General features: G+C 39.0%; 47 protein-coding genes (1 of these 47 cut by a window edge). 22 read left to right on the forward strand and 25 right to left on the reverse strand.

Features of this window, described 5'->3' with window-relative positions; translation table 11 throughout:
* From L2672_RS11120 to L2672_RS17390, 14 genes are all read right to left on the reverse strand, one after another.
* Positions 1 to 848 carry the 5' portion of a GumC family protein gene (locus L2672_RS11120; RefSeq protein ID WP_248995921.1) on the reverse strand. Its footprint begins 1,393 nt before the window's first position, so only the first 848 of its 2,241 coding nucleotides appear in the window; its start codon is at positions 846 to 848; the stop codon falls past the left edge of the window.
* Positions 849 to 1,391: a polysaccharide biosynthesis/export family protein gene (locus tag L2672_RS11125; protein WP_248995922.1), complete on the reverse strand. Its 543-nt coding sequence runs from the start codon at positions 1,389 to 1,391 to the stop codon at positions 849 to 851.
* A gap of 12 nt (positions 1,392 to 1,403) precedes the next feature.
* A complete protein-coding gene (locus tag L2672_RS11130; protein ID WP_248995923.1) occupies positions 1,404 to 2,603 on the reverse strand; it encodes an outer membrane beta-barrel protein in 1,200 nt (399 codons plus the stop codon).
* A gap of 27 nt (positions 2,604 to 2,630) precedes the next feature.
* Complete coding sequence (locus tag L2672_RS11135; protein ID WP_248995924.1) at positions 2,631 to 4,025, reverse strand: undecaprenyl-phosphate glucose phosphotransferase; 1,395 nt, start codon at positions 4,023 to 4,025, stop codon at positions 2,631 to 2,633.
* Positions 4,018 to 5,460: a phosphomannomutase gene (locus L2672_RS11140; protein ID WP_248995925.1), complete on the reverse strand. Its 1,443-nt coding sequence runs from the start codon at positions 5,458 to 5,460 to the stop codon at positions 4,018 to 4,020. The genes L2672_RS11135 and L2672_RS11140 overlap by 8 nt, the downstream gene beginning before the upstream one ends.
* On the reverse strand, positions 5,454 to 6,884 hold the full coding sequence (locus L2672_RS11145; protein ID WP_248995926.1) for a mannose-1-phosphate guanylyltransferase/mannose-6-phosphate isomerase: 1,431 nt from the start codon (positions 6,882 to 6,884) through the stop codon (positions 5,454 to 5,456). Before L2672_RS11145 ends, L2672_RS11140 begins: the two co-directional genes overlap by 7 nt.
* A gap of 24 nt (positions 6,885 to 6,908) precedes the next feature.
* Entirely contained in the window at positions 6,909 to 8,162 is a 1,254-nt protein-coding gene (locus L2672_RS11150; RefSeq protein WP_248995927.1) for a VpsF family polysaccharide biosynthesis protein, read from the reverse strand.
* Between the two features lie 8 nt (positions 8,163 to 8,170).
* Entirely contained in the window at positions 8,171 to 9,403 is a 1,233-nt protein-coding gene (locus L2672_RS11155; protein WP_248995928.1) for an oligosaccharide flippase family protein, read from the reverse strand.
* A gap of 203 nt (positions 9,404 to 9,606) precedes the next feature.
* Positions 9,607 to 10,623 (reverse strand): glycosyltransferase family 2 protein, encoded by a 1,017-nt coding sequence (locus tag L2672_RS11160; RefSeq protein ID WP_248995929.1) that lies wholly within the window; start codon positions 10,621 to 10,623, stop codon positions 9,607 to 9,609.
* A gap of 453 nt (positions 10,624 to 11,076) precedes the next feature.
* On the reverse strand, positions 11,077 to 12,270 hold the full coding sequence (locus L2672_RS11165) for a glycosyltransferase (protein WP_248995930.1): 1,194 nt from the start codon (positions 12,268 to 12,270) through the stop codon (positions 11,077 to 11,079).
* Complete coding sequence (locus L2672_RS11170) at positions 12,263 to 13,366, reverse strand: glycosyltransferase family 4 protein (RefSeq protein ID WP_248995931.1); 1,104 nt, start codon at positions 13,364 to 13,366, stop codon at positions 12,263 to 12,265. Before L2672_RS11170 ends, L2672_RS11165 begins: the two co-directional genes overlap by 8 nt.
* Before the next feature lies 1 nt (position 13,367).
* A complete protein-coding gene (locus L2672_RS11175) occupies positions 13,368 to 14,426 on the reverse strand; it encodes a glycosyltransferase (protein ID WP_248995932.1) in 1,059 nt (352 codons plus the stop codon).
* Positions 14,423 to 15,169 carry a WecB/TagA/CpsF family glycosyltransferase gene (locus L2672_RS11180; protein WP_248995933.1) on the reverse strand — a complete coding sequence of 249 codons (747 nt, stop codon included), beginning with the start codon at positions 15,167 to 15,169 and terminating at the stop codon, positions 14,423 to 14,425. Before L2672_RS11180 ends, L2672_RS11175 begins: the two co-directional genes overlap by 4 nt.
* A gap of 38 nt (positions 15,170 to 15,207) precedes the next feature.
* Positions 15,208 to 16,200, reverse strand: a complete 993-nt coding sequence (locus L2672_RS17390) for an acyltransferase family protein (protein ID WP_420833155.1) — start codon at positions 16,198 to 16,200, stop codon at positions 15,208 to 15,210.
* Between the two features lie 1,059 nt (positions 16,201 to 17,259).
* Here L2672_RS17390 and L2672_RS11185 point away from each other — a divergent pair.
* The 11 genes from L2672_RS11185 to hisIE all read left to right on the forward strand — a co-directional run bounded on the left by L2672_RS11185 (position 17,260) and on the right by hisIE (position 28,254).
* Positions 17,260 to 17,880 (forward strand): transglutaminase-like cysteine peptidase, encoded by a 621-nt coding sequence (locus L2672_RS11185; protein ID WP_248995934.1) that lies wholly within the window; start codon positions 17,260 to 17,262, stop codon positions 17,878 to 17,880.
* 12 nt (positions 17,881 to 17,892) lie between these two features.
* Entirely contained in the window at positions 17,893 to 19,986 is a 2,094-nt protein-coding gene (locus L2672_RS11190) for an EAL domain-containing protein (protein WP_248995935.1), read from the forward strand.
* Entirely contained in the window at positions 19,976 to 20,419 is a 444-nt protein-coding gene (locus L2672_RS11195; protein ID WP_248995936.1) for a hypothetical protein, read from the forward strand. Before L2672_RS11190 ends, L2672_RS11195 begins: the two co-directional genes overlap by 11 nt.
* Positions 20,420 to 21,016: 597 nt before the next feature.
* Positions 21,017 to 21,916 carry an ATP phosphoribosyltransferase gene (gene hisG / locus L2672_RS11200; protein WP_248995937.1) on the forward strand — a complete coding sequence of 300 codons (900 nt, stop codon included), beginning with the start codon at positions 21,017 to 21,019 and terminating at the stop codon, positions 21,914 to 21,916.
* A 33-nt stretch (positions 21,917 to 21,949) separates the two neighbouring features.
* Entirely contained in the window at positions 21,950 to 23,239 is a 1,290-nt protein-coding gene (gene hisD / locus L2672_RS11205) for a histidinol dehydrogenase (protein WP_248995966.1), read from the forward strand.
* 14 nt (positions 23,240 to 23,253) lie between these two features.
* Positions 23,254 to 24,321, forward strand: a complete 1,068-nt coding sequence (hisC, locus tag L2672_RS11210) for a histidinol-phosphate transaminase (protein WP_248995967.1) — start codon at positions 23,254 to 23,256, stop codon at positions 24,319 to 24,321.
* 28 nt (positions 24,322 to 24,349) lie between these two features.
* The gene (gene hisB, locus L2672_RS11215) at positions 24,350 to 25,417 is read left to right on the forward strand and encodes a bifunctional histidinol-phosphatase/imidazoleglycerol-phosphate dehydratase HisB (RefSeq protein ID WP_248995938.1); all 1,068 of its coding nucleotides are present in this window, start codon (positions 24,350 to 24,352) and stop codon (positions 25,415 to 25,417) included.
* A 46-nt stretch (positions 25,418 to 25,463) separates the two neighbouring features.
* Positions 25,464 to 26,117: an imidazole glycerol phosphate synthase subunit HisH gene (gene hisH / locus L2672_RS11220; protein ID WP_338055592.1), complete on the forward strand. Its 654-nt coding sequence runs from the start codon at positions 25,464 to 25,466 to the stop codon at positions 26,115 to 26,117.
* The gene (hisA, locus tag L2672_RS11225; protein ID WP_248995939.1) at positions 26,114 to 26,851 is read left to right on the forward strand and encodes a 1-(5-phosphoribosyl)-5-[(5-phosphoribosylamino)methylideneamino]imidazole-4-carboxamide isomerase; all 738 of its coding nucleotides are present in this window, start codon (positions 26,114 to 26,116) and stop codon (positions 26,849 to 26,851) included. Before hisH ends, hisA begins: the two co-directional genes overlap by 4 nt.
* Positions 26,833 to 27,606, forward strand: coding sequence for an imidazole glycerol phosphate synthase subunit HisF (hisF, locus tag L2672_RS11230; RefSeq protein WP_248995940.1), 774 nt, complete (start codon positions 26,833 to 26,835; stop codon positions 27,604 to 27,606). The genes hisA and hisF overlap by 19 nt, the downstream gene beginning before the upstream one ends.
* 24 nt (positions 27,607 to 27,630) lie before the next feature.
* On the forward strand, positions 27,631 to 28,254 hold the full coding sequence (gene hisIE / locus L2672_RS11235) for a bifunctional phosphoribosyl-AMP cyclohydrolase/phosphoribosyl-ATP diphosphatase HisIE (protein ID WP_248995941.1): 624 nt from the start codon (positions 27,631 to 27,633) through the stop codon (positions 28,252 to 28,254).
* Positions 28,255 to 28,818: 564 nt separating this feature from the next.
* On the opposite strand, the gene L2672_RS11240 is transcribed toward hisIE, so the two are convergent.
* The 7 genes from L2672_RS11240 to pheS all read right to left on the reverse strand — a co-directional run bounded on the left by L2672_RS11240 (position 28,819) and on the right by pheS (position 35,232).
* Complete coding sequence (locus L2672_RS11240) at positions 28,819 to 28,959, reverse strand: hypothetical protein (protein ID WP_248995942.1); 141 nt, start codon at positions 28,957 to 28,959, stop codon at positions 28,819 to 28,821.
* Between the two features lie 16 nt (positions 28,960 to 28,975).
* Positions 28,976 to 29,266, reverse strand: coding sequence for a GIY-YIG nuclease family protein (locus L2672_RS11245; RefSeq protein ID WP_248995943.1), 291 nt, complete (start codon positions 29,264 to 29,266; stop codon positions 28,976 to 28,978).
* Positions 29,267 to 29,554: 288 nt separating this feature from the next.
* Positions 29,555 to 30,418 carry a mechanosensitive ion channel family protein gene (locus L2672_RS11250; protein WP_248995944.1) on the reverse strand — a complete coding sequence of 288 codons (864 nt, stop codon included), beginning with the start codon at positions 30,416 to 30,418 and terminating at the stop codon, positions 29,555 to 29,557.
* Between the two features lie 49 nt (positions 30,419 to 30,467).
* Positions 30,468 to 31,403, reverse strand: coding sequence for a lauroyl-Kdo(2)-lipid IV(A) myristoyltransferase (gene lpxM, locus L2672_RS11255; protein ID WP_248995945.1), 936 nt, complete (start codon positions 31,401 to 31,403; stop codon positions 30,468 to 30,470).
* A gap of 139 nt (positions 31,404 to 31,542) precedes the next feature.
* Positions 31,543 to 31,842, reverse strand: a complete 300-nt coding sequence (gene ihfA / locus L2672_RS11260) for an integration host factor subunit alpha (RefSeq protein ID WP_248995946.1) — start codon at positions 31,840 to 31,842, stop codon at positions 31,543 to 31,545.
* Positions 31,843 to 31,845: 3 nt separating this feature from the next.
* Entirely contained in the window at positions 31,846 to 34,233 is a 2,388-nt protein-coding gene (gene pheT / locus L2672_RS11265; protein ID WP_248995947.1) for a phenylalanine--tRNA ligase subunit beta, read from the reverse strand.
* Positions 34,234 to 34,248: 15 nt separating this feature from the next.
* Entirely contained in the window at positions 34,249 to 35,232 is a 984-nt protein-coding gene (gene pheS / locus L2672_RS11270; RefSeq protein ID WP_248995948.1) for a phenylalanine--tRNA ligase subunit alpha, read from the reverse strand.
* 451 nt (positions 35,233 to 35,683) lie between these two features.
* Between pheS and L2672_RS11275 the strand changes: the two genes are divergently transcribed.
* Positions 35,684 to 37,189: a methyl-accepting chemotaxis protein gene (locus L2672_RS11275; RefSeq protein ID WP_248995949.1), complete on the forward strand. Its 1,506-nt coding sequence runs from the start codon at positions 35,684 to 35,686 to the stop codon at positions 37,187 to 37,189.
* 100 nt (positions 37,190 to 37,289) lie between these two features.
* Here L2672_RS11275 and L2672_RS11280 read toward each other — a convergent pair whose 3' ends face one another.
* A complete protein-coding gene (locus tag L2672_RS11280; RefSeq protein WP_248995969.1) occupies positions 37,290 to 37,718 on the reverse strand; it encodes an outer membrane lipoprotein in 429 nt (142 codons plus the stop codon).
* A gap of 113 nt (positions 37,719 to 37,831) precedes the next feature.
* Between L2672_RS11280 and aat the strand changes: the two genes are divergently transcribed.
* The 3 genes from aat to infA all read left to right on the forward strand — a co-directional run bounded on the left by aat (position 37,832) and on the right by infA (position 39,554).
* A complete protein-coding gene (gene aat, locus L2672_RS11285; RefSeq protein ID WP_248995950.1) occupies positions 37,832 to 38,539 on the forward strand; it encodes a leucyl/phenylalanyl-tRNA--protein transferase in 708 nt (235 codons plus the stop codon).
* Positions 38,529 to 39,248 carry an arginyltransferase gene (locus L2672_RS11290; protein ID WP_248995951.1) on the forward strand — a complete coding sequence of 240 codons (720 nt, stop codon included), beginning with the start codon at positions 38,529 to 38,531 and terminating at the stop codon, positions 39,246 to 39,248. The genes aat and L2672_RS11290 overlap by 11 nt, the downstream gene beginning before the upstream one ends.
* A gap of 87 nt (positions 39,249 to 39,335) precedes the next feature.
* Positions 39,336 to 39,554, forward strand: coding sequence for a translation initiation factor IF-1 (infA, locus tag L2672_RS11295; protein WP_006081934.1), 219 nt, complete (start codon positions 39,336 to 39,338; stop codon positions 39,552 to 39,554).
* Positions 39,555 to 40,357: 803 nt separating this feature from the next.
* Here infA and clpA read toward each other — a convergent pair.
* Both clpA and clpS read right to left on the reverse strand, forming a co-directional pair.
* Complete coding sequence (gene clpA, locus L2672_RS11300; RefSeq protein ID WP_248995952.1) at positions 40,358 to 42,619, reverse strand: ATP-dependent Clp protease ATP-binding subunit ClpA; 2,262 nt, start codon at positions 42,617 to 42,619, stop codon at positions 40,358 to 40,360.
* A gap of 40 nt (positions 42,620 to 42,659) precedes the next feature.
* A complete protein-coding gene (clpS, locus tag L2672_RS11305) occupies positions 42,660 to 42,968 on the reverse strand; it encodes an ATP-dependent Clp protease adapter ClpS (RefSeq protein ID WP_248995953.1) in 309 nt (102 codons plus the stop codon).
* Between the two features lie 196 nt (positions 42,969 to 43,164).
* On the opposite strand from clpS, the gene cspD reads away from it, so the two are divergent.
* Complete coding sequence (gene cspD, locus L2672_RS11310) at positions 43,165 to 43,371, forward strand: cold shock domain-containing protein CspD (protein ID WP_248995954.1); 207 nt, start codon at positions 43,165 to 43,167, stop codon at positions 43,369 to 43,371.
* A 191-nt stretch (positions 43,372 to 43,562) separates the two neighbouring features.
* On the opposite strand, the gene L2672_RS11315 is transcribed toward cspD, so the two are convergent.
* Positions 43,563 to 45,788: an NADP-dependent isocitrate dehydrogenase gene (locus tag L2672_RS11315; RefSeq protein ID WP_248995955.1), complete on the reverse strand. Its 2,226-nt coding sequence runs from the start codon at positions 45,786 to 45,788 to the stop codon at positions 43,563 to 43,565.
* 464 nt (positions 45,789 to 46,252) lie between these two features.
* Here L2672_RS11315 and rluE point away from each other — a divergent pair, with 464 nt between their 5' ends.
* The 6 genes from rluE to L2672_RS11345 all read left to right on the forward strand — a co-directional run bounded on the left by rluE (position 46,253) and on the right by L2672_RS11345 (position 51,958).
* Complete coding sequence (gene rluE / locus L2672_RS11320; protein ID WP_248995956.1) at positions 46,253 to 46,936, forward strand: 23S rRNA pseudouridine(2457) synthase RluE; 684 nt, start codon at positions 46,253 to 46,255, stop codon at positions 46,934 to 46,936.
* A 12-nt stretch (positions 46,937 to 46,948) separates the two neighbouring features.
* Positions 46,949 to 47,407: an NUDIX hydrolase gene (locus L2672_RS11325; protein WP_248995970.1), complete on the forward strand. Its 459-nt coding sequence runs from the start codon at positions 46,949 to 46,951 to the stop codon at positions 47,405 to 47,407.
* A 147-nt stretch (positions 47,408 to 47,554) separates the two neighbouring features.
* Positions 47,555 to 48,670: a tRNA 2-thiouridine(34) synthase MnmA gene (gene mnmA / locus L2672_RS11330; protein ID WP_248995957.1), complete on the forward strand. Its 1,116-nt coding sequence runs from the start codon at positions 47,555 to 47,557 to the stop codon at positions 48,668 to 48,670.
* 12 nt (positions 48,671 to 48,682) lie between these two features.
* Complete coding sequence (gene hflD, locus L2672_RS11335; protein WP_248995958.1) at positions 48,683 to 49,306, forward strand: high frequency lysogenization protein HflD; 624 nt, start codon at positions 48,683 to 48,685, stop codon at positions 49,304 to 49,306.
* Positions 49,307 to 49,346: 40 nt separating this feature from the next.
* Positions 49,347 to 50,717, forward strand: coding sequence for an adenylosuccinate lyase (gene purB / locus L2672_RS11340; protein WP_248995959.1), 1,371 nt, complete (start codon positions 49,347 to 49,349; stop codon positions 50,715 to 50,717).
* A 110-nt stretch (positions 50,718 to 50,827) separates the two neighbouring features.
* Complete coding sequence (locus tag L2672_RS11345; RefSeq protein WP_248995960.1) at positions 50,828 to 51,958, forward strand: ribosomal protein uL16 3-hydroxylase; 1,131 nt, start codon at positions 50,828 to 50,830, stop codon at positions 51,956 to 51,958.
* Positions 51,959 to 52,454: the final 496 nt, after the last annotated feature.

Raw genomic sequence — 52,454 nt, forward strand, 5'->3', positions numbered from 1 at the left:
CCGTACTTTTGCACCACCTCAATAAAACTATCGGCCTGTGCTTTACGTGAACGAGCTAATGCAATTTCGTCAGTTAATCGCTCTAACTCTTTTGCATCTAAAGCGGTAACCCCTTCAACATCTACCAAGCCATTGTTTACTTTAAACTGTTCAAGCCTGTCTTCTGACTCATCCAACTTTAAGCGTAACTCTTCTAAACGACCACCTAACCACACATTGGCTTTTTGGTTAATACCTAATTTGGCTTCTAATTGGCTTAAAATGTAAGTATCACCAATGGCATTTGACACCAATGCGGCTAATTCAGGGTCAGAGCTTTCATAGCTAATATTAACCAACTGGGTTTTTCTAACCGGAGATACATTAATGCCTTTAGCAAAACCATCAATCAGGTTCTGTTTAATAATGGCACTATTATCATTAGGCGAGTCAACCATTTCAGTAGGGATAAAGTTTAAAGAAGACTTTATTTGGCTTAGTAAGCTAGGAGGCTGATTAAATGCAGGGTGATTAATTAAATCTAATTCATTAAACACTCGCTCAGCAATTGAGCGTGACTTAATAATTTCAAACTGAGTTAAATAGTATTCTTGCTGGCCAGAGTTAATACCATAAACTTCATCAATACCAATAGCTTTAGCTTGTTCTGACTCGATTAACAAAGTGGAGTTGGCGCTGTAGATTGGCGTCATGCTTAACACAACAAATACCACTAAGGCCGTGACTAATAAAGCAAAGGTTAAAATTCGCCATTTGAATTTAAGCACCGGCTGAACAAGCTTCTTGAAATCAATTAATTGCTCTAACTGAACCGCTTTATCATTATTAATATTATTATTTGCAATCATTTAGAAGAATCTCTGCTCAATCGTAATGGTGTCGCCAGCACTAATTTTGCTGTTAATGGTGCCTTGTTCGGTGGTGATTTTAGTGCCTTCACGAGAAATAAGTATTTTTTCTTGTGAGGCTCTTTCCGTTAAACCACCCGCTAAGGCAATGGCCTGATTAACCGTCATCCCCGGCTGATACGGGTAGCCCCCAGGCTTTTTAACCTCACCATGAATATAAAACGGACGATACTCTACCATACCCACATATACGCTAGGCTCGACAAAGTAGTCACCTTTAAGTCCGTCATAAATCAGTTTTTCAACTTGCTTAATGGTTAGGCCGTTTAAGGTCAACGAACCTAAAAACGGATAATTAATGGTGCCACTATTGGTTACTTGGGTTTCTAAAGTGAGTTCTTCCTCACCATAAACTTGAATAATAATTGTGTCACCCGCACCCAGGCGGTAACTGTCATTTATTACCACGGCTTCATCTGCTTTTGCAGTAAAGCAACACAGTAAAACAATAAAACTACAACAATATGAAAAATACTTGATCATTATTTACCCGAACTACAGTGTCATTTCAGCAGTTAAAAAATATACATTACGGTCGTATTCATAACGTTGCTCGGTAGATGAGTTATCAGAAATATCGACCCCCGCTTTTAAAGTCACCCAACGTAAAATTGAAAAATTAACCGATGCGGTATACATGTTGCTGATATCTTCACGTTCTATCCCCGTATAATCATCAACGCTACGGTTATAAGCTAAAGTCGTCCCAATTAACTCACTCCAGTCATGGTCCCATTTAAAACCATAAGTGGTTGCACGAACATAATCACCAAAAGCATTAGGGTCTTTACTGCTGCTACCAGTTGAAAAATCAAACTGACTGTAAGTTAAAGGTGTCCAGGTAATTTTGGCATCCCACGCAATACCCGAAAAATCTTCACGGTCAGCATTATCAAATGACTTTTTCTGATAACCCACTTTAACCGAGCCTTCGGTAGTAGCAGTAGCCTCCCACTCCACACCTAATCGCAGGTCTTGGGTATTACTATCACGGTCACCAAATGGGTCTTCAACATCATAAGCGGTAGTCGTGTTTTGGTAGTCTAATAAAAGGCTGGTTGAGGCGCGGGTATCGTAATAAAACGTGGCACCAAAAATGGCATCGTCATAATTACGATATTGAGTTACGTCTTCAAAGTTTGTGTATTCTTTAGATAAATACTTGGCATTTACACGTACTCTGGCTGGTGTTGTGCGGGCGCCATATTCGTAATAACCACCGGCATGGTACATATCAAATTGGTTTGGCTCGTCTTGTAATCCACCAATACCTTCAAATATACCGGTACCTCTATCTTCATGGCCATAAATGTACGCAGCATCAACATTTAAACGGTTTGATTGATTAAACTCAACCTCTGCAGCACCACGTAGTAATCCATCTAAATAGTTATCGTCAGTACTGTCAAAATAGTTACCGTATTCAAGACCCGCTTCAATGGTATAGGTATTATTGCCATCTAACATTTGTGCTTGAATGGCTGGGGTTACCGCTAAAATCCAACTTTCTTGTTGGTCAGTATTGGTGCTGGCAATGTTGTCGTCATACTTTAAACTGGCATTAACGCCAGGGGTTAAATCAAAACCTGATTCGGTTTTAATGACACCCGCTTTTTCATCTGCTGCACTTACTTGATAACTTAATGCCATCAGTACCGATGCGGTGACATAATTTAACTTAGTAGATAATTTCATAATTAACTCTATCCCTGTAGTTCCATATTAATAGACATTTTTACCAACAAACCCTTTAAATACCGTCATAATGACAATTTTAACATCCCACCAGATTGACCAATTACGTATGTAAGCCAAATCAAATTCGATGCGTTTTTCCATTTTATCTAATGTTTCAGTTTCGCCGCGCCAGCCATTAATTTGTGCCCAGCCAGTAATGCCCGGTAACACTTTGTGGCGTAACATGTAATAAGTGATTAAGCTGCGGTATTCCTCATTATGCGAAACTGCATGAGGCCTTGGGCCAACAACAGACATATCGCCCATTAGCACATTAAAAAACTGCGGTAACTCATCAAGAGAAGTGCGACGTAAAAAACCACCCACATTAGTAATTCTGCTATCATTTTTTCTAGCTTGGGTCACTTTGCCGCCGTTTTCGGTTACGGTCATTGACCTAAACTTCCACACCTTTATTTTTCGGCCATCAAGGCCGTATCTGTCTTGTTTAAAAATAACTGGGCCAGGAGAATTCAGTTTAATGGCAGCTGCTATTACCAGTAATAAAGGTGACAAACCCACAATGGCTAAAAAGCTAAACACAATATCAAAGCTGCGTTTATAAAAACGCTTCATACCGTTTACTGGAGACTCAAACACACTAATAGTATCAACCTCCCCTACACTACCAATGCGTGCTTGCATTAAGTTTTTAAGTAAAAAGTCAGGGGTAATTAATACATCAACCGTGGTATTACCCAGCTGTTCAATAATGTCGGCAATACGTTTTTCTGCCACCATAGGCAAACAAACATACAGTTTTTGAATTTTCCCAAACTGAGCAATACCAACAGCATCGTTAACACTACCTTTAATTAAGCTAGTTTCTGAACCGCCTAATCTTTTAGGCTCACGATCATCATAAAAACCAACAAAATTAAAACCGAGCTCTTGATGTTTTTCAATCTCACGATATAAATGAATACCAGACTGAGTTAGGCCAACAATAGCAACATTTTGCATACCATAGCCTTTAGCCCGTCTGATGCGTTTTGTTTCTCTGATAATTAATCTTGAGGTAATTAATGACACTGTAGATAAAGAAAACCAGCCAATTAATACCACTCGTGAGTACGTTTCAGCATATTTCATTAAAAACATAATAAGAATCATGATTAAAAATGCACTTGCCAGCGAAAACAACACCAAACGGCACATATGTGAAAACTTACCCAACCGCCAAGAACGGTAAACCCCTACCGACTCACTTAAATAACTAAATAAAAATAAATAAGTTACTAACAATAAAAAATAGTCACGGTTAAAAGGAACGTTATAGACATTCAACATAATAAAAAATGATAAAATTACTAAAGCTGAATCTAATAATCGTTGGATAAAATTACTTTGATTGTAATTAAAGTTGGATGGTTTATGCATTGTTCAACTCCATCATATCTAATGACGATAATTGGGTTAATACAAATTCATTTAACTCAATGGCTTTTTGCTTTGAATCACTCTCGATATAACACCTAAACTCTGGTGCATTACCAGAAGGCCTTAAATGTATTATGGTGTTATTTGCTAATGTACAACGTAAACCATCAACAGTATTAATATTGACTAAACTGTCAGCTTCTAACTTAAGCTTTTGTAATAACTTTTTAGGTTGGCTATTACCAAAGCTGATAATTTTTCGGCTTTTATCATTAGCAAACTCAGTTAGTCGATTACTGTGGGTATGCCTGCTGGGTAAAGCTTGGAGTAAATCAACTACTGAAGAGTTTCTGGCATTAAACAACACCATTAATACCGGTAATACCGCATCACGTGTAGGCAACGCAGCTAATTTTTTACCATTGACCTCAATATCACTGCCCAGTAAAAATCCGCCGTTAGCCTCAAACCCTGCAAATGAAGAATACACATCATTTAACGTTGAAAAGCCTTCAATAACATAAGGCGATCCAATTTTGGTTCTAAACACAAAATCGAAATAATTAGATAACTCAATGGCTGAATTACAACTGACAGGCACTGACAACGCACTTATGTTTAATGCTTTAGCAGCTAGTAGCCCTAAAATATCTCCACAAAGCCAGTGGCCTTTTTCATCAGCTAGCATTGGTCGATCACCATCACCATCTGTAGAGAACAAGGCATCTAATTGGTACTTGTGAGTCCAGTCAATCGCCCTTTGGCAATCTTCGTCAGACACGGCTTCAGTATCAATAGGCACAAAGGTATCACTGCGGCCAATTAAAATAACGTCTGCACCTAATTGCTCAAAAATAGTCGGGTAAATATCACGCCCAGCACTAGAATGCTGGTAAATACCAATCCGCTTACCCTTAAGCCAGCTAGTATCAAATAAGCTAACATAACGGGCAATATAAGCCTCTTCAGCAGATGAGTCTGTTGGTAATGCTGCCAGATGCGTTAATGAAGAAAAACTGAACTGACCATTAATAATTGACTGTTCATCTTGCTTAGTAATTTCACCATCGGGGCGATAAAATTTAAGCCCATTTCGATCAAATGGAATGTGGCTTCCAGTAACCATAATAGAAGGAATGTTAAGTTCCATCGCCTGAAAAGCTAATGCTGGGGTAGGTATTACCCCATAATAAACCACTTGCGTACCCATTTGCTCAGCGGCTGTGGCACACGCCTTTGCCATTGCTTCACTACTTGGGCGATTATCAATGGCAATAGCAATAGTGGTGAATTCAAAGCTTAAACGCATGGTTTCGATGAAAGAAACCGTAAATGCAGCGCATACATCTTGGGTGAAATCAGTTACTAAGCCTCTGGCACCACTGGTTCCAAAGGTGATACCGCTGTTGGCTATAACATCATGGGTATTTAACATGATGCAGACTCCAAATCAACGCGCCCATAACGGTCTTCAAAACGGACAATATCGTCTTCGCCCAAGTATGAGCCTGACTGCACTTCAATTAATTCAAGTGGAACGATACCAGGGTTTTCAAGTGCATGAACAACACCCACAGGTATATAAGTGGATTGATTCTCAGTTAATAAAATGTCTTTATCACCATTGGTGACTTTTGCGGTACCTGATACCACAATCCAATGTTCGGCGCGGTGATGATGCATTTGAACAGACAATTTAGCACCAGGTTTAACCGTAATACGCTTAACCTGAAAACGGCCACCATTATCAATAGAATCATACTTACCCCAAGGGCGGTATACTTCTCGATGATGCTGCCATTCGCTTCTTTGCTGGCTTTTTAATTGCTCAACCACATTCTTAACTTGTTGAACCTCTGACTGTTTGGCCACTAAAATGGCATCTTTGGTTTCAACGACAACAACGTCATCTAAACCGATAGTGGCGACCAATTTTTCAGACGCTTTTACATAGGAATTTTGCGTATTAATACCAATGACATCGCCATTAAATACGTTACCATCTGCGTCTTTATCTTGAATTTCCCATAATGCTGACCAGCTACCAACATCACTCCAGCCACAGTCCATAGGAACCACAACCGCATGTTGGGTATTTTCCATAACGGCATAGTCAATTGATTCATCCGGGCACGTTTCAAACACGGTTTGATTAATTCTAATAAAATCTAAATCGTGAGTAGTATCAGCTAATGATGCTTCACAAGCGGTATAAATAAGTGGACGGTATTGTTTCAACTCTTTTAAATAAGCACTGGCTTTAAACAGAAACATGCCGCTATTCCAGTAGTAATTACCCGTTGCAAGATAATTTTCTGCGGTAGCTAAATCAGGCTTTTCAACAAATTGATTTACTTCAAACCCTAAATTATCAGCAAGCGATGCACCGCGTTGTATATAGCCGTAACCGGTTTCCGGTTGTGTTGGAACAATACCAAAAGTCACTAACTGGTTTTGCTGTGCCAATGGAATTGCTTGGTTTACTGCATGACAAAAAGCAGGCTCGTCTTTAATAACATGGTCTGCAGCTAGCACTAACATTAATGGGTCTTCACCATTGCGAATAGCCAACATTGCAGCTAGCGCAATAGCAGGAGCAGTGTTGCGCCCTACCGGTTCTAAAATAATGCCGCTATTGTCAATATTGTTTAATCGAAACTGCTCAGCAACAGAAAAACGGTGTTCCTCATTACAAATAACTACCGGCGGTTTATGTTGAAGCCCAGCTAATCTATTAGCTGTTGTTTGCAACATTGAATTTTCGCCAAATAAAGTTAAAAACTGTTTAGGAAATTGCTGGCGAGATAAAGGCCATAAACGTGAGCCTGAGCCACCAGCCATTATTATTGGTAAAATCATTTTTAAAACCTCGATAAAGTGTAATTAAGCTCTGACAAAACTTTCATTCTTTACATTTAAGATAAAAATTGAAATTAAAACAAATTGAGATAGCATTAAAGTTTTAGAAGACAAACCTGTTCCAGAAAAAGAAATTAACAAGAAAGCAAAGGAACTAAAAAAAGTATGAGGCCCAATGTAAATATACAACACTTTTACAACACAATATAAAACAAAGATAAAAATCAAAGTAACTAATAATCCAGACTGCAAAATCGAAGCAACCCAAGATAATTCAACCCCATATTTTGTGCCATATAATAACTGCCTAAAGTATAAGTCAGAGTTTAAATCACCGAATAAAAGCTCTTTCAAAGGTGTATCAAATAAAATATACAAAGCAGTCAATCTACTTTCGGCACTTCCATTATCATCAGTAACTCGTAGAATCAATAAATCGAAAAGACCAAGATTGAATAAAAACAATATTAGAAAAGGAAACATTGCAATAAAAACCATTCCTAAAATTATTTTAACCCTAAAAACCTCAGCCCCAGAAATAAAATAGTAAAACCAAATAAAAAATAAAACTAACAACACAAAAATAGAAATTAAAATCGAAAATCTACCACCAAATGCAGGCAAGGATAAAAGGGACAAGGATAAACAAACCTTCTCTGATATGGATAATTTGAAATGGAGATTTTTTGAAAATAAGCCTACAACTACAACAGCAGACACAAATGATGCAATTAATGGATGGCCATAAAGTGAAGAAGATCGCTCAAACCCCCATTCTGAAACATCAACAAAAGCTCCCTGTTCTAAGTCATAATAATTCTTAGGAACTATTCCTGAACCTATTACGTATTCAAACAAGCCAATAAAAGCATTAAAAGTAATTAGGTTCAGCAATATTTTATTAATATAAACCTGCTGCTCAGATGTAAGACTGAAAAACATCATCAAAATTAAAAGAGGCGTAAACCAAGTTATTAGAGTAGTTGCCATTGGCTGTTTTAAAAGAAAAACCTGATAAAAAAAGCAAAGAAACAACAACAAAAATAAAAAATGAAAATTATAACGAATTAACAAGGTGGATAATAACAGAGGGCCACCTCTATAGAGAAATAAAGATAGTACAGAAAAAAATAAAATATAAAAAGAAGGGTGAAGTTTATAAAGCGAATAACCTCCTTCCAAAAGAAAGTTATAACCAAACAAAGACAACACATCCGAGGATAAAACAAAAAATGAAAGTGTTGCGGTGAAAAATAAGAAAAAAGTTATTCTAGGCATATTTAAACTTAATAACCCCTAGACTTTATAGCTAACAAAAAAGCACTTCTATTTAATAATAACATTGAAAAAACATAAACAAAAGCACCAGAAACAATATTGAGAAAAAGATTTACAAGAATAGAAAAGTTAGTAACGCCATATTGAGAAATAAATCCGCCCATCAACACCACAGAAGCTAATGTTTTTAACATAAAAAACCACGGAACCACAAAACCTGTATTTAAAATCAAATAAAACATTAGAGCGATTATTAATACTAAAGAAGCTAAACTCATGGACATTGCAGCTCCAACAACTCCATACATGTTTATCAATACAAAGGAGAAAAGAATAACCAACAAAGCAAGTGCTCCATCAATATAAATTAAAAAATAGGTTTTTTTTGCCAAAATAAAATAATGATTAAGATAGTTATATATTATTGCAAATAAGCCTCCACTTAATATTGACCAAGGTAGTACCACTAAAGTATCTTGAACAAAATCTTCGGAAATAAATAACATGACTAAGTCTTCTTGAACTAAAAACATCCCTACTAATGATGGTAAAAGAACGCAAAATAATAAACAAAAATTATCTGAAAGTTGCCTAACACCAGCGTTGAGACCACTTTCATTTGTAACCCTTATAGCTAAAGGTAAAGCAGCTGATGTAACAATCATTGAGGCCATACTTGCAGCTCGTTGCCCAAGTCCAAAACCAACAGCGAAAAAACCTACAGCACTTAGCCCCATAATACCTTCCAAAATATACCTTGAAGAATTTAACCCTAACCAAGAAAGCAAACCAGCTAGAACCAAAGGTAACCCATATTTGAAACCGTCTTTTATTATTGCAAAGTTAATTCTTAGCTTCCTAATATTTCTCCTTTTTAAATAAGTAATATACGAAAGTCCAATTAACTCAGCAAAACCAAAGCCAACAAGGGGGTAAATGGCATTATCATCAAAAATATACAATAATACAAAACCTATTATCAAGCCGAGAACTGGACCCACAAGGGAGAGGAAGTTATATGTAAAGGTATCATTCTCAACAGAAGCAACAGTAACAAGATGTTGATTAATGTTCCTGAATACTATGAAAGATACTGATATAACCAACAACCAGAAATCATATGAATCAAAAACCATAAGAATTACAATCATTGAAAGCATAACTTGGATGATCACTGAAATATAAATCACATACAAGGAAGTATCTTTAAAGTTATCCACCTCAATACTTTTATCTGTCATAAACCGTAATGAATAATGCGTCCACCAAGATAGTAATATTGTACGAATTAACTCTTGCAATGTTGTTATCAGAGTAATTGTGCCAATCGAACTAGAACTACAATAGTATGTCCATATAATAATTGAAAGAAATTGAGACAAAGGACTCAATATCTGCGACGGCATATATAACAACGTACGTTTAAGTAACAAGAAACACCTTCTTATAAATCAGGATATTTATTAAAACATCCAATTAATTTAGCAGAAACTTTAACTGGAAAGATTAAAATAAAGATGTAAAACATTAGATTTTTAATTTTTTTAAGAAAACTAACTTCTGGCGCCCTATAGAAATTAGCAATAATATTTTTAGTTATAAAGTTCTTAGTATCTTGAGGGAAGTCGTGATTAACATTATCTAAAACAAATGAATCTAATCTATTCCTCCAATGATACGGACCCAATAGAAAATTCTTAATAGATTTGTTCTCATGAAATAATTCTCTTTCGGCACTTTGAATACCATCGGCATACATTTCCTGGGCTTTCAACATTTGTCTTGACTTTTTTAAACTGACAAAATAATGTTCACTTTCACTTTTACTATGAACTCTATAAAAACCAAGCTCATTGTTAATGATTTTGATTTCATCATATACTGCAGCGACATAAATTAAATAACCATCAACCGCATTGTTCCAAACAGTTTCATCAAATGGAAACTGTGTAGCTAAAAAACGTCTTGAGTATGCCACACCACTCATAGGCGCTGTAGGAACATAACCAAAATTCAAAACAAAATCCTGAAAAGGAATATTATTTATAAATCGCTCTGGCAACCGACCTCCATGGATCAAGCTATCTTCATCTACGACTTTTAAATAGTATTGGTAAGCGTTAATACTGTCCTCATAATTATTAGCTAATATTTCACAAGCATCACTTGATAAAAAATCATCAGAATCGAGAAAGATAACTATATCGCCTTCGCAATGTTTAAAACCTAAATTCAATGCAGATACTTGCCCACCATTAGATTTGAAAAAAGTCTTTTTCAAAGAGTAGTGCTGGATTATTTCTTTAGATTTGTCAGTAGAACCATCATCAACAATTATTATCTCAACATGTTTATATGTTTGATTCAAAGCGCTGTCAATAGCTTCACTTAGATATTTTTCATAATTATAATTATTAATTATAATACTGACAACTGGAAGACATAAATCCTGTGTAGACATTGATAAAAACCCCCTTATTCTGTCACGAAATTTTCAAAAAAATAATAGAACAACTCAACCGTAAAATAGATCCGCTTTCAATTAATAACCAATAACCATTCTACTCTTTTCTTTAAGCAACAATTTAAACAAAAGTGATATAAAGATGCACAAAACCAATATTATCAAAGATATAAATTGCAAATACACAAACCCAGATAACATACCTTGATGCAATCTTTTTATGATAAATATCAAAACTGGATGAATGAAATATATTGCTATTTAGCTGTTAAAACAAAAAACCACCTATAAATACAAAATAAAAAGTACCGCCAAAAATTAATGTAACATAAAAGTGTGAAATTAAATTACCTGGTCGGAACCCCGATATCCAGAATGGATGCTCTACAACTATAATAAAAATTCACAAAGCTCTAAATTTTTTCCGCGATTAAATAAATATTGGACAATCTACCTTTCAACATTTAAACAGTGTAAATCAAATAATTTATTGATTTGATTACTTGACTTAAAACCGCTTATAGATTCATTTACATCACTTGGACACATGGCTCTCTTTTTAATTTTGTCCCAAATATTAATTACAGAATGACAAACCATGGAAACAGTATTATTTGAATCATCATTAACGCTTAACATTTCACCACACACACCCTTTTCGAAAGTTTCTTGCATTTGTTCAAGCCTCAATGAGACAACAGGCCTACCAGCGCAAATTGCTTCCATCACATAAACAGGCCATCCTTCGAAAACAGAGGTGACAATACCCATATGAAACCCTTTCCACATTTCAGCAATTTCAGAAGAACGTTTAAAACCGTGACAGACAACAATGTCCTGCACATCAGCATACTCCTTAAAGACTTTAGGATTCGAGACTCCAATATAATGAAACTCTATTTTGCTATTTAATTGATTTTTTAAAGTTTTAAGTATTTTAAACATCATTTGCGGTCTCTTAAATTCATCGAGCCGTCCTGCAAATGCTATCCTTAACGTATCATCCTCTAACTTATAAGGTGTCGGTATAAACAAGTTGTCATCTACACTCACTGTCATATACTCAATTACATCTGCTTTTGATGGAAAATCATTTTTTAATCGCTTTGTTTGCTCTGAACTAACTGAAATAACTCTATTTGCTTTCTTGACCGCGAATGATTCATTTAATTTATGCAAAAACCATACTTTACCTAACAATGAATCAAGTTTTTTATTTGGATCAGCATCACCATGTGTGATTAATAATGTTGAAAATCTGTTAACATAACAAAACCAAGAAAACTCATACCGCTGAATCTCAACAGAAGACTTCAATTCTTTATACTTTTCTTTGATAACATTCTGATATTTAAATAATGAAAAGAAAAAATTAAACGTTAGTGATTTAAATACATTTTTTGCAGCAGTATTAATATCTATTACCGTTGTATTTAGTACAGGAATGAATGTATAACTACGCCCAAAATCGTTTGTGAGTATGATAGGTACTCCCAAGGGAAGTTGATTAGTTTCATCCACACCAACTACAACTAGATCAACATTTTTTGGAAAAAACTTAATTGTATTTCTAACATGTGTTTCGATACCACCGACCTTGAACCCCCTAGGGTCAAATGGGTGTATTGAGATTATTCTATGCATTATTACATTCCATATCTAATGCCAAGTTAAATAGTTCTATTGTTTTATCTGCAGCTTTAGCCCAACTAAATTGACAAGAGTTGTTAATTGCGGCTAAAGACAATGAGTTAAACTTTTCAGTATTTTTTATTATTTCAATAATACTATCTACCAATTTATCGGCATCATCTCTTTCAAAAAAAATAGCTCCATTACCAGCGACCTCTCTTAGCACAGGTATATTTGAGGCAATCACAGGTAAACCATATTTTTGAGCTTCCAGAATGGGTAGGCCAAAACCCTCATAAGAGGATGGGAAAGCTAGAAATTTTGCTTCACAATATCTCTTGATCAAATCTTCGTTACTTAAGTATCCCAGCTTTATAGGTATCGTAGTTGTATTCAGTTTCTTAGCATATAATTCAAAATATCCATTAGAATCACGACCAACATGATATATATCAACATCAATTTTCATACTTTTAAGAATAGACATAGCCTTTACTAAGACTTCAACACCTTTATTAGGTGAAACATTTGCAACAAATATTCCATAGTCTTTTCGCTTTAGCTCAACTTTTGGTCCATTTAAGCATGCAGACTCATGAACAACTCGCACTTTTTCTGAGACATCTGGGTAATAGTAAATTAAGTCTCTTGCAGTATTTTTTGAAACACAAATGTTGTATATTGCACGTTTTAACGTTAATGGAAAAAATATTTTCCACCATAACCTGTGATGTAATTTATAGTTTTGCGGTGCAACATCAAAATAAAGATCATGTGTAACATTTATTAATGGAACTTTTCCGAATATACAACCTACTGGATCTGGGTTAAATTCTAAGTCTATCTTTTTTTCTTTTAAAATCCTTGGCAGTATAAAAATCTGATTAATCAGATTTTTTGGCATAGACTCAATGTAAGGCTTAGTAACAACTTCTAACCCTCTTCCTTGTAACATGGAGGGGAGTTCACACTCATCCCAGCAAGTTAACAATACAAATTGATATTGTTTATTTTTCAGTAATGAATCGAGCAAATAAAAAAGGTAGTTTGAAATCCCACTTATTTTATTAGCAGGTTCAAGTAGATGGTTTATTAACACTCTTTTCATATTAAGCTCTTTTACTCTCTAACAATTTAATTACACTACCTCTATCTTTAAGTGCGTTATCATTCCACCTTTTAAGATTATTGTATGACTTCTCAGCAGCTTTAATATTAGCATCGCTAAAATAGTCAATAATACTTTGCGCTGCCTCATGGGGGGTGTCAGCGTTTATAAACAAGCCCGACTCACATAGCACTTCGTTAAACACTGGAATATTTGATGCAACGATGGCTATCCCACTATATTGTAGCTCGAGCAAGGGAAGTCCAAGGCCCTCATCGTGTGATGTAGACATATAGAATGTACTTGATTCAACTAATGTCTTCACCTCGCTAGATGATAAATACCCATGGCATATAACCCCTGGTGTGGAAATTAATTCTTCAGCATCATCTCCCCAGCCCAAACGACCTACAATATGTAACTCAATTTTACTTCCTAGTTTATCTTGTAAGCTCTTAAAAATTTTCAATGCACCTGAATAGTTTTTCCTAGGTTCCACAGTACCTAACATCAAAATTTTCAACTCTTTCAGTTTCAACGTTTCATATCGATATTTATTAAACTCTAGATTAAAAACATTTTTAACGAATGGTCGATAAAGAACTACTTTCGCATTAACTTTACAATATTTCTTTAACTCAACAGCAGTTTTATTTGAATTAACTAAAAAGCAATCTAGTCTTTTGACAGCAAAAGACAATGAAGGTCTCATATACAATTTAGCCCTAATATTTATCTCATCTGTCCTTGAAAGCAAAAACATATCATGTATATATGGAATAACCTTATCACCACGCAGTAATGATAATAAAATTGATGGCGGAAACCCAGGTGTTAATATAACGGTCTTAGGGTTAAAATAAGATTTTAACGTGATATAAAACCATTGTTTAAAAATTAGTAACCAAGTATTTTTTGCAGTTATATGTTGAATTGAATTTGTTCCCAATGATTTATCGTCAAAAAGTTCCTCTGTAATCCTTTCTATTCCAGTCGTGTTGCGTCCCAGATGTGTACAATCTACTATTAGCTTAGGCTTATTGCTTTTTAAGTAATTCATCGCTTTAAATTTAAATATTCTTTAGTGGCTAAATACAAAAACATCCAAGAACTTACTAAATATCTCTTTGCGAGTCGCTTTGGTTCACTGATAAGTCTATAGAACCATTCTAAACCGACTTCCTGCATCCATTTAGGGGCCCTTTTTACTGTACCAGCAAAAAAATCTATTCCTGCTCCGAACCCAAATCCTTTTACTCCTTCTAGAGATTTGTTATTTCTATCCATCCAAATTTCAGATTTTGGAGCCCCCACCCCCATGAACAAATGAGTAGCGTTAACTAGATGAATCTGTTTTATCATCATAGATGTATACTGTTCATCTTTTTCAAAACCAATTGGAGGAACAATTACCCTTCTTTCAGAGTTGTCAAAACCTCTAGAAGTTAGCCAGTTAACCAAATAAGCTTGTGTTTCAACCGTAGATACGACAAAAAAAGGACTATGCGTTTTATTAGAAAGCTTTTCCATTATTTTTGGGAATAAATCTGCTCCCGTAATTCTACCTTTTACATCATGACCAACAAATTTCAGAAACTTAACAACAGGAAAACCATCTGCTGTAATAATCCAACTACGCTTACATGCATTTTTAAATATGATATTTCGATTTAATGTGACTAGATGATCTACATTTGCAGTCACTAATAATTTGAAATCATCATGTCTTAAGCTCTCATTACAAACGTCAACAACTATTTCGTCTAATGACTTTTCTGTAAACTTCAATCCAAAAACTTTCATACACATACTCAATATACAATATACAATACAATATTAATTTACTTTTTTTGCTGCCCTAAAAAGAAAACAGACAAATAGCCATTTTTCGACAACATATCGTGCAAAAACTTTGATAGACAAATTGTAACAGCAATTCCAAATACCAAATGTACATATTCATTATAAATACCGACCTGCCGTAATAAAATTCGACTCAACACAATAAAAAAAACATGATATAAATAGATCGTAAATGAATAACCCCCAATATATGCCAGCAATCTGAACTTCATGCAAAATGTATACAACGAAAACAGGCAAATTAAACTAATGACTAGATCTGATAATTTATCATACTCTTGATAATAATAACCAAAACTATTATAAATAATTAAAGTAAATATTGCCCCGATTATTAAAACATACCTAGCAATATTACTGCTTATTTTTTTCTCATACAATATAACCCCAAACATAAAAAATGGTAATATATATGAAAAGCCTGATATCGAGAGAAACTTAATATCTTGCGGAGTTATTAAACTAATTAAAACTGAGATCATAAACAATATATATCTGTACTTTATAACATTGAAATCAAAATAAGATAATATAACTAAAATCAAGAACACCAGAAAAATTGCATGTAAAAACCAAAAGTGAGCTTTGTTAGTCCAAAGTATAGATATGTAATATAGTATGCCGGAGTCATAAGTTGAAAGATTAGATACACTTAAATTATTCTGTATCACTAAAAAAGGAATACCAACTGATATTAAAGGTAATAAGAGTCTTTTAGACTTGCCAATTAAAATCTTCAGCTCACTACCTCTTACCATTCCCCTATAACAAAAGACATATCCGCTTAGAAAAGTAAACAAAGGCATCCTTATATTTTCAAAGAATGCATTCAATGTTACTAAGAAATTCTCGGTATCTAACTTCAGACCAGTCAAACCTGGTTGTCCAACAAGGTGAAATGATATCAAAAGTATACAAGCAAGACCTCTAAGGGTTTCAATCGAGTTATCTTTAATGTTTGTACTCGACATATGCAAAAACCTTACATAAGTTAAATTTATAATAAAACTCTCTAAATCAACATTTAGGCATAGCTACCGCACTGAATCTTAGCTTTCAGAATGCTATCAAAATGCGATTACTACGCATAAAATGCTGATTTTAATGTTTAATTTTTTAGGAAAAGATGGGGGAATAGACATAAGAAAAGAACAACTAACAGCAGACACTTTTCAAACTTCCCTATTACTCAACGTGCCAGTAGCCGCGTCTTTCAGCGACACTATTTTGACGTTAAGCAGCATTTCCTTTTTTATCACCTAAAAAACCAAACCACTTGGCAACATATGCTCTACAAAATGTGTTGCGATTATATGACAAACTGTAATTTATTAACACTTTTTATTGGCTTTTAACGTATTTCAGACAATTATTCTGTAATTCAAACCAAAAACAGCAATTTAGCGCCATTTTTTTGACTCTCACACTTAATTAATCTCTACAACAACTGTTTTAAATTTGAAAAACTGAGTTTCACGGCTTTAAGTACCGTTTTACGTCGAGTTGCACCAAAGTTGAGCATTTGCACCACCAGTAGTCACAAAATGATACAACCACGTTCAGTATCTGATTGTCACACTTTATCGCCAATACAAATAAACACATACTAAACAGCCACTTGGCTACGCACTAAATCTTTTGCGCTTTCAATAACCACGATCAACATATTTGCAACATCAATATTGATGCCAATGTGTTTAGCATTTAAGTCAACATTTGCTGCCTTTTGGATATCTTTATTCTATGGAGTTGATATTGGCGTGAATGACAACCAATTGTTGATTGGTTGTTACGTTATTTATGCGTTATGATTATGCTGAAAATGAAAAGAGTTTTTAGTATGGCTTAGGGAATTTTGATTTATTTACAGCCCTGCCCGACTGCTAAGGTGAACCCTTGGCAGCCTATATTTATATTGATCAACAATACGGTATTAGCGTTGTGCTATTTGTAGACAAGGATTTCTGACTCTGGCTTTTACGTGTCATTGCAACTTATTGCGTTCATCTCTTTTTAAGTTACTCATATATATGAGTCTCTTTTCGGCTGCATGTGTTGCTAGCTTGAATGCAGAGTTTTTCACGGCAGATTTTTTTAATCGCATTGCACAGCAATATGGTCAAAACAAGATAGACGATTTTAAAGATTGGCAAAGCTTGATTGAAGATGCAGAGGGTTTGGATGATTACTCTAAACTTAACTTGGCTAATCAGTTTGCCAACAGGCATATAAAGTATCAGACAGATACTCAGCATTGGGACAAATCTGATTACTGGGCAACGCCTATTGAGTCTTTAGGCTCTGGTGCTGGTGACTGTGAAGACTATGCTATTTTTAAGTATTTCACGCTAAAGGCCATGGGTGTGGATGAGTCAAAAATGCGATTAATGTATGTGCGCGCATTAACCATTGATGAACCTCACATGGTGTTAATTTATTTTGAAACCCCAAGAGATATTCCATTAGTGTTGGATAATTATCAAACAAAGATTAAACCCGCTAGCCAACGAAAAGATTTAAAGCCGATTTATTCATTTAATGGTCAAGGTTTGTGGCTAGCTAAAGCCAGAGGATTGGGTAACACCAAACCTAATAGCTCTGGCACTAAAGATTGGACAAATTTAATGACCCGCATAGAGCAAGGTCAATAAGGAGATTTATCTATGACAACAAAGAAAGGAATGTCATTAAAGGTGCAACTGTATTTATTGATAGCAGTTTTATCAGTTTTTACTTTTGGTGCATCTTTATATAACAACATTTCTCATATGCGGGGCTACTTAAGTGAACAGCTTGCCACCCATGCAGAGGGCGCAGCCCATAGTTTAGGTTTGTCTATTTCTCCCTATATGGATGAAGAAGGCTTAGTCATTGCAAAAACGATGACCAACGCAGTATTCGACTCTGGTTATTACAAAAGTATTCAATTTTTTGATATCGATAATAAATTAGTATTTCAGCGCACTAACCCAGATGGACTTTTAGCAATTCCTCAGTGGTTTATTACCCTGTTTCCATTAACGCCGCCAAAAATGACCAGTGAAATAAGCGATGGTTGGCGAATAGCTGGCCAGTTAGTGGTTCAATCTCATGCTGGTACCTCTTATCAAACGTTATATGAACACAGTTTAAGCACTTTGAAGTCGACGTTGTTACAACTGTTGTTTGCGTTGGTTTGTGCTTATTTCATCCTGAAATCTGTGTTAACCCCGCTGAAAAGTATTGAACAACAAGCAGCTGATGTAATTCAAAAGAAGTTTACCTTAAATAACATTACCCCTTTTACCACTGAATTAAGGACCGTAGTTAACGCCATTAATAATATGGTAAGCAATATTCAGCGTGCTTTTAACGAACAAACGCAAACTGCTGAAAAATTGTCAAAAGAGGTGTATTTAGATCCGTTAACCGAGTTACCTAACCGTCGTGCTTTGCTACAAAAATTTGATTCTTTAAAGGCTGAATTTGATGTCAATATCAACCCGATTTATCTTGGGTTAATTTCGATGACCTCATTACAAGAAATTAATGACAATGAGGGCTATACCAGCGGTGACGAATATATTTTAGAAGGGGCGCACTTAATTAATAAGATTCTTGCACCTTATAGCGGCGTTGAACTTTATCGTATTTCAGGCTCTGAGTTTGCCATTTTATCGTCAAGCACTGACGAATCGATTAAAACGATATCTGAACATATTAGTGAATCTTTTATTCAGGCTAAAACTAACCGATTCCCGAATGGCTTTGCCCAACATTCCATTGCTAAAGTTAAACCTACCGATGGTTTTGGTGAAGTGGCTAAACGTTTAGACACACAATTAACCCTGAACAATTTTAATGCATCACCTAAACACGGCATTATTAATACCAGTGACACGCAGAAACGTTCACGGGAAGAGTGGATGGGAATTTTACGCCAGTTTACTGAGTACTTTAGAAATGAAGTGCTTAAAACCGACGTTAATGACTTTCAAATTAAATGTATTCCGTTAGATAAAGCCTTTGATTTAATGCTACAGCCGATTGTTAACGAACAAAATGAAATCTTGTATGTTGAATCTTTTGTAAGATTTAAATATGAAGATGAAGTTTTACCCACTGTTGAAGTGTTTGCCATGGCTGAGCGCCTAGGTGTATTAGTTGAATTAGAGCAAGCTGTGGTATGCTTTATTTTCTATAAATTACAACATGTTGCAAATACCCGTGTAGCAATCAACATCAGTGACAAAGTGCTTCACAATACCGACTTTACCGAGTGGCTTTTCAAACTGTACCAACAGCAAGAGAAAACATTGCCGCCTATATTGTTTGAGTTTAATGAAAATGCTGCTATTAGCTCTCTTGAGTCAACTCAAGCTTTCATTGCAACTGCCAAAGCGAACAATATCAACGTGGCTATTGAGCGTTTTGGTTCGAGTTTAAGCTCATTTTGTTATATTCGTAATTTTGATATTGACTTTATTAAGATAGACGGAAGTTACATTCGAGATTTAGCGCAGGCAGATACCCAATTCTTCGTGCAAACCGTCACTCAAATTTGCCACGGCATTGGTATTAAACTTATTGCCCCACAAATTGAAACAAGCCAAATTGCACAAAAATGTGCGCTCATGAATATTGATGGCATGCAAGGAAACGGTTTGTATAACGTGCGTAATTTTAATACAATTATTTCAAGTACAGCTAAAGTTGCCAGTCAGCTAGAGCTAACATATTTTAACTTACCAAAGGAAATAGGTGAAAATGATGCGTAAATTAACTGCGGTCGCATTAGCGATAACAGCATTAACTTCTTCTGCTGTTTTTGCTGAAATCAGTCAGGATGACTTTAATAATGGTTTAGTCACAGCTTCGGCCAATGGCTCATCTGTTGCTGATTTTATGTTAGCTCAAATGACAGCAAACCCAGCAGACAGTGCTGACATTTTAGGCTTTGCTTTACTTGCTGCTAATCAAGATGAAGCCGTTATAACACAGGTGTTACAGTCTGCTGCAAGTTCAGGTATGGACCCAGACGATATATTAGCTATCGCCATTGCTAATGGTGTTGACCCTGCAACGGTAACGTCTGTATTAGCAGAAACTCAAACTGCTGCTGGTGGTACTTTTGGTGCTGCACCAACTCCTGGTGGAGCAGGCTTTGGCGGCGGTTCTGGCGGTGGCGGTGGTACCATTTCTGGTAACTAACCCATAAACTGCTGTGATAAGCCGTAAGCGCTTAAGATCAACATAATTGGTCACCTTATTTTTAATGCCCGTATTATTCATTTAATACGGGCATTTTATTTGAATCACTTATCAACCTGCTCTATTAATTCAGCCCCTATTATTTAAGCCCTTATCAATCGTCTGGTTGGCAAATTTGGTTATTTACATACAAGGTTATCAGCTTGTAATCACGCCTTTTTCACCGTTTTGAATATGTTATAGCAATTAAATGGTAAAAAAATTACAAAATTGGTTTATTCGCTATTGCAAACAACCGCAATAGCGGTTAAGTTTTAAAGCACAGGAAATGACAACAACGTCATCAAGCCATTTAGCTAGCGTTTAACAAAGCCAAATACTAGCAAGTAAAGAGAATATTTTATGAACATCCAAGTGACTACAATTCATCATCACCATCATATGCGGTAGCCTTCGGATGCTTACTGCCGAGGGTTAATGTCCCTTCCGGCGGTGAAACTATCACAAACCCCTGGAAGGAATTTCAGGGGTTTTTTGTTTTTAATTTACTGTTTTTAAAAAATTTTAAGATTTGAATTTATAAAGGATACTATAGCAATGATTGAGTCAAACCGTTTACGTATAGCCATTCAAAAGTCTGGCCGCTTATCTAAAGATTCACAAAAGTTATTAAAAAGCTGTGGGGTAAAATTTAACGTCAATGAGCAACGTCTTATTGCTCACGCTGACAACATGCCGATTGATCTTCTGCGTGTTCGTGACGACGATATTCCAGGTCTTGTTATGGACGGCGTTGTTGACCTAGGCATTATTGGTGAGAACGTTCTTGAAGAAGAACAATTAGAACGTCAACTGGTTAACAAACCTGCTGAATGTACCAAGCTACGTGAGCTTGATTTTGGGGCTTGCCGTTTATCATTAGCGGTGCCAAATGAGTTTAGTTATAACGATGCTCAGTCGCTTGAAGGCCTTCGCATTGCTACTTCATACCCCAATATTTTACGTCGCTTTATGCAAGAAAAAGGCATTAACTACCGCGACTGTATGCTAAAAGGTTCTGTTGAAGTTGCCCCACGTGCAGGTTTAGCAGACGGTATTTGTGACCTTGTTTCAACAGGCGCAACTCTTGAAGCCAATGGCCTATATGAAACTGAAGTTATTTACCGCTCAATGGCTTGCATTATTCAATCAACCCAAACACAAACCCCGTCAAAACAAGCACTAATCGACAAGATTTTATCTCGTGTTAACGGCGTAATTCGTGCTCGCGAAAGCAAGTACATCTTATTACACGCGCCAACTGAAACATTAGAGCAAATTGTTGCTTTACTACCCGGTGCTGAAAACCCAACTGTATTGCCATTAAATGACGATACTAACCGCGTTGCAATTCACGCAGTAAGTACTGAAGACTTATTCTGGGACACTATGGAAGAACTCACGGCATTAGGTGCATCTTCAATTCTTGTGATGCCAATTGAAAAAATGATGGGGTAAATGTTGATGGCTAACTCGCAAACATCATCGCCAATGGAAATTCTAAATTGGAATACCTTGTCTGATTCAGATAAAAGCCAAGCGCTAACTCGCTCACCGTTAATTGGCGACAACAGTGTTGAGCAACAAGTGAATAGTATTATTGAACAAGTGGTTGCAAATGGAGATGCAGCACTTAAACAGTTCAATCAACAATTTGACGGTGCTACCGTTGATTCACTTGCATTAACCCAACAGGAAATTACAGCCGCCTGTGAGCGTGTTGCTGATTCTGTTAAACAAAGCATTGCGGTTGCCGTAGCCAATATTGAGACCTTTCATAAAGCACAGGTGTTTAACCCAATTGATATTGAAACAATGCCGGGTGTGCGATGTGAGTTGCGAAGCGAAGCCATTGAAAAAGTCGGCCTGTATATTCCGGGTGGCACTGCCCCGTTAATTTCAACGGTGATGATGCTTGCACTACCGGCTAAAATAGCCGGTTGCCAGCAACGGGTACTGGTTAGCCCACCGCCAATTAACGACGCGATTATTTATGCCGCTAAAGAATGTGGTATTACCGAGATTTATCAGGTTGGCGGTGCACAAGCTATTGCTGCCCTCGCCTTTGGTACTGAGTCAGTCACTAAAGTGGATAAAATTTTTGGTCCCGGTAATCGTTATGTCACTGAAGCTAAACGTCTTGTATCGCAAGATAATCGCATTAGTGTCACCATCGACATGCCAGCAGGCCCATCTGAAGTGCTGGTAATTGCAGATGAATACGCAAATCCTGAATTTATTGCTGCAGATTTATTATCGCAAGCTGAACATGGCGTTGACTCACAAGTGATGCTGGTGACTAACTCTGAAGCACAAGCACAAGCGGTTAATAGCGCGTTAGTGAGTCAACTGGCAAAGTTACCACGACAAGACATTGCTAAACAGGCGCTCACTTGTAGCCGCAGTATTGTGGTTAATGACTTAAATGAAGCGGTGTTAGTGTCGAATCAATATGGCCCTGAACACTTAATTGTGCAAACTCAAACACCACGCGACTTATTAGGCTCAATTCGCGCTGCAGGCTCTGTATTTGTTGGCGCTTATACTCCCGAATCTGTTGGCGACTATGCCAGTGGCACAAACCATGTGTTACCTACCTATGGATACAGTCGCGCGGTGTCTAGTTTGTCACTCGCTGATTTTAGCCGTCGTTATACGGTTCAAGAATTAACCCCACAAGGGCTGCAAAACTTGGGGGAAACGGTAATGACCTTAGCGGAAAACGAACTACTGGATGCACATAAAAATGCAGTAGCTATTCGTTTAAACAGTCTTAAATAATTGCGGTGAATATGATGACAACATTTAACCCTAGAAACCTTGCAAGACCGGAATTACTCGACTTAACCCCTTATCAAAGTGCAAGACGCATTGGTGGACGTGGTGATATTTGGATTAATGCCAATGAATCGCCGTTTAATAATAGCGATATCGACAAACTAAACCGCTACCCTGAATGCCAACCACCAGAGTTAATTAATGCATACGCTGAATACGCTGGGGTTAAATCAAACCAAGTGGTTGCCAGCCGCGGCGCAGATGAAGCGATTGAATTATTAATTCGCACTTTTTGTGTACCAGGTAAAGATAGCATTGCTACTTTTGGGCCCACTTACGGTATGTATGCTATTAGCGCAGCCACCTTTAATGTGGCCGTTGAAAAACTTGACCTAACCGACAAGTACCAATTACCAGCCCAATGGCCAAACAAAATTAATAACGCCAAGTTAGTGTTTATTTGTAACCCCAATAATCCCACTGGCACGGTGATCAGTAAGCAAGATATTGAAACGGCAATTCAAAGTGCGCCACAAGCCATTGTTGTAGTAGATGAAGCCTATATTGAGTTTTGCCCTGAATACTCAGTGGCAGACTTAATCGACACCTACCCTAACCTTGTGGTGTTACGTACTTTATCAAAAGCTTTTGCCCTTGCTGGTGCACGTTGTGGCTTTATGTTAGCCAATCAAGCCATTATTGACTTAGTTATGCTAGTTATTGCACCTTACCCTGTGCCGTTACCGGTATCTGAACTAGCCGTTAATGCACTGAGTGAAAACGGCTTAACCACCATGAAAAACCAAGTGGCTGAACTAAACCAGCAAGGTAAACGTTTGGTTAGCGCGTTAAAAGAAGTGGGCGCAGATGTACAAATGCCAAATGGTAACTTTGTATTAGCCAACTTTAATGGCGCAGGAAAGTTTACAAATGTAGCCGAAGTTGGCCAATTATTAGCAGATAACGGCATTGTTGCTAGAGCCTATAAAGACCCAAGGTTAGCGGATGCCATTCGCTTTAGCTTTGCTTCTGAGCAACAAACAAACAAAATTATTGATGTATTACTGACAGTAAAATCAGCATAAAAAAATTATTAAATTGAAGGTTGGCAGCATGAAACAAAAAATTCTATTTATTGACCGCGACGGCACACTTGTTGAAGAACCCGCTATAGACAAGCAACTCGACAGCTTAGCCAAATTAGTGTTTGAACCTCAGGTGATTCCGGCATTATTAAAGCTGCAAAAAGCAGGTTTTAAACTGGTAATGGTAAGTAACCAAGACGGTTTAGGCACTCCTTCATTCCCTAAAGATGATTTTGACGCCCCGCATAATATGATGATGCAAATCTTCGAAAGCCAAGGGGTAAAATTTGACGATGTGGTAATTTGTCCGCACTTTGACGATGAAAACTGTAGCTGCCGTAAACCTAAATTAGGTTTGGTAAAAAGCTATTTAACTGAAGGTAGAGTCGACTTTACTGAATCAGCCGTTATTGGCGACCGCATTACCGATGTTGAACTAGCCAATGCTATGGGCATTAAAAGCTTTCAATACCAACGTGACAGCTTAAATTGGGACGATATTTGTGAAGCCATTTTAAGTAAAGGTCGCCAAGCCACTGTGGTACGCACAACCAAAGAAACCGACATTAAAGTTACCATTGATTTAGACAACCAAGCGAAAGGTGACATTAACACCGGCATCGGCTTTTTTGACCACATGCTTGACCAAATTCAAACCCACGGCAACTTTAAAATGGATGTACATGTTGATGGTGATTTAGAAATTGATGATCACCACAGCGTAGAAGATACGGCACTGGCCATTGGTGATGCTATTCGCCAAGCATTAGGTGACAAACGCGGCATTGCTCGCTTTGGTTTTAGCCTGCCAATGGATGAAGCCAATGGTCAATGTTTAATGGATATTTCTGGTCGCCCATTTATCAAATTTGACGCTAATTTTGAGCGTGAAATGGTAGGAGAAATGGCCACCGAAATGGTACCGCATTTCTTTAGATCATTTGCCGATGGACTTCGTTGTACCTTACATGTGAGTTCAGAAGGCGACAACGACCACCACAAAGTAGAGGCCTTATTTAAAGTATTAGGCAGAACCCTACGCCAAGCGGTAAAAGTTGAAGGCGATATTTTACCTTCAAGCAAAGGTGTGCTGTAACAACCTATTTTAATTGCTGATATTAAAGCTATTTTGAGGAAATATTGTGAGTAATGATTCAAACTCAGTATCACCTAGCTCAAGTGACCTAACGGTTATTATTGATACCGGCTGTGCTAATTTAAACTCGGTAAAATTTGCATTCGAGCGTTTAAATGCCAATGTGGTTATCACCGCAGACTTTGACGTAATAAGAAGCGCCGCTAGAGTTGTTTTACCGGGGGTAGGAACCGCTGGAGCAGCAATGGCTGGCTTGGTAGAAAAAGACCTTGTGAACCTTATTACCAGCTTAACCCAGCCAGTTATGGGCGTGTGTTTAGGCATGCAAATGCTTGCTTCACTTTCAAATGAATATGGCGGCCGCAGTAACCAGGCAATTGAATGTTTAAATTTAGTGCCTACTGAAATTGGCGACCTAGACAACAAAGGCCTACCCTTGCCCCATATGGGTTGGAATCAAATAACTGTTACCGACCACCCGCTATTTACTGGAATAGAAAACGGCAGTTATGTGTACTTTGTTCATAGCTACCGCGCCCCCTTAAGCGATTACACCTTAGCCAGTTGTGAATACGGCGAAACCTTTAGTGCGGCTATTGGTAAAGGCAACTTTTTTGGGGTGCAATTTCACCCAGAAAAAAGTGCCAGCGTTGGTGCAAAAATATTACAAAACTTTTTAAATATGGGGAAAGCCCAATGATTATTCCAGCAATTGATTTAATTGATGGCCAAGTTGTTCGTTTATATCAAGGCGATTATCAACAACAAACCACCTTTGATTTAAGCCCGTTGGCTCAGCTTCAATCTTATCAAGCACAAGGTGCTAAACTGCTTCATATTGTTGACTTAACCGGCGCAAAAGACCCAGAGAAACGTCAAATTAAATTAATTGGCGAACTAGTGGCAGGCCTAGAAACTGATATTCAAGTGGGCGGTGGTATTCGCAGCGAGCAACAAGTAAAAGAGTTACTCGACTTAGGAGTCAAACGCGTCGTTATTGGCTCGTTGGCGGTTAAAGAACCTGAACTGGTTAAAAGCTGGTTTGTGAAATACGGTAGTGACGCCATTTGTTTAGCCTTAGATGTGAACATTAACTCCGCAGGCGAGAAAATTGTGGCTGTATCGGGCTGGCAAACAGGCGGTGGTAAGTCTTTAGAGTCACTGGTTGCCGAGTTTGAAACGGTAGGCTTGCAACATGCGTTGGTAACAGATATTAGCCGTGACGGCACATTACAAGGCGCTAACACTGAGTTATACACCGAACTAGCCACCCAATACCCAAATATCAATTGGCAAGCCTCTGGTGGTATTGCCACATTAGACGATGTTGCCGCGGTTAGAGACAGTAAAGCTGGCGGTATCATTATTGGTAAAGCCCTATTAATTAATAACTTCACTGTTGAGGAGGCAATTACATGCTGGCCAAACGCATAGTCCCTTGTCTTGACGTTCGTGAAGGTAAAGTCGTTAAAGGGGTTCAGTTTAGAGACCATGAAATTGTAGGTGACATTGTTCCTCTAGCGGCACGATATGCCCAAGAAGGGGCAGACGAGCTGGTGTTTTATGATATTACCGCCAGCGCCCACGATCGAGTGATTGATAAGTCATGGGTAAGCCGAGTAGCTGAGCAAATTGATATTCCCTTTTGCGTTGCCGGTGGAATTAAAACCATTGAACAAGCACGTGAAAAGCTTGCTTTTGGTGCCGACAAAATATCAATTAACTCCCCTGCACTGACCGACCCAAGTTTAATTACTCGTTTACAAGATGAGTTTGGTCGCCAATGTGTAGTAATTGGAATTGATTCATTTTATGACTCTGAATCAAACAGCTATAAAGTTAAGCAATTCACTGGTGACGAAGCCGCCACTAAAGACACCCAATGGTTTACTCAAGATTGGGTTGAAGAAGTGCAAAAGCGCGGTTGTGGTGAGATTGTACTAAACGTAATGAATCAAGACGGCGTTCGTGGTGGTTATGACATAGAACAGCTCAGCATGGTTCGCAGTATTTGTGATGTGCCATTAATTGCTTCAGGCGGCGCAGGCACCATGGAGCATTTTAAAACCGTATTCGAACAAGCTAAAGTGGATGCCGCATTAGCCGCAAGTGTATTCCACAAGGGCATTATTGATATTGGCGAATTAAAGCAATATCTTCATACGCAAAACATTGCCATTCGACGCTAACTAATTAGCCAATAAGAGTTATTTATGACACAGAATATGATTGATACCGCCAGCATTGATTGGCAAAAACAAGATGGGTTAATTCCCGCAGTAGTGCAAAACCACTTAACAGGCAAAGTGCTGATGCTGGGATACATGAATCAAGCAGCATTAGATAAAACATTAGCCACTAAAATGGTAACCTTTTATAGCCGTTCAAAACAGCGTTTATGGACTAAAGGTGAAAGCTCAGGCAACACCCTTGAGTTAATCGCTATTGATAAAGACTGCGATAACGACAGCTTACTGGTTCAAGTGATACCAAATGGCCCAACATGCCACACCGGCACCGAAAGCTGCTGGCCAGACGGTAACGCACACTCATTTATTGATAACTTAACCAATGTGATTATTTCACGCAAAGGCCAAAGTGCAGACTCAAGTTACACTGCATCATTGTTTGAACGTGGAACCAAACGCATTGCACAAAAAGTAGGTGAAGAAGGCTTAGAAACAGCATTAGCCGCCGCAACAAATGACAAAGAAGAGCTAATCAATGAAGCCTCTGACTTAATGTACCACTTGATTGTATTGCTAGAAGACCAAGGCTTATCAATGGCAGAAGTAAATAAAAATCTGTTAGATAGACACAGCAAAGCGAAAAAGTAGATATTAAAATCAAAAGCAGATTCCGGCTCAAAAGCGTAACCGGAATGACGTTTAATCACGTCATCCTCGAGATCTGTTATCGAGGATCTGCTTGTTGACCTAAGCCAAATCTAAACATTAAAAACTAGATTCCGGCCCAGAATGACATTTAATCACGTCATCCTCGAGATCTCTTATCGAGGATCTGCTTTTTGACCTAAGCTAATTCTAAACATTAAAAACTAGATTCCGGCCCAAAAGCGTTACCGGAATGACGGGTACTTGGGCGTTAGCTGAATGACGGTCAACACCGTCATCCTCGAAATCTCTTATCGAGGATCTGCTTGTTGACCAAACCTAATTTAAACAGATAAAACTAGATTCCGGCCCAAAAGCATTGCCGGAATGACGGGGTATGGGGCGTAAGACGAATGACGGGTACTTGGGCGTTAGCTGAATGACGGTCAACCCCGTCATCCTTGAGATACCCAGCACCGTCATCCTTGAGATACCTAGCACCGTCATCCTCGAGATCTCTTATCGAGGATCTGCTTTTTGACCTAAGCCAAATCTAAACATTAAAAACTAGATTCCGGCCCAAAAGCATTGCCGGAATGACGGGGTATGGGGCGTAAGACGAATGACGGGTACTTGGGCGTTAGCTGAATGACGGTCAACACCGTCATCCTCGAGATACCCAGCACCGTCATCCTCGAGATCTCTCATCGAGGATCTGCTTTTTTCAAATTAGGCTGGTATATAAATCCAGCCAGTTTGGATTATTTTTCTCAATCAATTTTATCTTCCAATCTCTTCGCCACCCTTTCAACAGTTTCTCTCGAGTAATGGCATCATAAATATCATCATACATTTCGAAATAGACTAGGTTTTTAATATTATATTTTGAAGTAAAACCATCCGACATCTTTGTTTTATGCTGATAAACCCTTTTAATTAGAGATGACGTAACGCCAATATAGAGCGTACCTTTAGGCTTGTTGGATAAGATATACACATATGACTGCTGTTCCATAGCTAGTGATTCCATGTGAGATGGGGATATGAGTATATAGGATAATGAGTATTTAAAAACTAGATTCCGGCCCAAAAGCATTACCGGAATAACATTTAATCACGTCATCCTCGAGAGCTCTTATCGAGGATCTGCTTTTTGACCAAACCTAATTTAAACAGATAAAACTAGATTCCGGCCCAAAAGCATTGCCGGAATGACGGGTACTTGGGCATTGCCGGAATGACGTTTAATCACGTCATCCTCGAGATCTCTTATCGAGGTTCTGCTTGTTGATGTATGAACAAGCTATTCACTGCGATTGATCGTTAAATTGCCATCTAAGTGAATATCCCGTTGAGGGTAAGCGATGCAAATATCATGTTGGTTAAACAGCTCATAAATTCTAAAGCGCATTTCACTACGACGACGTCGGAGGTCGGTTTCTGATACGGCGTTAATCCAAAAAATCATGTCGAAAATTAACGCATTGTCGCCAAAATCTTCAAACATGACTAAAGGCTTAGGGCTTGCGAGTATGTCGTCACGTTCTTCAATTACTTGGAATAACAGTTTCTGAACCAATACCACATCAGAGCCATACGCAACGCCAACTCGTACAAATGTGCGTGCATTTTTATCTATTAAGGTCCAGTTGGTGACGGTGTTTTCTAGTAATTGACTGTTAGGGACTAACATATGCACACCGTCGTTTCGTCGTATTAAGGTCGAGCGCGTGTTGATGCATTCAACGACGCCTCTGGCATCGCCTACTTCTAAAAAGTCACCTATGCGTATTGGGCGCTCCCACATTAATATCCAGCCGGAGATGAAGTTATTAATGATGTTTTGCGCACCAAAACCCACACCAATGGCGATGGCTCCTGAGACAAATGCAAATGCGGTGAGTGGTATATTTAAAATATCCATGCTGGTAATGACTAACACCGCTATAGTCAGCACTAAATACACTCTTGAAAACAAATGAACCGCGTCGGCACTCACATTACGTTTTCGCAATGCATTGACAATTAACTTGCCAATACGATTAACGACAAACCACGCTAGAAATATGTACAGCGGTACCTGAATAATCTGTAATAGCGTTATCGGCCTATCATCATAGGTATAAACCACGAACGATAATGCTTCTAATAACTCATTAAAATCCATAATAGCGCTCCTACTTTGTTATTATTTAAGCGTGCCGGTACTTGTGTGATTAGTATATTGGCGGCTCACCTTCTGGGCGGGTTTTTAATATTTTTAAAAACCACATATATTGCTCAGGATAAGCTTTTATGACTTGTTCAACAATTTGATTTAATACTAAGGATTCGTCTTCTTTACTTACCATATTGTCAGCGGCTAATGGCGGTAATATCGTTGTTTTGAATACCCTAGCCTGTTTATCATAACCAATTTTAACTGGCAAAACCTTAGCATTACCGACTTTGGCTAAGCGCCCTACCACTGGTAGTGTGGCTTTGGTTGTGGCAAAAAACGGTGCAAATACACTTTGTTCTGGGCCAAGATCTTCGTCGGGTAAGTAGAAGAAACTATTATCTTGTTTCAATTCACTGATCAACGCCCGTATTCCCGCTTCTCGCATGTAAACTCGACCACCTTGGCTACTTCTTATTCGGTTACTAAACCAGTTGAACAGCTCGTTTCTGTGGGCTTTAACCATGGTGACCATCGGCAGTTCGAGGTTAACGCGAATCCCCGCGTATTCAATTGGCCATACATGAGGCATGATAAAAATAATGGGGTGTTTGTCTGCTCTAGCTTGTTGAATATGTTCTAGGCCTTCTAGCTGTACTCGACGTTTGATATGCGCATTTGAGCGAAACAATAGTTCAGCTTGTGAAAATAACACTAATATAAATGACTCTACATTTTCACTAATTAGCGCATCAACTTCATTGGGTGTTAATGCCGGAAAACATTGTTGAATATTGATTTTTGCCACTGATATTGGCTTTTTAGCAATAATTAACACTAATTTCGCCAATACTCGTGTTATTGGATCACGTATAAACGACGGCATTAAACCAAATATAAATAAGATGAAGATGGCTATCCATGTACCCCATAACCGCGGATGTAATAAGCCAATATAAAAGCTGGGGTCATAATGTTTTTGTTTACGTGCCAAAAGATAAACCTCATAAAAAAATTGCGGCAGAATAATAACACTTGATTTTTATTCAGCAAATATAAAAAGAGCCACTCTATTAAGAGTAGCTCTTTTAAAAACCTTGAATAAACAGATAAGCTTATTTCAACAAGCGATATTACTTCTTACCAGCGTTAGCGGCTTCTACTCGTGCTTTTAACTTCTGTCCAGGACGAAAAGTTACTACACGGCGAGCAGAAATTGGAATATCTTCACCTGTTTTTGGATTCCTTCCAGGTCTTTGATTCTTATCCCTAAGGTCAAAGTTGCCGAAACCAGATAACTTGACCTGCTCACCATTTTCGAGTGCTTCGCGAATTTCTTCAAAAAAAGACTCAACCATCTCTTTTGCTACACGCTTATTTAAACCTAGTGTTTCAAATAGATGTTCTGCCATTTCGGCTTTGGTAAGTGCCATACTTTAATCCCTCAACGATGCGTTGAACTCGGTCTTAAGAGCAGATACTACTGCATCAATCGTTGCGGTAATGTCTTTTTCTTCAAGTGTACGAGTAGTGTCTTGTAACGTAAGTGCGATTGCGAGGCTCTTTTTGCCTGCTTCTACACCTTTACCCTGGTATACATCGAACAAGTTTAAGCCAACCAACTGATTTTCGCCAACTTTTTTTATCAAACTTATAACATCTGTTGCAGAAACCTGTTCATCTACAACAACAGCGATATCACGTCGATTAGCTGGAAACTTAGATACTGCTTGGGCTAGCGGCAAACTGGCATGTAATAATGCGTCCAGTTCTAACTCAAAAACAATTGTTTTACCATTGAGACCAAAAGGCTTCTCCAAACTAGGATGTACTGCCCCAATATGGCCAATGACTCGATTATTTCTCAATATTTCAGCACATTGTCCTGGATGAAGCGCAGGATGTGTTGCTTCTTTAAAACTAAATTCTGAAGCGGCAACTGTCAAGCCGATAATTGCTTCTAAATCACCTTTTAAATCAAAGAAGTCAACCGTTTTCGACTCCATTGACCAGTGTTCATCGTTCTGTAAACCCGAAATAACCGCACCAATCATGGGTTGCTGGCGTACACCGGCATCGGCATTTTCGTCTGGAATAAAACGTAAACCGGTTTCAAATAAACGCACACGATTTTGCTGACGACTTTGGTTATGTCCCACGGCGGCAAGTAATCCAGTAAACATTGATAGTCTCATTGACGACATTTCAACAGAAATTGGATTAGGAAGAATCATTGACGCTTGCTCTGGATGAACCAGTGCTTGTAATTTTGGATCAACAAAGCTGTAAGTAATCGCTTCTTGGAAACCTCTGGCGACTAAGGTGTCACGAACGCGCTTGAGCGGAATATTTGATTCTTTATGATCAGACATACTTAACGCTGCTTGCGGAGCAATATTAGGAATATTGTTATAACCGTAAATTCGCGCAACTTCTTCGATTAAATCTTCTTCAATCGCCATATCAAAACGATAGGTGGCCGTTGTTACGGCCCAAGAATCAGCATTCACTTCTACGGTAAAACCTAGGCGTTCTAGAATTTCAACTACGTCAGCATCAGGAATTGGATGGCCAAGTGTTTTATCTAACTTGCTACGACGTAGGGTAATTTTAGCTGGCTTAGGTAAAAACTCTTGAGCAACAGCTTCAACTACTTGTCCTGCTTCACCACCACAAATATCTAATACTAGTCGTGTAGCACGGTCGATAACTTTATGCTGTAACTCTGGGTCAACACCACGCTCAAAACGATGTGATGAGTCTGTGTGAAGCCCTAAACGACGAGACTTACCCATGATCGCTAGCGGGGCAAAAAATGCGCACTCTAGTAGAATATCTTGAGTGTTTTCAGTAACACCAGTAGCTTCACCACCAAATACACCGGCTAATGCCACGGCTTTTTGGTCATCTGCAATGACTAAGGTGTCATCTGGCACGGTCACTTCATTACCATCTAATAAAGTTAGCTTTTCTTTACCGTCTGCTAAGCGAACGGTAATACCACCATTTAGCGTGTTTAAATCAAACGCATGCATTGGTTGACCAAATTCAATCAATACATAATTAGTAATATCAACAATGGGGTCAATTGAGCGAATACCGCTACGACGCAATTTTTCTTGCATCCATAACGGAGTGGCCGCTTTTACATTAATGTTTTTAACCACACGACCTAGGTAACGTGGGCAGCTTGCTTTATCAACTACGTTGATGCTGATTGGCGCATCAATGGTAGGGGCAACTGCTTGCCAGCTTGGCTCAGTAACGGCTTCACGGTTTAGTACGCCAACTTCACGTGCTAAGCCCGCCATGCCTAAACAATCGGCACGGTTTGCGGTTAAGTCTACGTCAATTACGGCATCTTCAAGATCAAGATATTCACGAACATTGGTGCCTACTGGTGCGTCAGTTGGTAACTCGATAATGCCATCACTTTCGATATCAATACCTAGTTCGCTGTATGAACACAACATGCCAAATGATGGCTGACCACGTAGTTTGGCCTTCTTGATTTTGAAGTCACCAGGTAGCACTGCACCAACCATTGCCACAGCAACTTTCAGCCCTAAACGGCAGTTAGGTGCACCACAAACGATGTCGATTAGCTCTTCTTCACCCACATTAATTTTGGTGACACGTAATTTGTCTGCATCTGGGTGCTGACCACACTCAACTACTTCACCGATGATTACACCGCTGAAATCAGCCGCAACAGGGTCGACACCGTCAACCTCTAAACCAGCCATAGTAATTTGGTGAGATAATTCTTCACGACTTACTGATGGGTTTACCCATTCACGAAGCCAAGATTCACTGAATTTCATGTTACATTTGCTCCGTTATTTAAATTGCTTTAGAAAACGTAAGTCGTTTTCAAAGAAGGCACGTAAATCGTTAACGCCATAACGCAACATGGTTAAACGTTCAACACCCATACCAAAAGCAAAACCAGAGTATTTTTCTGGGTCAATTCCAACACTACGAAGTACATTAGGGTGAACCATGCCACAACCTAATACTTCTAGCCATTTACCATTTTTACCCATCACATCAACTTCGGCTGACGGTTCAGTAAATGGGAAATATGACGGACGGAAACGCACTTGTAAGTCTTCTTCAAAAAAGTTGCGTAAAAAGTCATGCAAAATGCCTTTAAGCTCTGCAAAATTGACGTTTTCAGCAACCATTAAACCTTCAACTTGGTGGAACATTGGTGTGTGAGTTTGGTCATAATCGTTACGATATACACGACCTGGAGAGATAATACGTAATGGAGGCTGTTCATGCTCCATTGTACGAATTTGCACACCAGAAGTTTGAGTACGTAGCATTACCTTCGGGTTGAAATAGAAGGTATCGTGGTCAGCACGAGCTGGATGATGTTCAGAAATATTTAATGCATCAAAGTTATGAAAATCATCTTCGATTTCTGGGCCGTTTTTCACGGTAAAGCCTAACTCACCGAAAAAAGTTTCAATTCTTTCAATGGTACGCGTTACCGGGTGTAATCCACCATTGTCGATAGTGCGACCAGGTAAGGTTACATCAATTTTTTCTGCCGCTAGTTTGGCGGCAAGTTCAGAGGCTTTTAAACCATCAATACGCTCAGATAATTTCTGTTGTACGGTTTGTTTAGCTTGATTGACGGCTTGTCCAAAGGCAGGTTTCTCTTCTGCACTTAATTTACCCATCATCTTCATCATGTCAGTGATTTTACCTTTCTTACCAAGGTAATCGACACGGATATCATCCAATGCCTTTAGATCACTGGCCTGCTCTACTAACGCTAAGGCTTGTTCTACGATCTCTGTTAACTGCTGCATTTATTCATCCACTGCATCTGGGCATTTTTAATGCTAATTATACTGTCTTAATTGACAGCATGACGACTTAACCACATATGAGTAAATCTCACTGGTTAAGGTCATTGGTTAAAATAAAAGATTTAAATTTTACGTTAGCAGCCAGCTAATTACTAGGTTTTTAATAGGCTTTAGACGCTTTTTGTGGATTTTTATTAGTGATACAGGTGTTCTAGGTTTGTTTTAACCCGACTCACTATTAATAGATAAGTTTTGCTGACTAATAGCAGCTATAAAACCATAGGTTTTTAGGCAGTTTGTTACCCATCTACACTTTAAGCTCAAAATGCGAACAGTTAAATTACATTTTGACACTAATCGTTAAAGTTCACTCGCTAATTGTCGATAAACGATTATATTTATTTTACCTAAACTGTTTTTCAACAAGCCCACATATTAAACAGAGGCAATAATGAGAGAAGTAAAATTTAGATGGATTGACCAATATCTCATCCATATGACGTTAAAAACCAAGTTCACTATTTTAGCAGTCGTGCCCATGTTGATGATAATCGGGCTGACCTTGTTTATTAACCATCAACATCATCAAGATATTGTGGCGTCAAATGTTGATAATCATTTAACTCTGCTGAATCATACCAATCAGTATATGGGAAATACCTATGACTTATTAGGTGAAGATAAAGCCGGTCAACTTAGCCAACAATTATCCAACAACAGCCGAATTACCGAGGTTAACTCACTAAATTCAGCCCAAAGAAAATTGGCTCAAACTGGTGGTGGGTTTATTGAGGCTGGTAGCCGCTTTCAAATTATTAGCGGTATTAATAATCATGATAAAGTTATTGTATCTGACCTGCCCTATGATGATTTAATTAAAGAAACCAACAGTATTACTGCAGCCTATGGTGTGATGTCGATGCTGTTGATTGTGTTATTTATTTTTGCTTACTACATTTCAACTTTTGTTGGTGGCGCATTATATACCACTGTAATGGCATTAAAACGAGCCGCCAATGGCGACTTAACAGGTCGATTAAACTTCTTTGAAGTGAAAGACGAGTTCAGTATTTTAGCTATTAGTATCGACGCACTTGTGGAGCGTCAACACAACCTAGTTAAACAAATTACCCAAGCAACGGAACAAATTAGAACGGTCGTATCTGGTTTTAGATCAACGGCGCAAGATGGTCAGTCTTTAGCCGTTAATCAACGCCAACATTTAGATTCTTTAGCAACAGCTATGGAAGAAATGACCGCTGCCGTGAAAGAAGTTGCCCGCAATGCTGAACAATCATCTGCTGAAACCGAAGAAGCAAACAATCAAGTGTCGGCAGGCTCAAAAGACATTGAAACCACGGTTCATGCGATTGATGTGTTATCGGATGAAATTGGTCAAGCATCTAATGCTGTGTCTGCGTTAAACGAAAATGCCACAAAAATTGATGCTGTGGTCACGACCATTAATGCCATTTCTGAACAAACTAACTTACTCGCCTTAAACGCTGCTATTGAAGCGGCTCGTGCCGGTGAGCAAGGTCGAGGTTTTGCAGTAGTCGCCGACGAAGTAAGAACATTAGCAGGACGTACTCAAGCGGCAACGGTTGAAATTAAAGCCATGATTGAAGCACTGCAATCTGGTACACAAAACCTCACTCAAGTGATGTCTCGCACTGTAGAGCAAGCTGCTGAAGGTAAGAAACATGTACTTCAAACTGGTGAAGACTTATCAAACATCGCACATCATAGCCATAAGGTGCTTGAAATGAGCGTATTGATAGCCACTTCGGCAGATGAGCAGTCAGCTGTAGCCAATGAGATCGCAACAAACTTGATGGAAATTAGAAACCAGTCTCACAATGTTGAGCAGTCTGCTAATGAATCTGTATCGGGCTGTGACGAGTTACATGCCACAGCGGAACAACTTGACCACTTACTGGTAGGTTTAAAAGTATAAATTAACTCTGCTAAGTTCATTGCTGAAAGGCATTAAAAAAGCCCGCTAATCAGTTATTGATTAGCGGGCTTTTTTAGCAAGCTTGCTACAACAATACAAATCACATGGCTAAATCAACCCGCACATAACCTTGTAAATACACTACACGTACCTCATCACCGGCATTAAAAATCATCCCGGGATCTAAGTCTTGAATTACCATTACTTTAGTGCCGTCATCAAGATTTATCATTAGCTCAACGAGTTTATATTCTAAGTAATATTGATTATTACCATATTGGTGTCCTATTCCACCGCCTAATAACGCACCCAGCACGGTAGCTACGTCTTGGCCTGAACCGCCCCCAAACTGATGACCAATAACCCCACCCACTAACGCACCGCCAAACGTTCGCCAGCCTTGGTTTCTATCTTCAACCAATTGCTTTTCAGTGACATTTTTTACCGATTCGATATTGCCATAGATTACCTTTTCAACCGGTACGGCTTCGTTTCTGTTATAGGTGGCGTAGCTGGGAGTACTCACCATGAATAACACCAGACCCGATAACAAAAATAGGTAAAATTTGTTTTGTTTAATGTTCAACATAGACTTTTTCCGCTAAGTTATAGGTAAGGCCAATATGCTTACTATAATCAATTGTGAATTCACTGTCTTATTTAAATGAACTAACTCACTTCCCGTCGCCAGAGCTAGCACTGGTTGAGCCCAACGGCTTATTGGCAGTTGGAGGAGATTTATCAACCAAGCGTTTGTTAGAAGCTTATTACAATGGCATTTTTCCTTGGTTCAACCCTGACGATCCTATTTTATGGTGGTCGCCAGATCCAAGAGCGGTATTCATCCCAAAGCTTCATTTTGGCAGTAAAAGTTTAATTAAAGCACTTAAAAAGACTCATTGGCGATTTACGATTAATCATGCGTTTGCTGATGTCATCACAGCCTGTGCTCAACCCAGATCATATCAGCAAGGTACTTGGATTAGCTCAGACATTAAAACGGCCTACTTTGAGCTACATCAAGCGGGATATGCACATTCCATAGAGGTATGGGACGGTGATGAGTTAGTGGGCGGCTTGTATGGTATTCCTGTGGGAAGTACTTTTTGTGGAGAGTCCATGTTTCACCGACAAACTAATGCGTCTAAAGCCGCTTTTGCAGTATTAAATCAGCATTTGGCTAAACATCATTTTGAATTAATTGATGCCCAAGTACCTAACGATCATCTAACGAGCCTTGGGGCGACTATCCTGAAGCGGCAAGATTTTTTATGCCATTTAAAGCAGTCGCGAGTGAAGCAAATTCCGGCATCGATATGGCAAAAACAAGAGGTAAAACTTGAATTCTAAGTCAGTATCAGTGGGAATAAGTAAGCCTTTTGACTGTAGCTATATTGCTGGCCAAAAAGAGCAATTGCTGGTAATTCAAGAGTCTGAATTAGACAGCCAGCTTTTTGAGCAGTTATTAGCGATGGGATTCAGGCGCAACGGTAACGCCATTTATAAACCCAAATGCCCAAGCTGTGACAAATGCTTGTCTATTCGCATTCCAGTGAAATCATTTACCTTGTCTAAAAGGCAGAAACGCACCTTAAAGAATAATCAGAACTTTCATTGGAAAGTGGTTAATCAAACCACTGCTGCTCACTATGAGCTTTATGAGCGTTATATTGCCGCACGGCATCAAGACGGGCCAATGTATCCGCCTTCGCAATCTCAGTTCGATGACTTTTTGTTATGTGACTGGCTACCGCCCACGTTTATTGAGCTTTATGACCAAGATAAATTAATTGCCGTCGCGGTGACTGACAACCTGCACTACAGCCTTTCAGCAATTTACAGTTACTTTGACCCAGATTATGAAAAAAACTCACTTGGGTCGTTAATGATTCTGATTCAGTGCCAATTAGCCAAGTCTTTAGGGAAGCATTTTTTGTATTTAGGCTATCAAATTGACGAAAACCGCAAGATGTCTTACAAGCGTCAATATCGTCCATATCAAATTTTAATGCAAAATGGTTGGCAAAATGGTGAACAAGTTCACCCTCTTTCGCCCTAAGTTTTGATAACAGTCTTTACAGACAACAGATTTTACGGCATGATACGCCCGATTTTCATATTTGAAGGCTAATGGGATAATTTATTAATGGCGAAAGAAGACAACATTGAAATGCAGGGCACTATCCTTGAGACCTTGCCAAACACAATGTTCCGCGTAGAGCTTGAAAATGGACATGTGGTGATAGCCCACATTTCTGGCAAAATGCGCAAAAACTACATCCGTATTTTAACTGGTGACAAAGTCACGGTTCAGTTGACTCCTTATGATTTAACCAAAGGACGTATTGTCTTCCGCGCACGTTAATTAAGTTTGTTGAATTAGTTTACGTATGAAAAAAACCGACGTTAAAGTCGGTTTTTTTATGTCTACTATTCGGTAATAGCCAGTTTAAGCAGTCTCAATAAGGTCAATAAAAAGCCAGTAAAGAATCCACCTTCTGAAGAAGGTAGCTTTAATTTAGCCCCCTAAAAGGGGGCGTTGTCTACTGTAACGTGAATAAATCTTAGCTTGAACAGTCAAGTTTGACGAAAGTTCATAGCTTCAATCTAATCAATTGCCTGCCGCTGGGATGTTCAGGATGAACGGAATGTCGTGAGGGCATCGAGAAAAGTTCGTGAGCTTGGCATGGATGCCAAGTTAGCTTACGTTAGGCCAGGGTCACTCCTTGGCATCCCTGCCACCGTGACATTTGTAAATCCATTTACTTCAGATACCTATCGGAAGCGTTGGAGAGATTTTGTATTAGCCGACAATGACCGAAGGCAGATACCAACGAAGTTAAAAGCTGGATCAATCCCCATCGAAAATTATGCGCTTTTCAGCATTTATCGTCTGGGGCGGCAGGGCCAATTTCTTTAATAAAGAGTATAGAGGGTATTGCTGTTGATACCCTTTTGGCCGGTGCAGGATGGAATCCTGCGATGTTAATCCAAACGGAATTTGGAAAGTCAGACTTCAAATTAACATGAGTAGATATTCAGGCAAAGCCTTATTGATGATAACCACCTACTGAAGTAGGTGGTTTAGGGGCTGAAAATAAAAAAGCACCAAAGGGGATCGCCGCTTTAGTGCTATTTAGTACGTTACAGGCTCAGTGATGAGCTGTCTTATGAGACTTTTTCTGGTGCTTGGCAATTAATATTAATTTCGCCATTTTTCACATCAATATGAGCAACCCCACCTGATACTAATTCACCAAATAGAATTTCGTCTGCTAATGGACGTTTAATTAAATCAGTCACTACACGTCCCATCGGTCTAGCCCCCATATTTTTGTCGTAGCCTTTTTCAGCTAGCAAGGTACGGGCCTCATCAGACACATCTAACGTCACTCCTTTATCGTCAAGTTGTGCTTGCAGCTCAACTAAGAACTTATCAACCACTTTGGCGATAACGGTCATATCTAAATGATTAAACCAAACGATTGAATCTAGGCGGTTTCTAAACTCAGGTGAAAACACCTTGTTAATTTCGGCCATAGCGTCTTGTGAATGATCTTGCTGTTGGAAACCAATGGATTTACGAATGGTTTCTTGCACACCCGCATTGGTTGTCATCACTAAGGTTACGTGTCTGAAGTCTGCTTTACGACCATTGTTATCGGTTAAGGTACCGTGATCCATAACTTGTAATAACAGGTTATAAACTTCAGGATGGGCTTTTTCAATTTCATCCAGTAATACCACGCAATGTGGATTTTTAATCACGGCGTCGGTTAACTGTCCACCTTGGTCATAACCGACATACCCTGGAGGCGCACCAATTAAGCGCGAAACCGCGTGGCGCTCCATGTACTCAGACATATCAAATCGAATCAATTTAAGGTTAAGCGCTACCGCTAACTGATTAGTGACCTCAGTTTTACCCACACCGGTTGGGCCAGCAAACAGGAAACTACCGACTGGCTTTTTATCGCTACCTAAACCACTGCGAGATAAGCGAATGGCAGATGACAAGCTCTCAATCGCTTTGTCTTGTCCAAACACCACCATTTTAAGGTTACGTTCAAGGTTCTTGAGTAAGTCTTTATCAGAAGACGATACTGACTTCTCAGGAATTCGGGCTAATTTAGCAATAATGGCTTCAATTTCACCTTGCCCTACGGTCTTTTTGCGCTTGCTTTGCGGCATCATCACCATGCGCGCCCCGGCTTCATCAATTACATCAATGGCTTTATCGGGTAGATGACGGTCATTAATATGTTTGGCTGATAAAATAGCCGCACTACTAATAGCCGCTTGAGTATATCGAACTCCGTGGTGTTCTTCGTATTTTGATTTAAGTCCCATCAAAATCTTTGTGGTTTCTGCCACAGACGGCTCATTGATATCAATCTTTTGGAAGCGACGCGCTAGGGCACGGTCTTTCTCAAAAATACTTTGATATTCTTGGAACGTGGTTGAGCCCATGCAACGCAACTTACCACTTGATAATAAAGGCTTAAGTAAGTTTGACGCATCCATCACCCCGCCTGACGCAGCACCGGCTCCAATGATGGTGTGAATTTCATCAATAAACAAAATGGCATGTTCGTCGGCGCTAAGTTCTTTTAGCAGGCTTTTGAATCGTTTTTCAAAATCGCCTCGGTACTTTGTACCGGCTAATAATGAACCTAAATCGAGCGAGTAAACCGTGGCATCAGCCATCACTTCTGGCACTTGATTATTAACAATACGGTACGCTAACCCTTCTGCAATAGCGGTTTTACCTACCCCTGCTTCACCTACTAATAACGGGTTATTTTTACGGCGACGACATAAAGTTTGTACCGCACGCTCAACTTCTGCATCTCGGCCAATTAGTGGGTCAATAATGCCATCAATAGATAATTGGTTTAAGTTAGCGGCAAACTGCGCCAACATGCTTTTTTCTTCACTAGCCTCAGCAGTTTCGTCAAGATTATCGCTTGGGCTTGAGTCTTCAGCTTTGTCTTCGTCTTTTGAAAAACCGTGGGAAATATAATTCACCACATCTAAACGGGTAATATCACACTTACGTAATAAGAAAACAGCTTGTGATTCTTGCTCACTAAAAATCGCCACCAGCACATTGGCTCCGGTAACTTCATTTCGTCCAGAAGATTGCACATGGAAAACGGCGCGTTGTAATACACGTTGAAAACCTAGTGTGGGTTGAGTCTCTTTTTCTTCAGTGCTTTCAGCAATGATGGGTGTGGTTTGTTGAATGAAATTATACACTTCTTCACGAAGTTTATTGACGTCAGCCCCACAAGCAACAAGTGCTTCATAAGCCGCTGGGTTATCTAATAGCGCTAATAATAAATGTTCTACCGTCATATATTCATGACGCGAATCTCTAGCTTGCTGAAACGCTAGGTTCAAAGTGACCTCAAGATCTTTGTTCAGCATAGGCACCCCCTCAAATTAACTACAAGACTGCAGAGTAAGATTATTCTTTCTCTAAGCTACACAGTAGCGGATGTTGGTTTTCTCTTGCAAATTGATTTACTTGTAACACTTTTGTCTCTGCAATCCCAAATGGATAAACGCCACATATTCCTTTTCCTTTGTGGTGAATAGCCAGCATGATATCGACAGCTTGTTGCTCATTCTTATCAAAAAAACGTTGTAGCACTTCTACAACAAAGTCCATAGGCGTGTAATCATCGTTATTCAGAACCACCTTATATAAGTTGGGACGTTGAATATCTGATTCAAGCTTTTCTTCAATTTTTTCAATACTGCCTGTTTTAGCCATGCTTTAATACTAGCCTCTCATTTCAATCTAGACCACATGATAATAAATAATATTATCAATGTTGTCTTTTTGTTAAATTTTTACTTGACATCTTTCTGTACAAATTTCATTCTGTCTACTAGGCGGCAATTTGAGACCGCTGGATAATAAGTTTTACTATCATACTGGTAAGTAGACAACAGAAGGAAGTGGAAGTATGGCAAGCGGAACTGTTAAATGGTTCAACAACGCCAAAGGATTCGGGTTTATTTGCCCAGATCAGGGTGGCGAAGATGTATTTGCGCATTATTCAACTATAGAAATGGAAGGTTACCGAACGCTTAAAGCGGGTCAACCGGTTTCTTTTGAAGTAGAACAAGGCCCTAAGGGTATGCATGCTTCAGCCATTTCACCAACTAATTAGTTGCTGAAATCATAAAACAAAAAGACAGGGATTTTAATCCCTGTCTTTTTATTTTCAGTAAAGTATTTTAGTTTAGCCTTAACTATTACGACTAACTTGCTAACTTTTATCGATTATATGAATTTTATATATCAATAAAAAACGCGCCATAATGGCGCGTTTTTATTAGTACATTGTCACTTAGGTTAAGATTAACCCGCTACAACGCTATTTAGTGTGTTACTTGGACGCATAGCTTTTTCAGCTTTAGCGGCATCTAAACGGTAGTAACCGCCTAAATCAACTGCTGGGCCTTGAGCTTGGCTTAACTCCGCAACAATAACTTCTTCGTTAGACGCTAAATCAGCCGCTAACTTAGCAAACTTATCTGCTAATGCAGGGCTAGCTGTTTGAGCCACTAATGCTTGAGCCCAATAAAGCGCTAAGTAGAAGTGAGAACCACGGTTATCTAACTCACCTACACGACGTGAAGGAGACTTGTTGCTGTCAAGGAACTGACCAATTGCTACGTCTAATGCATCAGCAAGTACTTGCGCATCAGCGTTACCAGTAGTTTGGCTTAGGTGCTCTAATGATGCTGCTAGTGCTAAGAACTCACCTAATGAATCCCAACGTAAGTGGTTTTCTTTTTCAACTTGTTGAACGTGCTTAGGTGCTGAACCACCTGCACCCGTTTCAAATAGTCCACCGCCATTCATTAAAGGCACAATTGACAGCATTTTAGCACTGGTGCCTAGTTCTAGAATTGGGAATAAGTCAGTTAGGTAGTCACGTAATACGTTACCAGTTACTGAAATAGTATCTTCACCTTTGATGATGCGCGCTAACGTGTGACGAGTTGCGTCAACTGGAGACATGATTTGAATGTCTAAACCATCTGTAACATGATCTTTAAGGTATAGGTTTACTTTTTTGATTAACTCAGCATCGTGTGCGCGGTTGCTGTCTAACCAGAAAATTGCTGGAGTATTACTTAAACGTGAACGTTTAACCGCTAATTTAACCCAATCACGGATTGGCGCATCTTTAACCTGACACATACGGTAAATGTCGCCCGCTTCAACAGCGTGGCTCATTAATACGTCACCGGCTTGGTTGATCACTTTAACTGTACCAGCAGCTTGAATTTCAAAGGTTTTATCGTGGCTACCGTACTCTTCCGCTTTTTGCGCCATTAAGCCTACGTTTGGTACGCTACCCATCGTCGTTGGGTCAAATGCGCCATTGGCTTTACAGAATGCGATAGTTTCTTGATAAACACCCGCGTAACAACGATCTGGAATCATTGCTTTAGTATCTTTTAATTGACCATCCGGGCCCCACATTTGGCCAGATGAACGAATAGCTGCAGGCATAGACGCATCAATAATGATGTCACTTGGTACGTGTAAGTTAGTGATACCTTTGTCTGAATCAACCATAGCTAATGCTGGACGCTCAGCGTATACCGCTGCAATATCAGCTTCAACTTCAGCACGTTGTGCATCAGGAAGTGATTTAATTTTGGCATATACATCACCAAAACCATTGTTCACATCAACACCTAACTCATCAAATAAAGCACTGTGCTTATCAAATACCGCTTTAAAGAACACTTTAACAGCATGACCAAATAGAATCGGGTCAGAAACTTTCATCATGGTTGCTTTTAAGTGAAGTGATAATAAAACATCTTCTGATTTAGCCGCTTCAATTTCACGAGTATAAAAATCAACTAAGGCTTTATTGCTCATGACAGCAGCATCAATCACTTCATCTTGTAATAAAGCTAAACCTGATTTTAATACTTGCTCAGTGCCATCAGCTTTTGCAAGTACGATGCTAACGGTATCTGCTGCAGATAATGTTATAGATTGCTCACTACCGTAAAAATCACCTTCTGACATATGTGCGACGTGAGACTTAGAGTCAGCAGCCCATTTACCCATTGAATGTGGGTTTTTCTTAGCGTAATTTTTAACAGAAGTTGGAGCGCGACGGTCAGAGTTACCTTCACGTAAAACTGGATTTACCGCACTACCTTTAATTTTGTCATAACGAGATTTCGCTTCTTTTTCAGCGTCATTTTTTGGCTCGTCAGGATAGTTAGGAATGTCATAACCTTTAGCTTGAAGCTCAGCGATACAAGCTTTAAGTTGAGGAATTGACGCACTGATGTTTGGCAGTTTGATAATGTTAGCTTCTGGAAGTTTTGCTAACTCTCCAAGCTCAGATAGCGCATCACCAATTTTTTGCTCTGCCGTTAAATTTTCAGGAAAGTTTGCTATAACGCGACCCGATAAAGAGATGTCACGAGTTTCAACTTTTACGCCAGCGGCATCGGTAAAGGTACGGATAAGCGGTAATAATGAAAGCGTTGCCAGTGCCGGCGCTTCATCAGTTTCAGTATAAATAATCGTTGGAGAGTTATCTTTCATGGTTTTTCCTACATTATTGTAAATTAATAATTTTTAAGAATATTATGCTGCGGATATGTTGAAGTATTCACGGTTTTTGCATCAAGCAAGATGATTATCTTTATGCTGTGATGAAATTACTTTTAACCATTAATGCTCAATAGCTAACAGTAATTTTTGTGAACTCCCCTATCCCATTTATTATTTTTATAAGAACATCTATCATTGCTATTCAATGCAGCAATGCAAAATCAATAAGTTAGACTTAAAGCCACCTACCAATTTTTAAAAAAAATTAGGTGCAGATCACATTTTTCAGGCCAACATCATAGAGCATTCTGAAGAATATTCAAATTCCACTTAAGGCCAATACGCAGTAAACTTACAATAATTATCTTTACTGATGGTTTTTTGTGCTTTTTATGCTCAATATTGCCGACTTTTTAGGTTTCTTTTTTCGTCTTGAACAAGGTATTTAGATTTTTATGGCGTTTTCTTCAGGCTTATCAAAAAACTCAACCCAAAAAACCGCTAAACAAAAATTCAGCAGCAATGCTAAAAGTTGGCCAAATTCAAAAGGGAAAAAAAACCATCATCCTAAAACTAAATCAACAAAGCCAAAAACCTCTAACCCAGTCATTGTGCTTTTTAATAAGCCTTTTGATGTATTGTGCCAATTTACTGATGAGGCAGGCCGCAAAACCTTAAAAGACTTTATATCGGTACCCGATGTATATGCTGCTGGCCGTTTAGATAGAGACAGCGAAGGGTTATTACTATTAACAAATGACGGACAATTACAGGCTCAAATTACTCAACCGACTAAAAAAACCTATAAAACCTATTGGGTACAAGTAGAAGGGATTCCGACTAATGAAGCCATTGCAGCTTTACAAAATGGCGTCGTGCTCAAAGATGGAAAAACTCTACCAGCAAAAGTTAGATTAATGGACGAGCCAGCAGTATGGCCTAGAAATCCGCCAGTCAGAGAGCGAAAGTCCATTCCCACCAGCTGGTTAGAAATTGAGATTTGTGAAGGTAAAAACCGCCAAGTAAGACGCATGACGGCCCATGTAGGTTTTCCGACCTTAAGATTAATTCGTTATAAAATAGGCCAATGGTGCTTAGATGACCTACCCAATGGCGACTTTAAAATTGTTAAAATGTAATGAGGGCTAATGATGACAGAGCGTTATAAACCCAATACCACGGTTGCCGCGGTAATTCATTCCTGTGGTAAATTTTTATTAGTTGAAGAGTTAATTGACAATAAAGTGGTGTTTAATCAACCCGCGGGGCATTTAGAAGCGCGCGAAACCCTACTACAAGCTTGCCAGCGAGAATTACTGGAAGAAACTGGTCTTGTTATTATACCCAGCGGCTTAGTGGGTATTTATCAATTTCAGGCCAAAGAAGACTTAGCCTTTGTCAGATTTACCTTTTGCGCAGAACTTCCAGTACAAGTTAATGCGGTGCCAAATGATGCCGCCATTACCAGAACCCACTGGTTTAGTCGTGATGAAGTGGCTCAAAGAATCAACCAACTACGTAGCCCGTTAGTACTTCAATCTATTGATGATTTTATCCAACAACAAGGCCAACACACCCCGTTAAGTTTAATTAATACTCAGTGCTTTTAATCGGTTTATCCTTGAAACACACAATCCCTACCCCAAGATAGCTCATACGGCCAATGCGTGATAGAATACGCGCCGCAGAAATTGCACATTATTTTTCATTTTGAAAGCTAACGGCTTTCAACGTTACGTATACGGTTTATAGGTTCTATGACATCAATTTCACCCACTAATGGTAAAAAAGTCATCGTTGGCATGTCTGGCGGTGTAGATTCTTCAGTTTCAGCATATCTGTTAATGCAACAGGGTTATGAAGTTGAAGGTCTGTTTATGAAAAACTGGGAAGAAGATGACACAGACGAATACTGTGCAGCCAGTGAAGACTTAAAAGATGCTCAAGCGGTTTGTGACAAGCTAGGCATTAAGCTTCATACGGTAAATTTTGCTGCTGAATATTGGGATAATGTGTTCGAGTACTTTTTAGCTGAATACAAGGCTGGCCGTACTCCAAACCCTGATATCATGTGTAATAAAGAAATTAAATTTAAAGCATTTTTAGAATTTGCTGATGAAATTTTAGATGCTGACTATATTGCAATGGGCCATTACGTTAGACGTCGTGACAATGCCGACGGCACAACTGAAATGCTTCGCGGTGTAGATAACAATAAAGATCAAAGCTACTTTTTATACACTTTAAGCCATGAACAAGTGGCTCGTAGTTTGTTCCCTGTTGGTGAGCTTGAAAAATATCAAGTACGCGACATTGCTAAAGAAATGGGCCTTATAACCCATGATAAAAAAGACAGTACCGGCATTTGCTTTATTGGCGAGCGTAAGTTTACTGACTTTTTATCAACTTATTTACCCGCTCAACCGGGTGACATTGAAACCGCCGATGGCGAAATTATTGGTACACATCAAGGTTTGATGTATCACACTCTTGGCCAACGTAAAGGTCTAGGAATTGGTGGATTAAAAAATAGCAGCGAAGACCCGTGGTACGTTGTCGATAAAGACTTAGACCGAAATGTATTAGTTGTCGCCCAAGGTGGTAATCACCCAAGATTAATGTCTGTCGGCATGATAGTAAATCAATTACATTGGGTTGATAGAAAAGGCCCTGCTGATAAAAGCCATATCAGTGTTAAAACCCGTTATCGCCAACGCGATGTAAGCTGTCAAATAAAGCATGTTGATAATGACACCATTGAAGTGATATTTGACCAAGAAGTGGCTGCCGTAACACCAGGGCAGTCAGCAGTATTTTATGATGGTGACGTTTGCTTAGGCGGCGGTATCATTGACAATTTAATTAGAAGATAGGTAAGCCACACCGTGACTGACAGTATCTTACATGAACGCACCATGGCATTTGCTGGCATATTACAAGCCATTGGTCAGGTGCAATATATCGCTCGTCATGGCGAAAGTGACGAGCAAGCCCTCGCGGCAAGTCTTCAGACAATTCTGGTGACCAATCCAGATAACACAGCCGATGTTTACCCCAATAAAGACTTATTAAATAAGGGCTACCAGCTGATTCAAAATCAGCTTGGCGATGGCAGCAATAAAGACGTTGAAACTACCCGTTATTTAGTCGGTATTTTAGCGCTAGAACGCAAACTTGCTCGTTCATCCGATGGCATGGGCATGCTGGCCGAGCGTATCAATCAAGTGCACCGTCAACTACATCACTTTGCTATTACTGACGAACAAGTCATCGCCAATTTTGCCAGTATTTACAGCGATGTTATCAGTGCTTTGGGGCCTAAATTACAAATTTCAGGTAATCCCGCATTCTTAAAGCAAACCAATGTGCAGAACAAAATTCGCGCCTTGCTTTTAGCAGCAATGCGCAGTGCGGTACTGTGGCGTCAACTCGGTGGTAAACGACGCCATTTAGTGTTTGCACGTAAAGCGATATATGACGTGGCTGTTAACAGTCAAAAAAATAATTAATCGATTCACCCTACAACAAAAGTTCATCAAGGAGCTTCAAATGGATCTTTCCGCACTAACTGCTATCTCTCCGGTAGACGGTCGTTATGGTAGTAAAACCGCTTCATTAAGAGGGATTTTCAGCGAGTTCGGTCTTACTAAGTACCGCGTACAAGTTGAGATTAACTGGTTAAAACTTTTATCTAGCTGCCCAGAAATTGAAGAGGTGCCACCGTTCAGCGAGTCGGCATTAACGTTACTGGATAGCATCAAAGACAACTTCAGTGAGCAAGATGCATTACGCGTTAAAACCATTGAAAGCACCACTAACCACGACGTAAAAGCGGTTGAGTACTTTATTAAAGAAAAAATTGCTGACAATGCCGAGCTAGTTGCGATTGATGAGTTTGTTCATTTTGCTTGTACTTCAGAAGACATTAACAACCTTTCTCATGCGTTAATGTTAAAAGAAGCCCGTGAGCAAGTACTTGTGCCTTATTGTCAGCAAATTGTTGACGGTATTAAAAAGCTTGCCCATGACAACAAATCAGTACCATTAATGTCACGTACCCACGGTCAACCAGCCTCTCCTTCTACCTTAGGTAAAGAAATGGCTAACGTTGTCGTGCGTTTAGAGCGTCAATTAAAGCAAATTGAAGCTGTTGAAATTATGGGTAAAATCAATGGTGCTGTGGGTAACTACAATGCTCACCTTTCTGCCTACCCAGAAGTTGATTGGCATGCCCTTTCACAGCGCTTTGTTACCAGCCTAGGTATCAACTGGAATGCATATACCACTCAAATTGAGCCACATGATTACATTGCTGAGCTATTTGATGCCATTGCCCGTTTCAATACCATCTTAATCGACTTTGACCGTGATATCTGGGGTTACATTGCCTTAGGTCACTTCAAACAACGTACTATTGCTGGTGAAATTGGTTCTTCGACCATGCCACACAAAGTTAACCCAATCGACTTTGAAAACTCAGAAGGTAACTTAGGCATTGCTAACGCATTAATGCAGCATTTAGCCGCTAAACTTCCTGTTTCTCGCTGGCAACGTGACTTAACTGACTCTACTGTTTTACGTAACTTAGGTGTTGGTATGGCTCACTCATTAATTGCTTATCAAGCAACCTTAAAAGGGATCAGCAAGTTACAAGTTAATGAAGAGCATTTACGTGCCGAATTAGACGTTAACTGGGAAGTACTAGCAGAGCCAGTTCAAACCGTTATGCGTCGTTATGGTATTGAAAAACCTTATGAGAAGTTAAAAGAACTGACTCGTGGTAAGCGTATTGATGCACAACAATTAGCGGTATTTATTGATGGCCTTGAGCTACCAGAAGCCGTTAAAGTTGAGTTGAAAAAAATGACTCCAGCTAACTATATTGGTCGTGCTGAAGCCTTTGTTGACGAATTAAACTAATTCACACAACAATTATCCTAGAGCTATAATTTGCTTTAGGTAACGATTTAGCGGCAACCTGTTTTCAGGAGGCCGCTTTTTATTTCGATAGCTATAATACAGGTCTAAACATGTATCAACTCACATTCGACACGCAAGCGTTTATCAAACAACAATGGCAAAAAAAGCCTATTGTAATTAAGCAAGCTTTTGCCAACTTTGAAGATCCAATCGCAGCGGATGAATTAGCGGGTTTAGCCTGTGAAGAAGAAATTTCAGCTCGTATTGTTGTTACAAAGGACAACGGCTGGGAAGTTATTCAAGGGCCATTTGAAGATTATGACACTTATGGTGAAAGCCATTGGCAATTATTAGTTCAAGCCGTTAATCATTGGTATCCGGATTCACAGCCATTAGTAGAAGCATTTAGGTTTTTACCTGACTGGCGTTTTGACGACTTAATGGTGTCATTTGCCACTCCACAAGGTGGTGTTGGCCCGCATATCGACAATTACGATGTATTTATTATTCAAGGTGAAGGTGAACGCCGTTGGCGTGTGGGTGACAAAGGCGATCACAAAGTCAGAGGTGGCGACAAAACCTCACCATTAGTAGAAGACTTCGAACCGATTATTGATGTGATACTTGAAAAAGGTGACCTGCTATATATTCCACCCGGCTACCCACATTGTGGCGAAACACTCACACTCGCATTAAGTTATTCGGTTGGCTTTAGAGCACCTAGCCAGCAAGAGCTACTTACCCAATTAGCAGACTCATTAATTGATACTAACAGCGGCCATAAACGCTTTGAGTCGGATTCTGAATCTGCAGAGCCAGGCATGGTGAGCCAGTCGCAACAGCAAGGCATTATGCATTTACTTGCCGAGCTTGCTAATCAACCTGATAAGTACCAAACCATGTTGGGTCAGTTACTCAGTCAAAACCGCTTTGAATTAGATATTTGTGAAGGTGAAGAGGCATTAGATACTGATGAATTGGTTGACTTAGTTAGTCAAGGTGCAAGCATCGCACGTATTGGTGGCCTTAAAGTATTGCGCTTAGAGGGTGATTTAAATAGTCGTTTATTTATCAACGGCGAAGTTTATCCGTTAGCTACTGCGACTGAAGAAGAATTACTGACTTTGGCAAATGAAAATTGGCTTGAGAATGAACAAGCTCAGCAACTTTGTGGCAATAACGAAATAGCCTCGCTAATGGTTACTTTAATCAACCAAGGTCTATACTACTTGGCAGAATAGTACAGCACTCGATATTGACTTTAAGCGCCGCCAGCTTCGAGATGCCACTAACATTCTCGAACGACCTTATATCGTCAGCTTCGAGGCCCCAACTCCGCCAACCTACAGGCCCCAAACTCCGTCACCCTCGAGGTCTTTTATCGAGGGTCTGCTTTACTGCAATAATTAAGTGAATCCAATAGCATAAACAACAGATTCCGGCCCACAAGCATTACCGGAATGACGGATTGCTCTAATGACAGGGATATCAAACATTGTCGGAATGACGGGTTAGTCACCATTAACTAGGCTATGCATTCGTTATCCTCCCCCCCCCTGCACCGTCACTCTTGAGTTTTCCTAATTCCGCCACGCTCGAACTCTCAAAACCGTCACCCTCGAGTAACCCAAACTCCGTCACCCTCGAGGTCTTTTATCGAGGGTCTGCTTTACTGCAATAATTAAGTGAATCCAATAGCATAAACAACAGATTCCGGCCCACAAGCATTACCGGAAT

The organism is Shewanella gaetbuli, from assembly GCF_023284065.1.
GTDB classification, from domain to species: Bacteria; Pseudomonadota; Gammaproteobacteria; order Enterobacterales; family Shewanellaceae; genus Shewanella; species Shewanella gaetbuli.

Excerpts from the sequence above, each read along its gene's own strand:
- L2672_RS11155 (WP_248995928.1), bottom strand. The coding sequence starts at position 9,403 with ATGACAGATAAAAGTATTGAGGTGGATAACTTTAAAGATACTTCCTTG.
- clpA (WP_248995952.1), bottom strand. The coding sequence starts at position 42,619 with ATGCTGAACAAAGATCTTGAGGTCACTTTGAACCTAGCGTTTCAGCAA.
- L2672_RS11170 (WP_248995931.1), bottom strand. The coding sequence starts at position 13,366 with ATGAAAAGAGTGTTAATAAACCATCTACTTGAACCTGCTAATAAAATA.
- hisIE (WP_248995941.1), top strand. The coding sequence starts at position 27,631 with ATGACACAGAATATGATTGATACCGCCAGCATTGATTGGCAAAAACAA.
- L2672_RS11160 (WP_248995929.1), bottom strand. The coding sequence starts at position 10,623 with ATGTCTACACAGGATTTATGTCTTCCAGTTGTCAGTATTATAATTAAT.
- L2672_RS11250 (WP_248995944.1), bottom strand. The coding sequence starts at position 30,418 with ATGGATTTTAATGAGTTATTAGAAGCATTATCGTTCGTGGTTTATACC.
- hisG (WP_248995937.1), top strand. The coding sequence starts at position 21,017 with ATGATTGAGTCAAACCGTTTACGTATAGCCATTCAAAAGTCTGGCCGC.
- L2672_RS11180 (WP_248995933.1), bottom strand. The coding sequence starts at position 15,169 with ATGAAAGTTTTTGGATTGAAGTTTACAGAAAAGTCATTAGACGAAATA.
- pheT (WP_248995947.1), bottom strand. The coding sequence starts at position 34,233 with ATGAAATTCAGTGAATCTTGGCTTCGTGAATGGGTAAACCCATCAGTA.
- L2672_RS11150 (WP_248995927.1), bottom strand. The coding sequence starts at position 8,162 with ATGCCTAGAATAACTTTTTTCTTATTTTTCACCGCAACACTTTCATTT.
- ihfA (WP_248995946.1), bottom strand. The coding sequence starts at position 31,842 with ATGGCACTTACCAAAGCCGAAATGGCAGAACATCTATTTGAAACACTA.
- L2672_RS11315 (WP_248995955.1), bottom strand. The coding sequence starts at position 45,788 with ATGAAAGATAACTCTCCAACGATTATTTATACTGAAACTGATGAAGCG.
- cspD (WP_248995954.1), top strand. The coding sequence starts at position 43,165 with ATGGCAAGCGGAACTGTTAAATGGTTCAACAACGCCAAAGGATTCGGG.
- rluE (WP_248995956.1), top strand. The coding sequence starts at position 46,253 with ATGGCGTTTTCTTCAGGCTTATCAAAAAACTCAACCCAAAAAACCGCT.
- L2672_RS11145 (WP_248995926.1), bottom strand. The coding sequence starts at position 6,884 with ATGATTTTACCAATAATAATGGCTGGTGGCTCAGGCTCACGTTTATGG.
- L2672_RS11240 (WP_248995942.1), bottom strand. The coding sequence starts at position 28,959 with ATGAGAGATCTCGAGGATGACGGTGCTGGGTATCTCGAGGATGACGGT.
- L2672_RS11195 (WP_248995936.1), top strand. The coding sequence starts at position 19,976 with ATGATGCGTAAATTAACTGCGGTCGCATTAGCGATAACAGCATTAACT.
- hisC (WP_248995967.1), top strand. The coding sequence starts at position 23,254 with ATGACAACATTTAACCCTAGAAACCTTGCAAGACCGGAATTACTCGAC.
- L2672_RS11325 (WP_248995970.1), top strand. The coding sequence starts at position 46,949 with ATGACAGAGCGTTATAAACCCAATACCACGGTTGCCGCGGTAATTCAT.
- infA (WP_006081934.1), top strand. The coding sequence starts at position 39,336 with ATGGCGAAAGAAGACAACATTGAAATGCAGGGCACTATCCTTGAGACC.
- hisA (WP_248995939.1), top strand. The coding sequence starts at position 26,114 with ATGATTATTCCAGCAATTGATTTAATTGATGGCCAAGTTGTTCGTTTA.
- L2672_RS11280 (WP_248995969.1), bottom strand. The coding sequence starts at position 37,718 with ATGGTGAGTACTCCCAGCTACGCCACCTATAACAGAAACGAAGCCGTA.
- pheS (WP_248995948.1), bottom strand. The coding sequence starts at position 35,232 with ATGCAGCAGTTAACAGAGATCGTAGAACAAGCCTTAGCGTTAGTAGAG.
- mnmA (WP_248995957.1), top strand. The coding sequence starts at position 47,555 with ATGACATCAATTTCACCCACTAATGGTAAAAAAGTCATCGTTGGCATG.
- L2672_RS11140 (WP_248995925.1), bottom strand. The coding sequence starts at position 5,460 with ATGTTAAATACCCATGATGTTATAGCCAACAGCGGTATCACCTTTGGA.
- L2672_RS11245 (WP_248995943.1), bottom strand. The coding sequence starts at position 29,266 with ATGGAACAGCAGTCATATGTGTATATCTTATCCAACAAGCCTAAAGGT.
- L2672_RS11175 (WP_248995932.1), bottom strand. The coding sequence starts at position 14,426 with ATGAATTACTTAAAAAGCAATAAGCCTAAGCTAATAGTAGATTGTACA.
- L2672_RS11345 (WP_248995960.1), top strand. The coding sequence starts at position 50,828 with ATGTATCAACTCACATTCGACACGCAAGCGTTTATCAAACAACAATGG.
- L2672_RS11190 (WP_248995935.1), top strand. The coding sequence starts at position 17,893 with ATGACAACAAAGAAAGGAATGTCATTAAAGGTGCAACTGTATTTATTG.
- L2672_RS11130 (WP_248995923.1), bottom strand. The coding sequence starts at position 2,603 with ATGAAATTATCTACTAAGTTAAATTATGTCACCGCATCGGTACTGATG.
- hisF (WP_248995940.1), top strand. The coding sequence starts at position 26,833 with ATGCTGGCCAAACGCATAGTCCCTTGTCTTGACGTTCGTGAAGGTAAA.
- purB (WP_248995959.1), top strand. The coding sequence starts at position 49,347 with ATGGATCTTTCCGCACTAACTGCTATCTCTCCGGTAGACGGTCGTTAT.
- L2672_RS17390 (WP_420833155.1), bottom strand. The coding sequence starts at position 16,200 with ATGTCGAGTACAAACATTAAAGATAACTCGATTGAAACCCTTAGAGGT.
- clpS (WP_248995953.1), bottom strand. The coding sequence starts at position 42,968 with ATGGCTAAAACAGGCAGTATTGAAAAAATTGAAGAAAAGCTTGAATCA.
- L2672_RS11275 (WP_248995949.1), top strand. The coding sequence starts at position 35,684 with ATGAGAGAAGTAAAATTTAGATGGATTGACCAATATCTCATCCATATG.
- L2672_RS11125 (WP_248995922.1), bottom strand. The coding sequence starts at position 1,391 with ATGATCAAGTATTTTTCATATTGTTGTAGTTTTATTGTTTTACTGTGT.
- L2672_RS11165 (WP_248995930.1), bottom strand. The coding sequence starts at position 12,270 with ATGCATAGAATAATCTCAATACACCCATTTGACCCTAGGGGGTTCAAG.
- hisB (WP_248995938.1), top strand. The coding sequence starts at position 24,350 with ATGAAACAAAAAATTCTATTTATTGACCGCGACGGCACACTTGTTGAA.
- L2672_RS11185 (WP_248995934.1), top strand. The coding sequence starts at position 17,260 with ATGAGTCTCTTTTCGGCTGCATGTGTTGCTAGCTTGAATGCAGAGTTT.
- L2672_RS11135 (WP_248995924.1), bottom strand. The coding sequence starts at position 4,025 with ATGCATAAACCATCCAACTTTAATTACAATCAAAGTAATTTTATCCAA.
- hisD (WP_248995966.1), top strand. The coding sequence starts at position 21,950 with ATGGAAATTCTAAATTGGAATACCTTGTCTGATTCAGATAAAAGCCAA.